This window comes from Pseudomonas sp. JQ170C (genome assembly GCF_035581345.1).
Taxonomy (GTDB): Bacteria; Pseudomonadota; Gammaproteobacteria; order Pseudomonadales; family Pseudomonadaceae; genus Aquipseudomonas.
The window spans coordinates 2,923,102-2,977,136 of record NZ_CP141608.1; the positions used below are offsets into that span (position 1 = coordinate 2,923,102).

Below are 54,035 nucleotides of genomic sequence, written 5' to 3' on the forward strand. Positions count from 1 at the left end.
TGCTTGGCGCCCAAGGCGTCGGCCTGTCCCGGCTCCAAGGCCAGGCACAACAGTGGCTGGGCAGCCTGGGCTTTATCGCCGAGCGCAGCCAGGCCGCCACCCAGGCCCTGGATACCCTCCACAGCCTGCTCAGCGAGCAACGCTGCAAGGGCGCGCAGCTGCAACTGCTGCTGTCGGCGCAGTACTGCCGCTTTTGCCTGGTGCCCTGGAGCGCCGCCATCAACCGCCCGGATGAACTGCACCACTATGCACGGGCCTGCTTTGAAGCCCACTACGGCCAGAGCCTGGACGGCTGGCGCCTGGTGGTGTCGCCGGAAAGTGCCGGCAGCGCCCGGATTGCCACCGCCGTGCCCGAAGCCCTGCTGCAACGCCTCAACGACCACTGCCGCGCCCTGGGCTTGCGCCTGCGCTCGGTGCGCCCGTACCTGATGGCGGCCTACAACCGCTTTGCCGAGCAACTGGGGCAGGGCGACTTCCTGTTCGTGCTGGCCGAGCCACAGCGCAGCGTGTGCCTGCTGGCACAGAACGGTAACTGGCAGCAGGTGACCGCCCAGGGCAGCGGTGATAGCGACGCGGCGCTGCAGGCGCTGATCGCCCGCCAGTGCGAACTCAATGCCAGCGAGCGCGAGTTGCCGGTGTTCCTGCATGCCCCGGGCCGCGTGGAGCAACCCCCGGCGCTGGACGGCGTGCAGCTGTGTGCTCTGACTGAACCGGACGGTGACGTGCTGTGCAGCATGTCCCGGGCGGTGGCCTGACATGCGCCGCCTGGAGCTGGATTTCCAGCCACGGCGCACGGGCCTGGGCGCCTGGGCGCTGCTGCTCGCCGGTGCCAGCCTGGTGCTCGGCGCAACGTTGCTGCAGCAAGGTTTCGGCCAGCAGCAGGAGGCCCTTGAGCAGCAGTTGCAGCAGGTCGAACGGCAACTGGGCAAGCGTCCGGAAGCAGTCACTTCGTTGACCCCGGCACAAAGCCGCGAGCAGACCGAGAAACTGGCCCAGATGCGCAGTGTCTCGCAGCAACTGCAACGCCCCTGGGAGCGCCTGTTCAACATGCTCGAAGGCTTGCCCCAGGACGACGTGGCATTGCTGACCCTGACCCCGGACGCCCGTAAAGGCCAGGTGCGCATCAGCGCCGAGGCCCGTGACCTGGAAGCGATGCTGGCCTTTCACAAACGCCTGGAAGCCAGTGGCGAGCTGCGCGATGTGTCGCTGCTCAACCACGAAATCGTGGCCAAACAGCCCGAGCATCCGGTGCAGTTCAACTTGTCGGCCACCTGGGAGATCGGCAATGCGCATCCCTAGCCTGATTCTGCACGAACGTGCGCAGCAGCTCGGCGTGGTCGGCCTGGCCGGTGGCGCGCTGGTGGTGCTGGCCTTGCTCTACGGCGCGCTCGCCGTGCTGCCGCAGTGGCAGCAGGTGCAAGACCTTGAAGTGCGCACCGAGGACGCCCGCGACCAACTGCGCCAGCTCAAGAGCGGCACCCTGAAGCTGCCGCAGATGCCCCAGCACGAACTTGAGGACTTTCACAAGCAGCTACCGGCCCAGCCCCAGGCCACCGTGGCCATCGACCGCATCTACAGCCTGGCCAAGACCGAACGCATCAGCCTGTCCCGGGGCGAGTACGCCCTGGGGGTGGATCCGAAGACCCAACTGGCGCGCTACCAGATTCTCCTGCCGGTGCGCGGCAGCTATCCGCAGATCCGCCGTTTTGTCCATGCCTTGCTCGGTCAACTGCCGGCCCTGGTGCTCGAAGACGTCGACCTGCAACGCAAGAAGATCGGCGACAGCGAGCTGACCGGCCGCCTGCGTATGACCCTTTACCTGTCGAGGTCATGATGAACACTCAACGCCGCCTGGCCTGGCTGGCCTTCCTCGGATCTGCTGCCGTACTGGCCTGGGCACCGGGGTACTTTTTCGACGATGAAGCCGCCGATACCGGCGCCACCGTCGCGGTCGCCGACAAGGCCCAGGCCACTGTCGCCGACGCCGCTGGCAGCGCCGCCAAGCCCACCAGCCTCAAGCCACGGGACCTGTTCCCGAGCAAGAGCTGGAAGCCGGCCGTGCAGATGGCCACCGTCACCGAAAAACCGGCAGTGGTGGCCCCCGTGGTGGCGGCGCCCACGGCACCGGCGCTGCCGTTCCAGTTCGTCGGCCGCCTGCACAACCTTGAAGATGAGCAGGTGTTCCTGCAAAGCGGTGAAAAGCTCTACGTCGTACGTCGCGGTGATGTGATCGACGACATTTATCGGATCGAGCAGATCTCCGCCACGGAGCTGAGCCTGGTCTACCTGCCATTGCACCTGTCCCAGACCTTGTCTGTAGGGAGCGCACCATGAATTCGTCCAGGTTGTGCAACAAAGCGCCATTTTTGATGCTTGCACTGTGCGTCGCCCTGGCCGGCTGCGGCACGACTGCCGCACGCAAGGATGGCCAGGCGCTGATCAATGAAGGGCAATACGAAGCCGGCATCGCCCGGCTTGAAGAAGCCCTCAAGGAAGATCCGCGCGACACCGAGTTGAACATCGCCCTGATGCAGGGCCGCAAGCAGTCGGTGGAAGAGCTGCTGGCCAAGGCCGACAGCGACCGCAGCCACCACGACTTTGCCGGGGCGCGCATGGGCTACGGCCGGGTGCTGACGCTGGAGCCGAACAACCGCCGCGCCCAGGACGCCGTGCGCCAGATCGAGCAGATGCGCAACCTGGGCGAGCGGGTTGCCCTGGGCCAGGCGGCGCTGCGCAGCGGCGACCTGTTCGGTGCCGAACGGCACATGCGTGAGGTGCTGCAACTGGACCCGCAGAACGAAGCCGGCCTGGCCCTGCGCAAGGACATTGAACTGGTACAGAGCCGCACCGCCCAGCCCAACCCGCAACTGCAGACCAAACTGGAAAAACCGGTGACCCTGGAGTTTCGTGACGCCAACCTCAAGACCATTTTCGAGGTGCTGTCGCAGGTGGCGGGGCTGAACTTCATCTTCGACAAAGACCTGCGCCCGGACATGAAAGCCACCATCTTCGTACGCGACGTGCGTATCGAAGACGCCGTGTCGCTGCTGCTGGAACAGAACCAGCTGCACCAGAAGGTGGTGAACGAAAACACCTTGCTGATCTACCCAGACTCGCCGCAGAAGACCAAGGACTATCAGGAATTGGTCATGCGCACCTTCTACCTCACCAGCATCGACTCCAACACCGCGCTGAACATGGTCAAGACCATGCTCAAGACCCGCGACGTGTTCGTCGATGAACGCCTCAACACCCTGACCATGCGCGACACCCCCGACGCGGTACGCATGGCCGAGAAACTGCTGCAGTCCCAGGACCAGTCCAACCCTGAAGTGGTGCTGGAGGTGGAAGTGATGGAAGTGGCCCGTTCGCGGATCCTGGAGCTGGGCCTGCAATGGCCCAACACCTTCGGCATCCTCAACAACGACGGCAACCCGGTCAGCACCATCGACCAGCTGCGCGGCATCAACTCCGAGCGGATCACCTTCTCGCCATCGCCCCAGGCCAAGATCAACGCCCAGGACAACGACATCAATACCCTGGCAAGCCCGGTGATCCGGGTCAGCAACCGCGAGCAGGCACGTATCCATATCGGCCAGCGGGTGCCGATCATCAGCGCCACCTCGGTGCCCTCGACCCAGGGCCCGGTGATTACCGAGAGCGTGACCTACCTGGATGTCGGCTTGAAGCTCGAAGTGACTCCGGTGGTGCACCTGAACAACGAAGTGGCGATCAAGATTTCCCTTGAAGTCAGTAACGCCAAGCCCCTCGAGCCCACTCGCCAGGGCACCATCCCGGTCCAGGTCGACACCCGCAACGCCCAGACCAGCCTGCGCCTGCATGACGGCGAAACCCAGGTGCTGGCGGGCCTGGTGCGCAACGACGAAGGCGCCAGTGGCAACAAGATTCCCGGCCTTGGCGATATTCCAGGCCTGGGCCGGCTGTTTGGCAGCAACCGCAACGACAAGAGCCAGTCGGAGCTGGTGCTGTCGATCACCCCGCGGATCGTGCGCAACTTGCCCTACCAGAGCCCCTCGGACATGGAGTTCCCCACCGGTACCGAGACCAGCATGCAGATCCGCAACCTCAACCGCAGCATCGACGTCGACGTGGAAACCGAGCAACCCATCGCCGCCGTTCCTACCGGCGTGAGGCCCTGAGCCATGAAACGGTCAATGGCAGGATTCAGCCTGATTGAAGTGATGCTGACCCTGGCCCTGCTCGGGTTGCTGGCTTCGATTGCCGCACCGCTGACCGAAACCCTGGTTCGCCGGGGCAAGGAACAGGAGCTCAAGACCGCCCTGTACCAGATCCGCGACGCCATCGACGCCTACAAGCGCGCCTTTGACGCCGGCTACATCGAGAAGTCGCTCAACGCCACCGGCTACCCGCCGAACCTGCAGGTGCTGGTCGATGGCGTGAGGGATGTGCGCAGCGCCAAGGGTGCCAAGTTCTACTTCCTGCGGCGCATTCCCCGTGACCCATTGGTTGCCGCCAAACGCGACGACGAAGGCGGCTGGGGCCTGCGCACCTACGAAAGCTCCGCCCAGAACCCGCGCGAAGGGGAGGATGTCTTCGACGTCTATTCCCGGGCGCGGGGCAAGGGCCTCAACGGCATCGCCTACGGGCAGTGGTGACCAGCATGAAACGTAGCCAAGGTTTCACCCTGATCGAGCTGCTGGTGGTGATGGCGATCATCGCCACCTTGATGACCATCGCCATGCCGCGCTATTTCCAGAGCCTGGAGACCTCCCGCGAAGCCACCCTGCGCCAGAGCCTGGCGGTGATGCGCGAAGCGCTGGACCACTACTACGGCGACACCGGGCACTACCCCGATTCGCTGGAGCAGCTGGTCGAACAGCGTTACCTGCGCAGCGCCCCCCTGGACCCGATCACCGAGCGCCGCGACATGTGGCAAGTGGTGGCCCCACCGGAAGGCGTGGCGGGTTCGGTGGCCGATATCAAGAGCGGTTCAACCGGGAGGGCGCGTGATGGCAGTCTTTATGCCGAGTGGTAGCGCCGCCGAGGCGGGCTTCACCTACCTGGGTGTGCTGTTGCTGATTGCCGTGACAGGCATCGCCCTGGGTTCCACCGTCACCCTGTGGTCGACCGTCGCCCAGCGTGAGCGCGAGCGCGACCTGCTGTGGGTCGGCTCCCAGTATGCCCAGGCGCTGCGCAGTTACTACCGCAGCTCGCCGGGCCTTGCGCAGTACCCGCAGACCCTGGATGAGTTGCTCGAAGACCCGCGCTACCCCAACCCCAAGCGCCACATTCGCCAGCTGTACAGCGACCCGATCACCGGCAGTGATGCCTGGGGCCTGGTGCGCTCCATCGACGGACGCATCACCGGGGTCTACAGCGAGTCACAGGAGGCACCGCTCAAACAGACCGGCTTTGCCGCGCAGTGGTCGGACTTTGAAGGCCTGACTCATTACTCCGATTGGCAATTCGTGGCCGAGAAAGCCTTTGCCGAGAACGGCGGCGTGCGCAACGACGCGCCGCAAGGAGCCGGGCAATGAACAGTGGACTGAACCGCCGACTGAGCGCCTGCGCCCTGGCCCTTGTGTTGCTGGCCGGCACCGCCCGGGGCGGTGCCGAGGACGAGATGATGGGCTTTATCGTCGACAACACCATCTCGCACATCGGCCACGACTTTTACTACAGCTTCGCCGAGCGGCTGCGTGCCACCAGCCGCCTGGATTTCAACCTGGTGGTACGCGAAAGGCCGGACGCACGCTGGGGCAGCCTGGTGACGGTCGAGTACGAGCAACGCGTGATCTACAGACGTTTTCTGCCACCCAATACCACTGAACTGAAGGACGCCGCCTATGAAGCGGCCGACCTGGTCAAGGCGCAGATCATCCAGCGCAAGCTGCAGATGCTGTTGCAGGACACCACTGATCTTGAGAGGGACGAGCTATGAACAACAACAATACCTGCCGCCTGGCCTCCCTGGTCCTGCTGACTGCCCTGTGCAGCCAGGCCGGTGCCACTGAACTGGTCTACACCCCGATCAACCCCGCATTCGGCGGCAACCCGCTCAACGGCACCTGGCTGCTCAACAATGCCCAGGCGCAAAACGACCATGACGACCCTGACATCAAGGACCGCGCTTCGGCCCTGGCCAGCACCTCGTCACTGGAGCGCTTCACCAGCCAGCTGGAGTCGCGCCTGCTTTCGCAACTGCTGACCAACATCAACAACGGCAACACCGGCAGCCTGCAGACCGACGCCTTTCTGATCAACGTGCTGGATGACTCCGGTGCCTTGACGATTCAAATCACCGATCGGGCGACCGGTGAGGTTTCTGAAGTGCTGGTCAACGGCCTGAACCCGTAAAGGGCAAGGTAAAGGGGAGAAATAATCATGAAACGATTTCTGACCGCACTGATGATCCTGGCCACCTTGCAAGGCTGCAGCCTGCGCGAGCCGATGCCGGCCGAGCAGGACGGCGAAAGCCCGACCCTGACGCCACGGGCCTCGACCTATTACGACCTGCTGAACATGCCACGGCCCAAAGGCCGGCTGATGGCGGTGGTGTACGGTTTCCGCGACCAGACCGGGCAATACAAGCCGACGCCTGCCAGCTCGTTCTCCACCAGCGTCACCCAGGGGGCGGCGAGCATGCTGATGGATGCCCTGCAGGCCAGTGGCTGGTTCGTGGTGCTGGAGCGCGAAGGCCTGCAGAACCTGCTGACCGAACGCAAGATCATCCGCGCCTCACAGAAAAAGCCTGACACCCCGGTGAACATCCAGGGCGAACTGCCGCCGTTGCAGGCAGCCAACCTGATGCTCGAAGGCGGCATCATCGCCTACGACACCAACGTGCGCAGTGGCGGGGAGGGCGCGCGCTACCTGGGCATCGACATTTCCCGCGAGTACCGGGTCGACCAGGTCTCGGTCAACCTGCGGGCAGTGGACGTGCGCAGCGGCCAGGTGCTGGCCAACGTCATGACCAGCAAGACCATCTACTCGGTCGGACGCAGCGCCGGGGTGTTCAAGTTCATCGAGTTCAAGAAACTGCTGGAAGCCGAAGTGGGCTACACCACCAACGAACCGGCGCAACTGTGCGTACTGTCGGCGATTGAATCGGCGGTAGGGCACCTGCTGGCCCAGGGCATCGAACGGCGCCTGTGGCAAGTGGCCGACGACGGCAGCGGCGACAAGGCGGTGCTGGATAAATACCTGAGTCAGTACCAGGCGCCTTGACGTCGGACCACGACCGCTGTGCGGCCGATCGCAGGCTGCGGGGAGCACATCCGTTCACGCATGGTGAACATCTGTAGGAGCGGGCTTGCCCCGCGATAGCGGTGTGTCAGGCAGACGGCTATCGCGGGGCAAGCCCGCTCCTACCGGGTGGTTAGTGGTTCGGGCAGCCTTGTGCTTTGACGATCCGCTGGGTCGACGCCGGGTACTTGGCCAGTTTTTCAGCCGCCCGCGCCGGGCGTTTGACCAGTTCGCCACCGCAGTTGGGGCACTGGCCCTTGAGGGTGTGCTCGCTGCAGGTACGGCAAAAGGTGCATTCAAACGAGCAGATCAGCGCATCCTGGCTATCGCCCGGCAGGTCACAGCCACAGCATTCGCAGTTGGGTCGCAATTCAAGCATGGTCAACACCTGTAGGCGCGGGCTTGCCCCGCGATGATGGTTGTAAGGGCGAGGAGCGATCGCGGGGCAAGCCCGCTGCCACAGTTTATGCAATCAAGGGCGATACAAGTGGGCATGGCTGGCACGATACAACGCCGATTCGGAAAAGCTGTCGCTGGCCAGCACCCGGCCCACCAGGATCAGCGCCGTACGCCGAAAGCCCTTGGCCTGCACCTGCGCGACGATCCCATCCAGGGTGTCGAGCACCCAGTCCTGGTCCGGCCAGGTGGCGCGATGCACCACGGCAATCGGGCAGTCGCCACCGTAATGCGGACGCAGCGTCTGGACAATCGTCTCCAGGTGCTTGACCCCCAGGTGGATCGCCAGGGTGCTGCGGTGACGCGCCAGGTCAGCCAGGTGCTCGCCTTCGGGCATTGGTGATTTGTCGCCGAAGCGGGTGAGGATCACGGTCTGGGCGATGTCCGGCAAGGTCAGTTCGCAGCCGAGCAGGGCAGCACTGGCCGCCACCGCGGTGACGCCGGGGACGATCTCGTAGGGAATGCCCAGTGCGCGCAAGTAGCGAATCTGCTCGCCAATGGCGCCATACAGGCTTGGGTCGCCGCTGTGTACCCGGGCGATATCCTGGCCCAGCTCATGGGCGGTCTTGATGGCTTCGATGATTTGCCCCAGGTGCAGCTCGGCGCTGTTGATGACGGTCTGGGCGCTGTGCCCTTCGAGCACGGCGGCAGGCACCAGGGAGCCGGCATAGATGATCACCGGGCAACGGTGGATCAGGCGTTGGCCCTTGACGGTAATCAGCTCGGGATCGCCGGGGCCGGCACCGATGAAGTAGACGGTCATGCACAGTCCTTGGGAGAAATAGGGGGATTATCCGCCAATGCCGCGGGCGGTGGCCAATGCCAGGGTGGCATCGGCGTTTAGGGTGCGGGTGACGCGCAGGTGAGCGGGGCCGGCCACCTGCTCGGCCATGGCCAGGGCGGCGCTTTCGGCCACGCCGTGGCAACCGCTGTGGGCGAAGGCGACGTCAGAGCGGTGGCTCAAGCGCGGCGCGAAGGCCGACAGCTGCGCAGCCGAGAAAAACACAACGGGCACACCCAGGCGCCTGGCCAATTGAGTCAGGCCCGGCTCGTCGCGCTTGAGGTCGATACTGGCAAGGCCCGCGACCGCCGCGAGGGGCAGGTCGTGGGCCTTGAGGGTGTGTTCGAGCAGGTTGCCCAGCGTGTCGGCGGGGCAACCCCGCCGGCAACCCAGGCCGACAAACAACTGCATGTCAGGCCTGGTTCGGGCGGCGGAACAGCCAGGCGCTGATCAGGCCCAGGGCCAGCCAGAACGCGGCGTTGGTCACCAGCGAGGCGACCTTGAACTCGGCTTCCAGGGCCTCTGGGGCGAGCATTTCGTGGACTTCAGGCTGCGGCGCGCCAATCACATGAGGCACTACCAACAACACTACGCCCACGGCCTTGAGCAGCCAGTTACGGGCGAACACGATCAGCCCGAGCCCCACGGCGGTGGCGGCGGCGGTGCCCACCCACCAGGCCTGGCGCTGGGCCAGGTCAGCGGCGGCGGTGCCCGGCAGCTCCGGCGGCAGGCCCAGGGTCGGTGCCAGGCAGAACACGGCAAAGCCGCCCAGGCCCCAGAGCGCACCGGTAACGGCGCTGTTGGGCGCGCGCAGGGTGTAGAGCGCGGCCAGGATCAGGGCGAAACCGACGGCGACCACCAGGTTGCCGCCGGTGGTCGACAGCACACGCTGCCAGCCATCTTCAGGCGACCAGGCTTCACTGTCGTGGTGATGGTCGGCGGCGACGCCAGGAGCATGCTCATGGGCCTCGACCACCGGAGCTGCGCTTTCATAGGTTTCCGCCTGCAGAATCAGCGGCGCGACCCAGAAGCTTTGCAGCAGGGTCAGCAGCAGGGCGGCCAGAAGGCCTGCAAACCCTGCGGTACTGGCAATACGCTTGATCATGGGTGGGCACTCAGTGGCAAGGGAAGGCGGCGCTGTGGCGGGTATCGTGGGCAGCGTTGTGCACGGCTTCGATATGCGAGAAACCGGCGAAGTAGACCAGGCACAGGCCCAGCAGCGAGGCACCGACAGCAACCAGCAGGCGCTGGCTCAGGGTTGAGGGGGTAACGGCGGAGTGACTGGCGGTACTGGTACGCATGGCGCTTTCCTCTTGGTGTTGTCGGCAACAGGCAAGCGCAAGAAACCCCTGCACGCAAGACGCCCAGGGGTTGCAACAGCGCCCGCCCACCGCGGGTTTGTCAAATCGAGCCTGGGCCGGTCTCCGGGCTGGCGAGGGCGGGCAGAGTGCCGCGCCGAAGGCGTCACCTTCCCATGCCGGACTACGGGCACAGTGGTTCTGACGCTTTTCTCGCTTACCGTTGCGGGGGCAGCACCGGACTTGTCCTACGCCGTGAACAACACGTGTATGACGCACCGGTTTCCCGTTTCACCCTGTCAAGGGCACCCAAACGAATCGCACTAGCAAATCATGCAACTACGCAAGCGTCAATTGTGACAGCAGTTGACCGCTCACCGGGCACTGCGTAGCCTAGCCGCTTCGAGGTTCTTCGGCGCGGGCCGAAGCTAAGACGGGAACGCGGTTCAAGCCGCGGCTGCCCCCGCAACTGTAAGCATTGAACGGATCGACACAGCCACTGCATCCCTGCGGGAAGGCGTCGTTCCACTGGCCGGCGGCCGGTGCAATGCAAGCCAGGAGACCTGCCTCGATCAGTTTCCGACATTAAACCGGGCGGGGTGATCCGGTGGCGAACGCGCCCGGGCAGTGCTGCCTGCGGTTCTCGTCCTGCATGCCCGCCATTTGCTGCCAAGGGCATCGACATGAAAACACTGGCCAAACTCCCCGTCACCATCGTCACCGGCTTCCTCGGCTCGGGCAAAACCACGCTGCTGCGTCATATGCTCGACAACGCCCAGGGCCGACGCATCGCCGTGATCGTCAACGAGTTCGGCGAGCTGGGTATCGATGGCGAAATCCTCAAGCAGTGCAGCATCGGCTGCACAGAGGAAGAAGCCAGCGGCCGGGTTTATGAACTGGCTAACGGCTGCCTGTGCTGCACCGTGCAAGAGGAGTTCTTCCCGGTGATGCGCGAGCTGGTGGCACGCCGTGGCGATCTGGACCACATCCTCATCGAAACCAGCGGCCTGGCCCTGCCCAAGCCACTGGTGCAAGCCTTCCAGTGGCCGGAAATCCGCAACGCGTGCACGGTCGATGCGGTGATTACCGTGGTCGACAGCCCGGCGGTGGCCGCCGGTACCTTCGCCGCTTACCCCGATCAAGTCGATGCCCAGCGCAAGCTGGACCCGAACCTGGACCACGAGTCGCCGCTGCACGAACTGTTCGCCGACCAGCTGGCCAGTGCCGACCTGGTGGTACTGAACAAAGCCGACCTGATTGCCCCTCAAGACCTGGCCAAGGTACGCGCCGAGGTGCAGGAAGAGTTGCCGCCAGCGGTCAAGGTGATCGAGGCGAGCAGCGGTCGCCTGCCGCTTGACGTGCTGCTGGGCCTGGGCGCCGAATCCGAAGCGCATATCGACGGCCGTCGCACCCACCATGATTCTCACCATGATGGCGATGACCATGACGATCATGACCACGACGCCTTCGACTCGATCTCCATCGAGTTGCCGCAAGCCGACGAAAGCCTGCTGCTCGACGCCCTGACCCAGCTCGTGGTGCAACACGGCATCCTGCGGGTCAAGGGCTTTGCGGCGATCCCCGGCAAGCCGATGCGCCTGCTGATCCAGGGGGTGGGCACCCGTTTCGACAAGCACTTCGACCGCGCCTGGCGCAGTGAAGAGCCACGTACCACGCGCCTGGTGCTGATCGGCCAGGACCTCGATGCCAGCCGACTGGAAGCGAGCCTGCGCGCCGCCCTGGGCGCTTGATTCATGCACCTGCTGCGGACCCAGCCCGGCGGCTTCGTGCCGGACGACAGCATTGCCGACCTGGGCCAGACCCCGGCTGAGCTTGTCATTCTCTGCAGCGGTGATTCGCACCTGGCATTGCTGGCCGAAACCGCCCAGCAATTGCCCGCGGATTTTCCCAGCCTGCGTTTGGCCAACCCCATGCAGGTGCAGAACCATGCCTCCGTCGACTTGTATGTGGACGAGGTGTTGCGCCATGCCAAGGTCATTCTGGTGTCGCTGCATGGGGGTGTCGGTTATTGGCGCTATGGCGTGGAGCAGTTGCTGGAGCTGGCTGCCCGAGGCGTGCAACTGATACTGGTGCCGGGCGATGACCGCCCGGACCCGGAACTCGGCAGCCTGAGCACGGTGAGCGCCGCGCAGGCCGATCGGCTCTGGCAGTACCTGCGCCAGGGTGGCAAGGCCAATGCCTTGAACCTGTTCAATTGCCTGGCCAACCTCTGGCTGCAGCGCGATTACCCCTGGAGCGAGCCGCAGCAACTGCCGCGCACGGCGGTGTACCACCCGCACAAGGCCGCCGCGCAGTTGCAGGACTGGTACGCCGATTGGCAGCAGATGCAGCCGGTGGTGCCGGTGCTGTTCTACCGTTCGCACCTGCAGGCCGCCAATACCGCGTTTATCGACACCTTTTGCGAACGCTTGCAACTGGCCGGGCTCAACCCCTTGCCGATTGCCGTGGCCAGCCTCAAGGAAGCCGGTTGCCTGGCCCAGGTCGAAGATTGGCTGGATGAAGTCGATGCAGCGTTGATCATCAACACCACAGGGTTTGCCCAGTCCAGCCCCGAGCAGCCGCACCTGCGGCCGTTTCGCCGCGACATTCCGGTGTTGCAGGCCATCTGCGCCCAGGACAACGCACCGGGCTGGGAGGCCAGCGAGCAAGGGCTGGGGGCCAGGGACCTGGCGATGCACATCGTGCTGCCGGAGCTGGACGGGCGGATCATTACCCGGCCGATCAGCTTCAAGGACCTGGCCTGGCGCAGCGAGCGCAGCCAGTCGGACGTGGTCTGCTACCGCCCCCATGCCGAGCGCATGGACTTTGTGGCCGAGCTCGCGCGGCGCTGGTGTGCACTGGCGCAGTTGCCCAACCCGGATAAACGCGTGGCCCTGATCCTGGCCAACTATCCGACCCGCGACGGGCGCATCGGCAATGGAGTGGGCCTGGACACGCCAGCCGCCGCGCTGAATATCCTGCGTGCCCTGAAAGACCAGGGCTATCCGCTTGGCGCGCTGCCCGACAGCGGGACGGCGCTGATTCAGGCGCTGCTCGGCGGTGTGAGCAACGACCTGGACAGCATCGACCAGCGCCCCTGCCTGCAAAGCATGGCGATGGACGACTACCTGGCAGCCTTCGCCCAATTGCCCCAGGCCAACCAGGACGCCGTGCGCGAACGCTGGGGCGAACCCCGGCAGGACCCGATGTTCCGCAATGGCCGGATGATGGTCGCCGGCCTGCGCTTTGACCTGACCTTCGTCGGCATTCAGCCGGCCCGGGGGTACCAGCTGGACCAGAGCGCGGTGTACCACGACCCCGACCTGGTGCCGCCCCATGGCTACCTGGCGTTCTATTTCTGGTTGCGCCACGGCTATGGCGCCGATGCGCTGATCCATGTCGGCAAGCACGGCAACCTGGAGTGGCTGCCGGGCAAGGGCGTGGGCCTGTCGGCCAGTTGCTGGCCGGATGCCTTGCTCGGGCCCATGCCCAATATCTATCCCTTTATCGTCAACGACCCGGGCGAGGGCGCCCAGGCCAAGCGCCGTACCCAGGCGGTCATCATCGACCACCTGATGCCGCCGCTGACCCGCGCCGAAACCTACGGCCCGCTGCGCCACCTGGAGGCGCTGGCCGACGAGTACTACGAAGCCCAGTTACTGGACCCGCGCCGCGCCCGTGAACTGCAGCGCGATATTCTCGAACTGGTGCGCGACAACCACATCGACCGTGAGCTGCAGCTCGAAGGTGCGCTGGACGACGCAGCGGTCTGGTTGCCACGGCTGGACACCTACCTGTGTGACCTGAAGGAATCCCAGATACGCGATGGCCTGCATGTGTTTGGCGAGTCGCCCACCGGGCGCTTGCGCACGGACACGTTGCTGGCCTTGTTGCGGGTGGCCCGCGGTGATGGACGAGGGGCCAATGCCAGCCTGCTGCGGGCGCTGGCCAAGGCCCTGGCGTTGGGGTTCGATCCGCTGGATTGCGACCTCGGTCAACCCTGGAACGGGCCGCGCCCGGCGCTGCTGCAAGGCGTGGACGGCGGCCTGTGGCGAACGGCCGGGGATACCCGCGAGCGCCTGGAGTTGCTGGCCGGGCGGTTGATCAGCGAGCGCCTGGCAGGTGATGCGCAGGTTCCGCCCGACGATCAATGGAGCGAAGTGCGCGCCGTGTTGCAGGCGCTGGCTGACGAGGTCGCGCCGCAACTCGATGCCTGCGGCCCGGCTGAACTGCATGGCCTGCTCGCTGCCTTGCAGGGCCGCTTTGTGCCTGCCGGCCCCAGCGGCGCCCCCAGTAGGGGCCGTCTGGAAGTGCTGCCCACCGGGCGCAACTTCTATACCGTCGATGTGCGCAACCTGCCAACCACCACGGCCTGGCGTATTGGCTTTGCCTCGGCCAACCTGATTCTGGAGCGCCACCTGCAAGACCACGGCGATCATTTGCGCCAACTGGGGCTGTCGGTATGGGGGACGGCGACCATGCGCACCGGCGGTGATGACATCGCCCAGGCCATGGCCTTGCTCGGGGTGCGCCCGGTGTGGGCCAGTGGCAGTCAGCGGGTCGATGACTTCGAGATTTTGCCGTTGAGCCTGCTCGACCGACCGCGAGTGGACGTGACGCTACGGGTGTCGGGGTTCTTCCGCGATGCCTTCGGCAACCTGATCGACCTGTTCGATGCCGCCGTTCGGGCGGTCGCGGCGCTGGACGAGCCGGATGACCTCAATCCGCTGGCCGCCAGGGTGCGCACTGAGCGTGCCGAGTTGCTGGCCCAGGGCGTGGAGGCCGAGCAGGCCGCACGCCAGGCGGGTTGGCGCATCTTCGGCGCCAAACCGGGGGCTTATGGTGCGGGCGTGCATAACGCCATCGACGGGCGTCTGTGGCAAGGCCGCGAAGACCTGGCCGAGGTCTATCTCAATCATGGGGGCTATGCCTATGGCGCAGCCGACGACGGCACCCCGGCGCGTGCCGACTTTGCCCGGCGTCTGGGCCAGGTGCAGGCGGTGATCCAGAACCAGGACAACCACGAGCATGACCTGCTCGACTCCAACGATTACTACCAGTTCCAGGGCGGCATGTTGGCTGCCGTGGAAAGCCTGGGCGGGGCGCCGGTCGCCAGCTATCACGGCGACCACAGCCAGCCGGACCGTCCGCGTATCCGTACCCTGAAAGAAGAACTCAACCGGGTGATACGTGCCCGTGCGCTCAATCCCAAGTGGATCGACGGGGTCAAGCGCCACGGCTACAAAGGGGCGTTCGAGCTGGCGGCCACGGTCGACAACCTGTTCGCCTTCGATGCCACCACGCACCTGATCGACGACCACCATTATCAGTCGCTGGCCGATGCCTACGTGCTCGACACCCCGACCCGCGACTTTATCCGCCAGCACAACCCCGAGGCCCTGCGCGATATCACCGAACGCCTGCTCGAAGCGCAACAACGTGGCTTGTGGCAGGAACCGGGTACCTACCGCGAGGCGCTGGAAGAGCAACTGCTCGATGGCGAAGAAGAGACTTGAGATGACTGAACCTGCACATTTCCCGCTGTCTGCCGTGGTCGGCGCCGATGAGCTGAAACTGGCCCTGTGCCTGACCGCCATCGACCCGAAGATCGGCGGCGTGCTGATCGAAGGCCCGCGTGGCATGGCCAAGAGCACCCTGGCCCGGGGGCTTGCCGACCTGCTGGGTGATGGCCCGTTCGTGACCCTGCCGCTGGGTGCCAGCGAAGAGCGGTTGGTGGGTACCCTGGACCTGGACGCGGCGCTGGGGCAGGGCAAGGCGCAGTTCTCGCCGGGCGTGCTGGCCAAGGCCGACGGTGGTGTGCTCTACGTGGATGAGGTCAATCTGTTGGCCGACCACCTGGTGGACCTGCTGCTGGATGTGGCGGCCAGTGGCACCAACCGGGTCGAGCGCGACGGTATTTCCCACCGTCACAGCGCCCGCTTTGTATTGATCGGCACCATGAACCCGGAAGAGGGCGAGTTGCGCCCGCAGTTGCTCGATCGCTTTGGTCTCAACGTGGCCCTCGATGGGCAACCGGCGCCTGAAGCACGTGGGCAGATCATTCGTCGGCGTCTGGACTTTGATGCCGACCCCGACACCTTCTGCGCCCAGTGGGCGCCTGCCCAGGCGCAGTTGCGCGAGCGTTGCCAGCAGGCGCGTGAGCGACTGGCGCAGATTCCGCTGGATGATCAGGCCCTGGCACAGATCACCGAGCGCTGCTTTGGCGCCGGTGTCGATGGCTTGCGTGCTGACCTGGTCTGGTTGCGTGCGGCCAGGGCCCATGCCGCCTGGCGCGGTGCCTTGAGCATTGAGGCAGAGGATATTGATGCGGTGGCCGAGTTCGCCTTGCGGCACCGTCGTCGTGAACGTGCCGAGCAGCAGGCGCCTGCGCCCGATCCCCAGGGCGGCCAGTCGCTCTGTGCTCAACAAGGCCAGGGTGCCTGGGGTGACATGCCGCCCCAGGCCGCGCCCACCGGCGCGCGACGCGAGGTGCCGAACTGGGCAAAAAAGCCCTGAGCATCCGTCGCCCGCGTTCGGCGGATGCCAAACCCCGCCCTGGCAGCATCAAGCAAGGTTCCAGAGGGGCTGCCCGCACCGCCACCCAGGGTACGGTCGCCTGGCCCGCCACCTTGCTCAAGGGGCGGCCGCGTCAACGCCTCGACCTGTGCTGGCAGCAACGCAGGGCCAGTGCTCATGAACTCTGGCTGGTGATTGTCGACGCCTCGGCCTCCACCCGCCGCCACCAGGCCCTGAGCCAGGCCAAGGGCCTGCTTGCCGGGTTCTTCGATCAGGCGTACCGGCAGCGGGCGCGCTTGACCTTGCTCACCGCCAGCGGCAACACCCCGACCTGGCAGCGCCATGGCCTCAAGGCATCCGCGGCATTGCAGCCCTGGCTGGAAAACCTCGGTGCCGGCGGCGGCACGCCGTTGCTGGCTGCCCTGGAGCAGGCGCGCAATTGGCTGCTGGCCCGGCAACGCCAGTTTCCGGCCGAGCAACAACGCTGCCTGGTGCTGACCGACGGCCGGCTCAAGGCCTGGGACCCCGTGGCGCCACTGCCGTGTCCAAGTTTGCTGGTGGATATGGAACGCGCGGCGGTACGCCTGGGACGTGCGCGTTTATTGGCGCAGCAATTAAACGCCGACTACCAGTCGATAGACAGTTTCAAAGTGATGGAATAATAAAGGCACGTACGGGTCCGTACGTGAAAACAGTGCGGCGAAGTGTCGCACTATAAAGAACGGGCAACTAGAAAGTTGCCCGATGTGTGTGCTGCGAAGTTACTTCGGCATTGACCAGGGTTGCAGGTCGTAGCCTTTTTCGCTCAGTTCGGCACGCACTTCTTCGATCAGGTGCGCCAGTTGCGCAGGGTCCGTATAGGTGCTGCTTGGCACCTGTTTGCTGCCGATACGGGTGCTGGTCCGGTCGATCACTGCGAGGCTCAGTTCGCCAGTACCGTTAGGCGAATCCCAGGCTACACACTGGAAGGGCTCGAAGGCGTGGTCGGCAATCAGCAGTGCTTCGTTGACACGGAGCGGGGCATTCATGGGTTCGGTCTCTCTGTGGGCCCAAACAAAAAATAAAAGTACCGCGCGCTGTGCGGCGGTGGGTTACTTGTACTGATGCACGCAGTACAGGGTCGAGTCACATACTTATTTGTAATTTTTTGGGATTCGGCAAAAAAGTTGTAACAGGTGCCGAGTCTGACGTTGAAAGTTGTGAAAAATTCCCCGCAGTCAATTTTACGTCCCTGCTTTGCAGACAGACGGTAGTGGGCGTCTGACGCATCGTTGCTACTGTTACAAACGGGCCTGCCAACGTGCTGTTTCTATTTAAAATTCCAACATTTGGCGCCAAGGAAAGGTCATGCTCGAACCTTCGTCCAACCGCCGCTTGCTGATCGTCGATCCCTGCGATGATTGTCACCGTTTGTTACCCGGGCTGCGTAATGTCGGCTGGGACGTCTCCAGCTGTACATTGTCCGCCGCCCAGGAATATCCCTGCGATGTCGGTTTGTTGCGTTTGCAGGCCTCGCACCTGCAGCACCCCGATGCCGTGAAAGACCTGATCAGCCGCAGCAACACCGAATGGATTGCCGTGCTCAGCCCTGACGAGTTGCGCACGCAGAACGTCGGCGATTTTGTATGCGAGTGGTTTTTCGACTTTCACACCTTGCCGTTCGACGTCTCCCGGGTGCAGGTCACCATTGGCCGGGCCTTCGGCATGGCGCGCCTGCGCGGCAAAGGCAATGTCCATGTCGATGGCACCGAGCACGAATTGCTCGGGGACAGCCGACCGATCCGCGAACTGCGCAAGTTGCTCAGCAAACTGGCACCCACCGAATCGCCGGTGCTGATTCGCGGGGAGAGCGGTACCGGCAAGGAACTGGTGGCGCGCACGCTGCATCGCCAATCCCAGCGCCGCGACAAGCCTTTCGTGCCGATCAACTGCGGCGCCATACCGGAACACCTGATCCAGTCGGAACTGTTCGGTCATGAGAAAGGCGCGTTTACCGGTGCTCACCAGCGCAAGATCGGACGTATCGAAGCCGCCCATGGCGGCACCTTGTTTCTCGATGAAATCGGCGACCTGCCGCTGGAACTGCAAGCCAACCTGCTACGGTTCCTGCAGGAAAAACACATCGAACGCGTTGGCGGCAGCCAGCCGATCGACGTCGATGTGCGCGTGCTGGCGGCGACCCACGTCGACCTTGAAAAGGCCATCGAGAGTGGGCGTTTTCGCGAAGACCTGTATTACCGGCTCAATGTGCTGCAAGTGGTCACCGCGCCCCTGCGTGACCGGCATGGCGATCTGTCGATGCTGGCCAGCCATTTTTCCCATTTCTACAGCCTGGAAACCGGGCGGCGTCCGCGCAGTTTCAGCGAGGACGCCCTGGTGGCGATGGGTAAGCACGACTGGCCGGGCAATGTACGCGAACTGGCCAACCGGGTCAGGCGTGGTCTGGTCCTGGCCGAAGGGCGGCAGATCGAGGCCCAGGACCTGGGGTTGGCGCCCCAGCACGCGTTCGCAGCCAGTATGGGTACCCTCGAAGACTACAAGCACCGGGCCGAACGCCAGGCCTTGTGCGATGTACTCAATCGGCACAGCGACAACTTGAGTATCGCGGCCAAGGTGCTGGGGATTTCCCGGCCGACCTTTTATAGGCTGCTGCACAAGCATCAGATTCGTTGAGTGGTGATAGTGCTACTTAAGCATCGCGGGGCAAGCCCGCTCCTACCGAGAAATGAAAAGCCCGCCGAAGCGGGCTTTTTTGTGAGCGCGAGGCTCAGAAGTAGTATGGGAATTTCAAGCTAAAGGAAAAGTCCGGCGAGTCGTCGGTAAGGCCGATTGAAAGGTTCGGCACGATGGTCAGGTTGTCGGTGGCGGCCAGGGTCATGCCTATGTTGAAGTTGGCCGCGTTATAGTCGCTGCTGGGGACTGATTGCCAGTCGCCGCCATCGGGCTTGATCTTGCTCTTGCTGGAGAACTGGTCGGTGAACGAGAACGACATACTCATTTTCTCGTTCAAGGCGAACGCGATACCGGCACCAATCTGCCAGGAGTCGCCGAGTTTCACGTCGCCCGGGACTTTGGTGTTGATGGTGGGGCTGATGTCGCTGAACGAATCCTCCATGTTGTAGGTGTAGGAAAGGCTGCCGAAGAGCACGGCGGGGTCGAAGGTCTTGACCAGCGAGATCCCCGGTGTGATCGCCCAAACGCCGTTGCCGGTCGGAAGGTCTTCAGGTACCGAGAGGTTGTCGTTGGTCGGGTCGTTGACCAGTTTGATGCCGTAGGGGTCGTCCCCGGTGGGTGCCTTGACGCGCAAGGTGACCACTGCATCGGGCAGGTTCTCCGACTCGTCGAGGAACTTGTAGGCAACCCCTACGTTGACATCGCCGATGGTAGGGTCGCGCTTGACCGTTGCGTCGGAAGACACCGGGCCGGCACCGCCTGCGCCGCCTGAGGAGTAGGTGGACTCGCGGTAGATCACTGGGACGTTGATATCGAACTGCCAGCGCTGATCAAGGTTGTAGCGTGCGGTCAGGTCCAGGGTCCAGTTGTCGGCCTTAATACGGTCGAGGTTGATGTTGCCAAGGAAGATCGAGTCCAGGGCCAGGAAGCCGTTGAGCACCAGGGCACGGGTATCGTAGTGGGTGTAGGTCAGGCCGGTCTCGACGCTGAACTTGCCGCCACCGAAGAAGCCGCTGGCCTCGTCATAGAGGTTGGACACGCTTTGTGCCGGTTCCGAGTCTTCCTTGAGCGATTGGCCGTACGAGCTGCCGGTGGTTCCCGGCGCACCCGCGGCCACCGCCTGGCCGCCCCGGGAAGGTTCGGCGGGAGACTTGGTCAGGCGTTTGGGCTGCGGTGTGGCGGGTGTTTCTTCGACCTGGCGAACGCGCTGTTCAAGCACCATCAGCGCGTTCTGTTGTGCTTCGTAACGCTGTTTCAACTCCATGAGTTCTTGTTTTAGTGCCTCGACCTGGGGGTCGGGAGCTGCGTAGAGCAATGTCGCTGGAGTCAGGCTACTTAAACAGACGATAGCTCTGAAGGTTAACGATCGGTGCATGGGTTAGCCGTCCCTTCTAACTGCATTGATGAGACAGAGCGTAGATCAGAATCCAGGAGTGCGAAGTCCTTTGAGCTGGTCCAGGCTGCCACTGAGCGCGCCGGCTGTCGGCACGTTCTCACGCAGCACGACATTGAGGGAGGTGAGGTTGATGACCCGGTTGCCAGCGCCGAGCAGGGTGGTGTTTTGCATCAGCCCACCTTGGGCAAGCCGTTGCACGGTGCTGCCCTGGTTGTTGTTGGCGACAATGTTCATTTGCACACCCGTACCACTCGAGGAAACGCTCAGCGAACCTGCTCCGTTTGAAATGACCGCCGGTGTATCTGCGGCCAATGCAGTGCCCTGCGTCTGGACGGCCGGTGCTTCATTGGCCTTGGTGACGTTGATATCAACGTTGTTGTAGGCGGTGTTGAAGTCGCCGGCAGCCCGTACAACCTGGGTGACGCCTTCAGTGGAGCTCAGCCCAGCGCCACCGGTGACAGTGCCGGTGCCGGGGCTGGGGGAGGTGACTGTGCTGGTGCTGTTACTGGCGCTGGCGGTTTGTGGTTGCGCTGCGGCCGTGGCTTTTTCCTCGAACGTCGACACATAGAACTGTGGCTTGAACATCGATTGCTGGACTTGTAGTGAGGCTGTCGCCCCGATCAGTTCACCCTGGGCGTTTTGCCAGGCGCTGGACATGACCACGCCAAAGCTGATGATCCGTCCAGGCATTACATAGCGGCCCCGCAGGTTCGCCAGTTCATGGTCTTTCAATTCGATGGGTTTGAGCATCTGTGCCTCACTTGGGAGGCTGGCAGCCATGCACAGCACGGCGACCCAGATAGAAGTCTTCATGGGATACTCCCGGAGCCTCATGCTCCCTTGTCATTAGAAGAAGTCGCTTTGGATGAATCCGAAATCCATCAACTCTGCGTCTTGCACCGGGGTAAAGGCGTTGACACGGGTCTTGGCAGTCAGTGGTATCGGCGGGTCGAGCAAGGCATTGGTCTTGTCGTAACCCTTGCCGATGACGGCAAAAATGATCCCGTTCCAGCCTTTGACAAAATCCTCGATTTTGTAGCGTTTGTGGCCTAGCACCGGATCGCCGATGTACACCCAGTCTTTGTCGACTTTCTGCATGACAACAAAGTGCTTGTAGCCACGGATGTCCAGCAGGACCACGGTGGGGATGCGGATATTGTGCAAGGCATCCGCTTCCACCCGGTAACCACGGGCACGCATGCCCAGGCTTTCTACGTACTTTTTCATGTCGAGCATGGAAAAGCCCTGGACGCGCACCAGATCCTGATCGGCATGTGCAAGCATGCCTTCGATGATCTGGGCTTCATCCACATCCAGCCAATAGGCCTGGCGCAAGATGGTCGCCAACGACGCTGCACCACAACTGAAATCGGTTTTCTGTTGCACCAGGTCGGCAAATTTGCGTTCGCGCACGCTCTGGATGGGCTTGTACACCACCGCGCCACCCGGCAACAGCACGGTTAGTGGCATTTGAGCAGCTTCGCTCTGGCTGGCCAGGCAAAGCAGAAACGCCAAGGCGATGATGCGCATGTTCGGAAGCCTCCCTGGATCTCGTGAAAAAGGCCCCCCGAAGGGGGCCTCCAATCGACAGCGATTACATCGAGGTGTTGGAGATGGCCAGCGAGTTGCTTTGCTGGTTGCCCACACCGGCAGCCACGTTCACGCCCAGGTTGCCGCTGCCGCCATTGACCGAGCCAGCGAGGACTGCGGTGTTGGTGACAGGGTTGGCCCAGCCGGTAGGAGTCAGCACTTGGAACGAAATGCTGTTGCTCAGGTTGTAGGCGCTGACCTCAGCATAGCCTTTCGAGTGCTCGTACTCGGACTCAGATTTCTGGCTGCCCGATTTTTCAAACGAAGATTCAAACTCTTTCTCGAACGAAGAACCGAACGACTTCGAGAACTCGGAGCCGGACGAGGTGTTCCACTTGCCTTTGACCGATGCGTCGAGGTTGGCTTCAAGTGAGCCTTCTACAGAGTTGGTGCGCTCACCGTTGTGGTGACGGCCATAATCCCAGGACACTGTCCGGGACGCTTCGGCATCTACATCCAGGTGGGCTTTGAGCGAAGCATCGAACGAACCACCTGCTTTCTGGCTTTGCATGCCCTCTGCTTCAAAGCCTTGCTTGCCTGAGACTTTGTAGCCGCTGGCACCTTTCGCTTCCCAGCTCGACGATTGACTGTTGCTGCCAGCAGCGGCGGAAGCCTTGCCGTGGAACGAGCTGCCGGTGGCGGTTGTGGTGATAGTGATGGTGTCGATGTTATAGGTACGATCGGCGTTGTTGTTTACCTCCAGGCCTGGGCCGTCCTGCACGGCAGAGGCAGTGGCGTTTGCGTTACCCAGTGGTGCATTGCTGTTGGCAATGGCCATGGTGTTTTTCTGTTGGTTGAGGTCGCCACCGGCGACGTTGATGCCAATATTGCCGCTGCCGCCGCTTGCCGAGCCGCTCATCAGCGCAGAGTTGGTGCTGCCGTAGTTATTGACCTTGTTGTTGTCGCTGTACTGATTGACGCTTGCAGTTGCGTTGGCAGTGCCAAATACGAAGGAATTATCCAGCTCCGCGATGTTGGAACCGGCGTTGGCGATGGCGGCCGCGTTGTCTTGCTGGTTGCCAGCACCTGCTGCCACGTTGACGCCGACGTTGCCGCTGGTGCCTTCTGCCGAATCGGTCATTGCAGCGCCGTTGATGGTGCCTTCGTTGCGAATTTTGTTGTCTTCGCTGTTTTGCTCGTCATAGGCACCGGCATTGGCTGTCACATACACTTTTGTTGGAGGAGGGGTTTGGTGGCCGCCGTGATGATGACCGTTGTTATGGTGATGGTCATTGCCACGACGATCGTTTTGCCCCGCTTGTACAGCTACAGCCATGACCGCAGCAATTGCGAAAACCAGAGGCTTGAGTGCCATCGAAGGTTTCATGGTGGTTCTCCGTACTTTATTTTAGGTTAAGTGTTGTTACGTGCTTGCATGGGTCAATCAGCGACCCGGACGTTCAGGGTGTTTGCCATTCGGTTTCCCACCCCAGCGCTCTGATTCAACTGAATGACCCCACGGCTACCGGTGAAGGCCTGGTCACTGGTAGTGACCTGGCGATAGCCGGGTGCTGAGTCAGTTGGATCGGAGTTGTTGAGCAGCGCCACGTTCTGCTGCATGAGGACGCTGTCATCGATACTTTGTGGTTGACTGCTGATACTGATTCGCAGGGCATTGGCCTGCTGGTTGGCAGCGCCGGCGCTCTGGTTGACGCCCAGGGCGCCACTGCCGTTGCTGAAGGCATCGCCCTGGATGCTGGAGCGGGCATCCATCGAGGAATTGATCCCGGTACGCAGGCGTTGACGGATCTCGGTGGTCGCGTTGGCATTGTGGCCAGTGGCGAAGGCTCGGGCGTTGGCTTGTTGCTGCATGTCACCGGCCGCCTGGTTGACCGTGAGGTTGCCTTGGTATTGCTTACCGGAATTGTCGATCTCGGCGGTATTGGTCACGGGGGATTGGGCTAAGGCCGATGCACTGCAGAGCGAGGCCAAAATCAGCAAGATATGCTTCATCTCACTTGCCTCCGGTCAGGATTTGCAGGGGCGCCAGGCCTTTCTGCACACTGGAGTTGACCATGTTGGCAATGCCGTTTCCGGAGTTGCCGGTACGTCCACCGGCCAGATTCGGCAATTGGGTCTGGTTGGTGATGCTGGTGCCGATGTTGTTGGTTTGCTGATTGATTAGCGCGCTGATGCCGGCACCACTGCTGATGGAGGCAAAGTCACCGTCGCTCAATTCGTTTGTTTGCCGCAGGATTTGCGCTGAGGGGTTGGTATTGACGGTGACCGGGAAGGGATCGGGTGCCAGGGGCGGGCGCATGGCGTTGCGTGGTTGCACATCGCGGGTGATGACGACGATGCCGTTCTCGGCCTGAACCGGCAGGCTGATGCTTGATCCCAATGCGCATCCAGCAAGCAGGAGGTGAAAAATGCCTTTGTCTATTTTTCCCACGATCCAATTCCTTCTTCTGAGGTGCTGGTCCTGTTCAGCGTTGCGAGGAAGAGAGCAGAAGGTGTGCCGCTTTTGATTTATTGTTGAAAATCAACGGATTGGTTTTATTTTTCAAAGGAGTCAAAAAAAGTTGTAACGCTGCCGAGACACAGTGGGCGTGCGCGCAGCGATTTTGCAGGCCCCAGTGCGCTTCAAGGGCCCCGCAGGTCGACTGTTTCAGGTGGTTAACACATTTACCGATAAAGGCGCTGGCCGCTTTAGATCGCGGGTTTGCGCGGTGGCCAGTGTTTCAGAAGTGGACAATTTGTCGCAGGGCGGCGGTGGTTCAGGCCTGGAGCAAGCGGCTGACTGCTGCAAACACCGCACGCTTGCGCTGCTGCCAATTGCCTTGCACCACCTCGAAGGGCTGCTGGTGCATCGACAGCCAGTCATGGGTCGCCTGGAAAAACGCCTGGCGCTCGGTCAGGTGCGGCTGGCAGCGTTGCCCATCGTCGTGCCACGGGATGGACTCGGGGCACAGCAGCACGTGCAGGTCGTAATGGCGCGCCAACAACGCCTCTTCGAGCCACGCCGGGCAATCGCCAAACAGCGTGCGACTCCACAGCATATTGCTCAACAGGTGCGTATCGAGGATCAACAGCGACGGTTGCCTGGCACGGGCGGCATCTTCCCAGGCCAATTGGCCGCGCGCGATTGCCGGTATGTCGGCATAGCAGGTGTCCCGGCGGTGTTCGTCGATGAAGTAGCGTACATATTCGCCGACCTGCTCACCACCGAAATGCGCCTGGATCTCGCCACTGAGCCAGCTTTTGCCGCTGGACTCGGGACCGGTAAGCACCACGACCTTCATGCGCTCACCAACGCAGGATCACGCCGCCATTGCCGCCAGCCCTGCACCGCGATCAGGGTGAACAGGGCATAGAGGGCGGCGGTCAGGTACAAGCCCTTGTACAGGAACAGGCCCACGAAGATCACGTCCAGCACGATCCACAGTGGCCAGCACTGCACGCGCTTGTGCGCCATCCACCATTGCGCGACCAGGCTGAAGCCGGTCAGGGCGGCATCCAGCCAGGGCTGGGCGGCATCGGTCCAGGTGGCCATGGCGGCACCCAGGGCAAGGCTGCCGAGCAAGCCAAGGCCAAGGCCGAAGATCATCGGCTGGGTGTCCAGGTAGGTGACCTGGCGCGCCTGGCGCTTGCTGTCCGGGCGGGTCCACTGCCACCAGCCATACAGTTGCAAGACGGCGTACACCAGTTGCAGGAGCATGTCCGAATACAAGCGTACCTCGAAGAACACCCAGCTGTAGAGCAGCACCATCACCAGGCCGATTGGCCAGCACCAGGGGTTCTGCCTTGTGGTGAGCCACACGGCAATAACGCCGAGCACGGCGGCGAACAGTTCGAGGCCGGACATCGGCGTTCCTTGGCTGTTTGGGAAAGGCGGGGATTGTAACCGTTGCCGCCGCGTTTGCCGACTCGCTGACCTGTTGCAGATATAGCCCCTGCCAGCAGCGTTTGTTTCGGAGGTCTGATAGGATTTCGCCCCCCTCAGGGCAAACCTGGCGGGCGGCTGAACTTTTCGGCCGAGTTTGCGACCAACAGTCGCTGCAGAATGGCCGGGCATTCAAATCGCCATGAGCTTGTGGACACTATAAAGGGGGCATGCCTGGGGGCATCGCTTCGTGGGGGAATAATGGATCTTTGGACTGGCCTGCAGGCCGTCATACTGGGTATTGTCGAAGGCTTGACCGAATTCTTGCCGATTTCCAGCACCGGTCACCAGATCGTGGTTGCAGACCTGATCAACTTTGGTGGTGAGCGGGCAATGGCCTTCAACATCATCATTCAGCTGGGCGCGATTCTGGCCGTGGTGTGGGAGTTTCGCCGCAAGATCTTCGAGGTGGTGCTGGGGTTGCCCAAAGAGCGACAGGCCCAGCGCTTTACCGCCAACCTGCTCATCGCCTTCCTGCCGGCGGTGGTGCTGGGGGTGCTGTTCGCCGATGTGATTCACCATTACCTGTTCAACCCCATCACCGTGGCCCTGGCCCTGGTTGTCGGCGGGGTGATCATGCTCTGGGCCGAGCGTCGTGAGCACGTCATCACGGTCGAGCACGTCGATGACATGCGCTGGACCGATGCCCTCAAGATCGGCTTTGCCCAGTGCCTTGCCATGATTCCGGGCACGTCGCGTTCGGGTTCGACCATCATCGGCGGCCTGCTGTTCGGCCTGTCGCGCAAGGCGGCTACCGAGTTCTCGTTCTTCCTGGCCATGCCGACCATGGTGGGTGCCGCGGTTTACTCGGGCTATAAGTACCGCGACCTGTTCCAGCCCGGTGATTTCCCGGTGTTTGCCATCGGCTTCGTGGTGTCGTTCATCTTCGCCATGATCGCCGTGCGCGGGTTGCTCAAGTTCATTGCCAGCCACAGCTACGCGATGTTTGCCTGGTACCGCATTGTCTTCGGCCTGATTATCCTGGCGACCTGGCAGTTCGGTTGGGTCGATTGGGCAACGGCACAGGGTTGAATCCATGAGCCGTGGGCAAAACCCCGCACGCCGTGCCGAGCACGGCAATGGCAGCGTCCAGCACCTGCGGAGCAAGTTGCTGGTGTTCATCGGCCTGTGCCTGCTGCCGCTGGGCGGGGCGCTGCAGATGCTGCTGAACGGGCAGTCGTGGTTGCCGGCGGTGGCCTATCCGCTGGCAAGCCTGCTGAGCTTCGTCTTGTATTGGCGTGACAAGCAGCAGGCGCGCAACCAGGCCTGGCGTACTCCGGAGAAAGTCCTGCATGCCAGCGAGCTGTGTGGGGGCTGGCCGGGGGCCTTGCTGGCCCAGCAGCGGTTTCGGCATAAAACCCGCAAGTCGTCCTTTCAACTGACGTTCTGGGCCATCGTGGCCGTGCACCAGCTGTTCTGGATCGATCACCTGCTACTGGGTGGCCGCTGGCTGGGCAGCGCCCTGGAGCCGCTGCTCAGATAAGCAGTCCCGCCTGCAGGCGTTTGGGCAAGCGCCTGACGACCAATTGGTGGGACCGTTGCAGCAGCTCGCAGAGCTCGTCGCGGGCCATGGGGTAGGGCGGCGCCAGGCTGATCCAGTGCGCCCGCGCCAGGTACGGTGCCGGGCGCACGCCGGTGCGGTCGACATAGCCCAGGAACACCTCGGCTTCAACCTTGAACGACAAGCCGGCGCCCGCCAGGTCCAGCACGGCGAACATCTTGTTGCCGGCCACCGAGAACACCCGCACACCGCCCCATTTGTAGTCTTCCCGCGCACCGGGCAGGCTCAGGCAGAACTCCACCACCTGTGCTTCGCTCATTTTTCGTTCAGACATAACGCTCCCCACATTCGGCAAACGACGCCACCAGGTGATCGATCCACACCCGCACCGCTGGCAACAGGCCACGTCGATGCGGATAGACCGCCTGCAGATAGCCCCCGGGCAGCGACCAGTCTGGCAGCAGGCGCACCAGCTCGCCACGGGCCAGTTCAGCTTCACAGTGCATGATCGGCAGCGCGGTGAAGCCAAGGCCTGCCAGCGCTGCCTCCTTGCGAACCACGAAGTCGTCGATGGCCAGACGCGCCTCCATGGCCAACTCCTGCTTGCGGCCCTGGGCATCGATCAGGCGCAAATGCACCAGGCGGTCGGCGTCGGTAGCGCCCAGCACCGGCATCCCGGCCAGGTCACCCGGCGTCGTCGGCGCGTGGGCGGCGGCGAACGCCGGCGCTGCCACCAGGTACATCTGGGCCTGGCGCAAACGCCGGGTGACCAGGGCGGGATCTTCATCGCCCAGGTCGCGTACGCGCAAGGCCACATCGACCCCTTCGGTAATCAGGTCGACCCGGCGGTTGAGCAGGATCATGTCCAGTTGCACCTGGGGGTACAGCTCGAGAAACCGACTGATGACCTGCGGCAGCAAGGTGTGGGCCAGGCCCACCGGGCATGACACCCGCAAGCGGCCCCGTGGCTCACTGGTCATGCTCGCCACGGCTTCATCGGCCATCTCGGCCTCCAGCAGCATGGCCTGACAGTGGCGCAGGTAGCGTTCGCCCACCGCGGTCAGCTTCAGTTGCCGGGTGGTGCGCTGCAACAGGCGCGTGCCCAGGCGCTCTTCAAGCTCGGCGATACGCCGGGACAGACGCGACTTGGGGATGCCGAGCAGGCGCCCGGCCGCGGCAAATCCGCCGGCTTCAACTACCCGGGCGAAGTAGAAAAGGTCGTTGAGGTCCTGCATGGCCCCCTCCATTGTCCTGTCAGTAGGACAAACTAACGCATTTTTGCCGACTTATCAGCTATTCGGCGCCCAGGTAGGATTGTCTCCATCGTGATCGCCCCGATGCGGTCTTCATTCAGGAGAGTCCCATGAAACTGTTGCATATCGATTCGAGCATCCTGGGCGACAATTCCGCCTCCCGTCAGCTGAGCCGTAGCGTGGTCGAGGCCTGGAAAGCCGCCGATCCTTCCCTGGAAGTGGTCTACCGTGACCTGGCAGCCGACGCCATCAGCCACTTCTCCGCCGCTACCCTGGTTGCAGCCGGCACCCCGCAAGCGCTGCGTGACGCCGCCCAGCAGCACGAAGCCCAGCTCAGTGCCGAAACGCTGCAGGAGTTCCTGGACGCCGATGCCGTGGTGATCGGTGCACCGATGTACAACTTCACCGTTCCCACCCAGCTCAAGGCCTGGATCGACCGCGTTGCCGTGGCCGGCAAGACCTTCCGCTACACCGAAGCCGGCCCGCAAGGCCTGTGCGGTGACAAGAAGGTGATCCTGGTGTCCACCGCCGGTGGCCTGCATGCTGGCCAGCCGACCGGTGTCGGTCATGAGGAATTCCTCAAGGTATTCCTGGGCTTTATCGGCGTCACCGACCTTGAAATCGTCCGTGCCCACGGGTTGGCCTACGGCGACGAGCCTCGCGCCAATGCCATGAGCGCCGCCCAGCAGCAGATCAGCAGCGAGCTGTTCGCCGCCGCCTGATCCGCGCCCGCGCTTGACCCCGACCGACAGCAGGCCTGGCTTGCTGTCGGTTTTTTCATTGAGCTTTCATCTGCGCAGGGTTACCCGGCGATATGCTCAAAACCTGGGCAGCTCGTCAGGCGGGTAGGGTGAACGGCAATGCGCAGGTGGGTCGGGTTCTGGCTAGTGTTTGTACTGTTGATCACTCCAGCTGTGCAGGCCGAACCCGGACAGCACTGGAGTGTGGGCCTGCATCGCCTGGTGTTCGCCGATCCACTGGATGCCAGGCCGGTACAGGCGCTGGCGTTCTACCCCTCCAGCGGCCCCGAGCGCAGCAGCCGGATCGATGGCTACCGGGTCGAGGCATTTGAAGGCGCGCCCATGGTGATGGGGCGCTATCCCTTGTTGATGCTGTCCCACGGCAACACCGGCTCGCCATTGGCCCTGCACGACCTGGCCACGGCCCTGGCACGCCGGGGGTTCGTGGTGGTGGCGGTCACCCATCCGGGCGACAACGCCCATGACCACAGCCGCCTGGGCACCTTGAGCAATCTCTATGGCCGGCCGCTGCAGATCAGCGCGGCGATCACCGCCAGCCTCGCCGACCCCTGGCTTGCGCCGTACGTCAGGGGTGACAGGGTGGGCATGATCGGTTACTCCGCGGGGGGCGAAACGGCCCTGATCCTGTCAGGGGCACAGCCTGATCTCGAGCGTCTGCAGCGCTATTGCCAGGAACACCCTCGCGACGCCGATGCCTGCAAGACCAACGGGATTCTGATTGCCGATCGCGCCGACCTTGCCGCCAAAGCCGATCCGCGCGTACACGCCTTGCTGCTGATGGCACCGCTGAGCTTGATGTTCGGTCGCCAGGCGCTGGCACAGGTGAAGGTGCCGGCGCTGATCTACAGCGGTGACAGCGACCAACTGCTGTCCATCGAGAAGAACGCCCAGGCGTTGGCCCGCAAGCTGCCGGTCACGCCCAACTACCGGCTGCTGGCCGGCGCCGGGCACTTTGTGTTCATGGCACCGTGCGATGAGGAACAGCGCCAGCACATGGCGGCGCTGTGCAATGACCCGGACGGCGTCGACCGTGAAGACATCCACCTTTCACTGCAGGCCGAGGCTGCGCACTTTTTTGCCCGCGCCCTGGGCCGGCCACAGCGCGTCGGGCTGAATACCGCCGATCAGTAAGCCTGAGCGCGCCGTGACAAGATCAGGGCCAGGCCGACACCGGCCAACGACAGCAGAGCGGCAATGCAGAAGATCCAGGCATAGCCCAGGTGCACGGCAATCGCACCCATCAAGGGGCCGGAGATCGCCAGCGCCAGGTCGAAAAACACGGCATAGGCACCCAGCCCGGCGCCGCGGCTGGAGACCGGTACCTGCTTGATGGCTTCGACCCCCAATGCCGGGTACACCAGCGACAGGCCAAAACCGGCCAGTCCGGCGCCCACCAGTGCCAGTGCCGGGCTGGGGGCCAGCCACAGCAGCGCCAGGCCCAGGGCCTCGGTGCTCATGCAGGCCATGGCGACCGGATAACCGCCAAAACGATTGACCGCGTTGACGAACATCAGCCGCGAAACAATGAAGCACAGGCCAAATGCACTCAGGCACCAGGCGGCACCGCTCCAGCCTTGCTCCAGGTAGAACAGGGTGACGAAGGTGGTCAGGGTGCCGTAACCGATCGACGCCAGGGTCAAGCCCACCCCGCAGGGAGCGACCCGGCCAAACGCGGCCCAGAACGGCAGGCGTTCACCACGTACCACCGGCATCGAGGGCTTGTTGCGGATCACCAGCAGGGCCAGCGCGGCGAGTAGGGTCAACACCAGGCCCAGGGTGGCGAAGTTGACCTTGTCGGCCAGCATTACCCCCAGCGGTGCACCGATGGCAATTGCGCCATAGGAGGCGACGCCGTTCCAGGAAATCACCCGGGCCGTATGCTCGGCCCCTACCGCGCCGATGCCCCAACTCAAGGTAGCGACACCGATCAGGCCCTGGGCCAGGCCCAGCAGGACTCGACCACCGAGCAGCACCAGCAGGCTCACTAGCGGCCATTCGAGGGTGAGCGCCGATACCGCAGTCAGGACGCCACTGGCGGCAATCCCGAGCAACCCATAGATAATGGCCCGCTTGGTGCCCTGGCCATCGGCGACGCGGCCGGCCATGGGGCGGCTGAGCAAGGTGGCGAGGTATTGCAGGCCGATGGTCAGGCCGGCGATGACCGCACTGAAACCCAGTTGGTCATGGACATAGCCCGGTAGCACCGCAATCGGTAGGCCGATGCAGAGGAAGGCAATAAAGGTATAGAAGACGATCGAGAGGATCTGCAGGGTGATTGCGAGGGTACTGGCGGGGGCGGGTTGGTGCGCAGACATGGGCTCGTTCGCTGGCGGGCGGTGGGAGAGGGCCCATGATCGCTGGCGGCGAGGATAAAAGGAAGCAGGCTAACTAATTTTAAACAGATCGCGGGGCAAGCCCGCTCCTACACGGTGTAGGAGCGGGCTTGCCCCGCGAGCGATTTAGACCACTACACCCTGACTGCGCAGGTAGTCATCGTAAGTGCCGCTGAAGTCCACCACGCCGGTGGCGCTCAGCTCGATGATGCGGGTCGCCAGGGACGATACGAACTCACGGTCGTGGCTGACGAAAACCAGCGTGCCCGGGTAGTTCTCCAGCGCCAGGTTGAGCGCTTCGATGGATTCCATGTCCAGGTGGTTGGTCGGTTCGTCCATGATCAGCACGTTCGGCTTTTGCAGGATCAGCTTGCCGAACAGCATGCGACCTTGCTCACCACCGGAAATCACCTTGACCGACTTGAGGATCTCATCGTTGGAGAACAGCATGCGCCCCAAGGTGCCGCGGATCACTTGCTCGCCCTGGGTCCATTGGCCCATCCAGTCGAACAGGCTGACGTCGTCCTCGAAGTCGTGGGCGTGGTCCTGGGCGTAGTAGCCCAGTTCTGCGCTTTCGGTCCACTTCACCTCACCGGCATCCGGGGTCAGCTCACCGACCAGGGTACGCAGCAGGGTGGTCTTGCCGATACCGTTCGGGCCAATGATCGCCACGCGCTCGCCAGCTTCAACGGTGAAGCTGAAGTTCTGGAACAGGGTCTTGCCTTCAAAGCCTTTGGACAGCTTCTCGATGGTCACTGCCTGGCGGTGCAGCTTTTTGGTCTGCTCGAAGCGGATGAACGGGCTGACGCGGCTCGATGGCTTGACCTCGGCCAGCTGGATCTTGTCGATCTGCTTGGCGCGCGAGGTGGCCTGCTTGGCTTTGGAGGCGTTGGCCGAGAAGCGGCTGACGAAGGTCTGCAGCTCGGCGATCTGGGCTTTCTTCTTGGCGTTGTCCGACAGCAGTTGCTCGCGCGACTGGGTGGCGGCGGTCATGTACTCGTCATAGTTGCCCGGGAACAGGCGCAGCTCGCCGTAGTCCAGGTCAGCCATGTGGGTACAGACGCTGTTGAGGAAGTGACGGTCGTGGGAAATGATGATCATGGTGCTGTTACGCGCCGTGAGAATACTTTCCAGCCAGCGGATGGTGTTGATGTCCAGGTGGTTGGTTGGCTCGTCGAGCAGCAGCACTTCAGGGTCGGAGAACAGCGCCTGGGCCAGCAGCACGCGCAGTTTCCAGCCCGGTGCGACTTCGGTCATCGGGCCGAAATGCTGTTCCAGCGGAATACCCAGGCCCAGCAGCAGTTCGCCGGCGCGGGATTCGGCGGTGTAGCCGTCCATCTCGGCGAACTCGGTTTCAAGTTCGGCCACGGCCATGCCGTCTTCTTCGGTCATTTCCGGCAGCGAGTAGATACGGTCGCGCTCGGCCTTGACCCGCCACAGTTCCTCGTGGCCCATGATCACGGTGTCGATCACGGTGAATTCTTCGTAGGCGAACTGGTCCTGGCGCAGTTTACCCAGGCGTACGTTCGGCTCGAGCATGACCTGGCCGCTGGACGGCTCCAGGTCGCCGCCGAGGATTTTCATGAAGGTCGACTTGCCGCAGCCGTTGGCGCCGATCAGGCCGTAGCGGTTGCCGTTGTTGAACTTGACCGAGACGTTCTCGAACAACGGCTTGGCGCCGAACTGCATGGTGATGTTAGCGGTGGAGATCAAGGGAGGTTCCTGCGGGGTTTCCAGAGGTGTGACGCGTGTCGTACTGCCGACGTTCACGGATGCCGGCGCGTAGGGCGTGGGCGTAAAGCCGCCGATTGTAACACTTGGCGCCTTGTTCTACATCCCGGCTTTGTCCGGTTGCTGGATTGGCATGCCGATCCCGGTTCGGGGACAATGACCTGGCAATCTCAGTCAATCACCGCAATAGTCGCAAGGACGTGCGTAATGAAATACTTGGCCATTCTATTGGGTCCCCTGGTCCTGACCGGCTGTGGAACGATCAACACCGTGTTCAGGGCAGACGAAGTGGCAAGTCACCAGCTTGCCCAGTGGCAATCGCAGTGCGACACCGTTCCACGCGTCTACAGCGGCGCAATGCTGGATTTTTGCGCGCTGCATGCCGAACCCGGGCATTACAGCAGTGGCTACGGCCAGCCGTCGGCGGGGTTGATGCTGGTTGACATGCTGCTTTCAGGGGTAGCCGACACCTTGGTGTTGCCCTACACCCTTTATCTGCAGCACAGGGACGGCAGTATCCCCAAGGGCCGGATCGAGTAACGCGTAGTGCTTCACGGCGCCGGCTGTAGGAGTGAGGCGCCCTGGTTTCGTACGTTTCCCACGGCAAGGCCTACGCGATACCACTCAAACACTTCAGGCGGCTCGCCCAGGTTGAGTGCCATCTGTTCGGCCTGCTCCCTGGGCAAGGCGGGGTCCAGCCACTGCCGGGCCAGCTCGGGGGGCAGCACCACCGGCCGTCGGTCATGCACATCGACCATGCCGCCGACGCTGTCGGCGGTGATGATGACGAAGCCATCCTGCTCGCTCGCTTCGCCACCGAACTGGCCGATGCCTGCGCACAGGGCCGGGCGCCCGTCCCGGCGCCTGATCAGGTAGGGCTGCTTTTTTGGCCCGCCTTCATCGACCCATTCAAACCAGTTGTCGATCGGCACAATCGCCCGGTGTGGCCAGATGGCTCTGAAGAACGCGCCGTGGGCGACTTTTTCGACGCGGGCATTGATGGGCGGGGCGCGATCTGTGGCCCAGTGCGGCTGCCATCCCCAGCGCACCCGATCGGCATGCAGGGCTCCTTCTGCGAGGTGCAACAGGGCTACCCGGGTGGATGGGGCGACGTTGTAGCACTCAAGGGGCTGGTCGCCGACGTGGTTGACCAGCGGATTGGGCATGCTCAGGGCGTCGACGAAGTCGTGGATGCCGTGGTACTGGCTGAGTCTTCCGCACATGGCAGGTACCCTGTTGCGCCCATCGCACTGCGTAGGTTAGTGCGCATCCGCCACTAAACAAACGCCTGACCATGAAAGCCGCGAGGCAAACGCTGCAAGCCAGGCAGGGCGGTCAGGCGTTCGGTCCAGGCGGTGCGCCAGTCATTGGCCGCAGGGTGGGCGCGGGCCTTGCGTGCGGCGCGGCGGGCGGCGTTGCGTTGCTCGCGCCGGGCGTCCTTGTAGGCGTCGGTGTTGCGACAACTGCGGCATTTGACCCGGTTGAGTTCGGTGGTGGAGACCAGTTTGTTTCCGTGGTGTCCGCAGGCCAGGTGGCCGGCAACCTTGAAGTGAGTGACCATTAGGGTTCCTCCTTGCGCTGTTCAAACGGAACAGGCTTGTCTGCTTGGACCTCGCGCAAACGCCGGCAGTTCGACAGGTTCAGGATGAAGTGTGGCGCTGCGGCGCAAATTGCTTGCGAAACCATTCATCGAGCATGGCCTTTTCGGCGTACAGGCGATCGCTCTGGGTACGGCGGCCAGGGCGTTGCAGATAGGTCTTGTCGCTCACGCGGGCATCCGCCTGGCTCAGGGTCTTGCCCTGTTGCGTCAGCACGTAGTGCAGGTCGATGGTCGGCCAGGTGATTTCACGCATGAAGCGGATTTCATAGGCCTGAGGGTGCCAGGGCTCATAGCGGCCAGCCAGGTCGATGTCACGGATATCGATGCGCAGGGTCTGGCCAGGTGGCAGGTAGCGCTTGCCCAGTTGCTCCAGGTATTTGCGCAGTTCTGTCATGACGTATTCATCGGCGCCGCGCTCGTAGCCGTGGCTGTCCAGGCTTGCATCGCGAAACTGTTCGGGCTTGTCGTAAATGACCTCGACATTGGACCCCGAGGGGGGCTGCGCCAGGCTGCTCGATGCCAGCAGGCTCAGCGCGACAAAGGTCAGGGCAGGGCGCATGATTCACCTCCAGGTGCAGTGGTCTGCACAGCGTCTATTGTACGCCTGCAAGGGTGGGAAATCAGGAGCGGGGCACGTGAGTCGGATCGAGCGGTTTGCCGCCAATCAGCAGGGCCGGGACTTTGCCGTGGGCGATATTCATGGTCATTTTGCGCGTCTGCAGGCGCAGCTGGACGTGATCGCGTTCAATCCCCGCGTCGATCGCTTGTTCAGCGTGGGTGATCTGGTTGACCGCGGCCCTGAATGTACCCAGGCGCTGCACTGGCTGGAGCAACCCTGGTTCCATGCCGTGCAGGGCAACCACGAGGCATTGGCGGTGACGCATGTCAGTGGCGGCTGGCTCGACTACGACCAGTACCGTGCCGCGGGGGGTGGCTGGTTCCTCGACTTGCCGGCCAGTGAACAGGCGCGCTTTGCCAAGCGTTTTGCGCAAATGCCCCTGGCGCTCGAAATCCAGACACCCGACGGCGTGGTGGGCCTGCTGCATGCCGATTGTCCGTGCGCCAGTTGGCCCGAGTTGTGTGAGCAGTTGCAGGCTGGCCCTGGCAAAGACGTTCAGGAGTATTGCCAGTGGTCGCGCCGTCGACTGCAGAGGGATGACGACACCCCGGTTGCCGGACTGCGCGCGCTGATCGTAGGCCATACGCCGCTGCACAGGGTTCGGGTGCTGGGCAACATCTGGCATATCGACACCGGTGGCTGGTCCCGTGGCCACTTCAGCCTGCTTGAGCTCGGCACCCTCACGCTGGCCAATCCCATGCCAGGTGGATGATCACCCCCAGGGCCAGCAGCACCAGCACCGCTCCCGATATCCGTTCGAGCCACGGCAGCGCTCGGGCGAAGCGGCGGCGAACGCTCAGGTTGCCGATCGCCAAGGCCACGAGCACATCCCAGCCCAGCACCACGGCGAACATCCACACGCCATAGAACAGCTTCCAGCCAAGGCTGGCACCGCCGACCATGCTCGCCAGGCTCACATAGAACAGCGCGTTCTTCGGATTGAGGATCCCGGACATGAAGCCCATGCCCAGCCCCTGCCACCAGGAGGCGTGCACCACGGTCGTAGTGTCGGCGGCCGACAGCGAATGCCCATTGGCATGGCGCATGAACAGCCAACCGATGTACAGCAAGTAAGCGCAGCCGGCCAGTTGAACGGCGGTGAATACCGGGCTGTGCGGCTGCAGTGCCGACAGCCCGGCAAAGGCCGCAAGGATAAACGCCCCGTTGGCCAAGGCGATGCCCAGGCAGGCACCGGTCGCCACGCGCCAGCCTGCGCTCATCGAACTGCGCGCCACCAGGAAAAAATCCGGCCCGGGCGACAGCAGGGCGAGAAAATGCGCGGCGGCAACCATCAGGAACTGCTCCATGGGACTCGATCTTGATCAGCGGTAGGGCTGGCGATTGTCCGGGCAGGCGGCTGTGGCTGTATTGAACAAAATTGCACGGCGGTCAGCCGCGGTAGCGACCCGGCGTGATACCCGTATGGGCCTTGAACACACGCTGAAAGTGGCTCTGGTCGGCGAAGCCCAGGCGGTAGGCGATATCGGCAACCGGCGCGCCCTCACGCAGCCAGCCGCGGGCCAGGTTCACCCGCTGATTCAATTGGTAGGCATGGGGGGTAAAGCCGGTGGTGGCGCGAAAGGCACGAATCAGCTGGTAGCGGCCCATGCCGGCCCGCTCGGCCAGCTCAGCGAGCGACAGGGTGTGGTGGGCCTCCTCTTGCAGGTATTGCACCACGGTCTTGAGCGCGCCGTCCGGCAGGGAGGGCAGCACCGAGTGCATTAACGGCGGATGGGTATCGGCATCGAAGTCACCCAGGAACTCGATCAGCGCGGCTTCTTTTTCCACCGCCGACGCGCATGAGAACAACACCTGGTTGAGCCGGCACAGGCGTTGGTAGGTTTGCCGGTCGCGGCTGATGCGTACCGGCTCTGTGTCGTCGGTCGACTGGCCAGATTCCCGGCGCAGGGCCTGCAGCCAGGCAGCGTCCAGGTGCAGCATCTGGTAGCTCCAGGCCGTGCCGGGTTCCGGGTTGCAGGCGTGCATGCGCCGGGCAGGTACAAAAACCAGCGAGCCGGGCTCCAATCGGGCCTGCCCCTGGCCTGCACCGGTAAACAGGCTGCGGCCCTGGTCCACCGCGCCGATGGAAAAGGTCGGGTGGCTGTGGGGCTTGTAGCAGGCACGGCTATGACACGCCTGGCGGCTTTCCACGAACGGCAGTGCCGGGTCGCGCCAGAAGCCGCTGTGAACTTCAGCGGCCCTAGACATGCTGTGTTGCGCTCGATACCGGGCGTTGTGCGTGTAACCAGGTCAGTAATTCCGGCCAGTACGGCGCACCGCTGACTTCGCGAAAAAAGCCGAAATGCCCGACAGGCGCGGGCAAATCGGCTTTGTGGCGCAGCTCGAACTGTATGGCGGGGTAGCTGCTGTACAGCTTTTGCGCCGCGGCGGCGGGCACGTAGTGGTCATCGGCGAACTGCAACGACAGCACCTTGAGCGAGAGGGCGCGGTAGGCCCCTTCGGCCTCCAGCCCGGCCGCAGGCGACAGCAAGTAGTCTGGCTGGTTGACCCACGTCGCCCAATCGCGCATCAGGCTGCTGGGCAGGTTCTGCGATCCAAGGCCCACGGCGCGGGCGGGGAAGGTGGGTGACAGGCGTGTGAGCACAGGGATGAGCAGCTTGAACAAGGTCCAGTACTTCACGCGCTGAGGCATGGGCCAGCGCCGCCAGTGGGCGAACGAGGCACCAACGAAGACGGCACCCTGCAAGGCCTGGGAGCGTTCGGCGAGGCCGAGCAACTGGGCGCCGATGCTGTGCCCGATCAGGTAGACCGGTTGTCCGTCGGCCAGCGCCAGGGCGGTGCCAACCATGCTGTCGAGGTCCTGGCGGCCCCAGTCTTCCAGGCGCAGCAATCTAGGATCGACCGCCCCGGGCGTTGTGCCGGTGCCCCGGTAGTTGAACGTCAGCACCCGATAGCCCTGGTCGGTGAGAAACCCTGCGAACCGGCTGTAGAAGCGCATCGGCACCCCCAGGGCGCCGGCGATCACGATGACCGGCGCCTGTGCAGGTTCGTTGTCGGGGGCGTGCAGCGAAGCGTTCAAGCGGGTGCCGTCCGGGCACAGTACCGTCTGTTGCGTCATGCTCATGGGCTGTCTCTGCTGGCGAGGTGCTGGGTGACCATGCAAGTGGATTGCACGCTGGAAGTCAATCGCTGCCCGCGGAGTATGGGCGCACAGTTTTCAATCGCAACTGTACCTTGACGCTGGTCGTGTCCTGGCCGGAACCTTGTGGCCTTGCCACCGGAGAACCACCATGGAGCTGTCCACACTCGCCTTGTTCGTGCCCGCCTGCTTCGCCTTGAACATGGCCCCAGGCCCGAACAACCTCCTGTCCTTGAACAATGCCAGCCGCTACGGCTTGCGAACTGCCTGTGTGGCAGGTGTGGGGCGGTTGCTGGCGTTCGCCGGGATGATCGTGCTGGCGGCCATGGGCCTGGCGGTGGTGCTGCACACCAGCGAGTACCTTTTCCTGACCATCAAGGTGCTGGGTGCTGCCTACCTGTTCTACATCGCCTGGCAACTGTGGCGCGCGCCCGTGGCCACCGGCGCCGTGGTCGTCGAACGGAGCAGGGGCACCTTGCGCCTGGCCCGCCAGGAATTCTGGGTGGCTGCGGGCAACCCCAAGGCCATTCTGATCTTCACCGCGTTCCTGCCACAGTTCATCCAGGTCGGCAGTCCGGTGCCGGTGGCCGAGCAGTTTGCCTGGCTGGGCGGGATGTTCCTGCTGCTGGAGTGGCTGGCCATCGCCCTTTACGGCTGGCTAGGGGCGTACCTGCAGCGCTGGTTCAACCAGCCTGGCCCGCGCCGGCTGTTCAACCGGGTCAGCGCCACGTTGCTCGGCCTGGCCGGTGCGGGCCTGTTAGCGGCACGCCGTGCATGAGGCGCTGAGGTAAAGGGCTTATAGAGAAAGGATCTGAGCCTGACGACGGAAATGCCCTAGGCTTGTGGCTGGAATCGGGCACATGGAAACGTTGCCCGCCACTTGCCAAGGAGACATACCGATGCTTTCTACCCTGGAGTTACGCAACATCATTGAAAGCAGCTTTCTGCCGGTGCGCTGCCAATGCACCCAGGCTGCAGACCGTTCGCTGACGGTGCGGGTTTTCGACCGCAGTTGTGAACGCGTCGATCTGCTGGTGACCGGCATCAGCGCTGACCAGTTGACCAGCAGCCGGGCCATTTCCAATCTGATCGTCGGTCTTCGCAACGATCTTGCCGACCAGCACAGGCTGCGGGCCGGCCGGCGCAGCGACAGCCTCTAGTCGCGGTAGAACACCTGCACCAGGTGATAGCCGAACTTGCTCTTGATCGGGCCGTGAACGGTGCGCAGCGGTTTTTTGAAGATGACCTGGTCGATTGCCCCGACCATTTGCCCTGGGCGTACTTCGCCCAGGTCACCGCCGCGTTTGCCGGACGGGCAGGTGGAGTACTTCTTGGCCAGCACATCGAACGCCTCGCCCTTGGCGATGCGCTGCTTGAGTTGTTCGGCTTCTTCAGCGGTCTTGACCAGAATGTGCCGGGCCTGTGCTTTCATTTCTAAATGCCTTTGCGATGCGGAAAACGCGCCATTATGCCTGATCGCGCAATTCCGGGCGGTCACGAAATTGCTCGAGCGCTTCGGGGTTGGCCAGGGCATCGGTGTTCTTCACCGGCTCCCCATGCACCACGTTGCGAATCGCCAGCTCGACGATCTTGCCGCTGATGGTACGGGGAATATCGCTGACGGCGGCGATCACCGCCGGTACATGCCGGGGGGTGGTGTTGCTGCGGATTTCCTGGCGAATCCGTGCCTGCAGCGCTTCATCCAGTACGACGCCTGCTTGAAGCCGCACGAACAGCACCACGCGCACATCGTTCTGCCAGCGCTGGCCGATGGCAACGCTCTCGAGCACCTCGCCGATTTTCTCCACCTGCCGGTAGATCTCTGCGGTGCCGATGCGCACCCCGCCAGGGTTGAGTACCGCGTCCGAGCGGCCGTGGATGAGCATGCCGCCTTCGGGCGTTTGTTCGGCGTAGTCACCCTGGGCCCACACGCCGGGGAACTGAGTGAAATAGGCAGCGCGAAAACGCTCGCCTTGGGGATCGTTCCAGAATCCCAGGGGCATGGCTGGAAAGTGCCGGGTGCAAACCAGCTCGCCTTTTTTCCCGATCAGGACATGGCCGTCATCGTCCCAGACTTCAACCGCCATCCCCAGGCTCTTGCACTGGATCTCGCCACGGCGCACCGGCAGCACCGGGTTGCCGATCACAAAGCACGAGCAGATATCGGTGCCGCCAGACATTGACGCCAGGCACAGGTCTTTCTTGAACTCGCGGTAGACGTAGTCGTAGCTCTGCGGCGAAAGCGGTGACCCGGTCGACAGCAATAGCTTGAGCGAACCCAAGCGGTGACTCAGGCGCGGCTGCACCTGGGCATGCTCCAGCGCGGCCAGGTACTTGGCGCTGGTGCCGAAGGCGGTGATCCGCTCGCTGTCGATCAGGTCGAGCAAGCGCTGCGGGGCAGGATGAAAGGGTGAGCCGTCATACAGCACAAGGGCGCTGCCCACGGCCAGGCCGCTGACCAGCCAGTTCCACATCATCCAGCCGCAGGTGGTGTAGTAGAACAGCACATCGTCCGGGCCCAGGTCGTTGTGCAGGCCGTGTTCCTTGAGGTGCTGCAGCAGTACGCCACCGGCACTGTGAACGATGCACTTGGGTACGCCGGTGGTGCCGCTGGAATAGAGGATGTACAGCGGGTGATCGAACGGCAGCGGGGTGAACTGCGGCTCGCCGCCGGCTTGGTAGAAGTCGTCCCACAGGCTGATGCGGGCATTGCTGTGAAATTCGTCGCTGCGGGTGTGCGGCCGGGTGTAGGGCACCACCAGCAGTTGCTCGAGGCTCGGCAGCTGGGCCAGTACCTCGTTGATCTTGTCGACCTGGTCGATGCTCTTGCCGGCGTAGTGGTAGCCCGCACACACCATCAGCAGCTTGGGCTCGATCTGGCCGAAGCGGTCGATGATGCCGTGGGTTCCGAACTCGGGCGATGAACAGGACCAGATGGCACCCAGGCTTGTGCAGGCCAGCATGGCCACCAGGGTTTGCCAGGTGTTGGGCATGCACGCGGCAACCCGGTCGCCGACGCCGATGCCGCAGGCCTTGAAGCTGCGCTGCAAGCCGGCGACCTGCGCGGCGAGCTCGGCGTGGCTGATGACCCGGCGTTCACCTTCTTCGCGCACAACGATCAGCGCCGGCCGCGCATCGCGCCGGCGCAGCAGGTGTTCGGCAAAGTTGAGGGTGGCGCCGCTGAACCAGCGGGCGTCGGGCATCTGTGGACCTTCACTGAGGACGGCGGTGGCCGGCTGATGCCAACGCACCGCAAAGGTGTCGGCCAGGGTCTGCCAGAACGCGGCACGCTGGTCGATGCTCCAGCGGTGCAGCTCGTCATAGTCGCCAAGCGTGAGGTTGAACCTGCGGTTGACCTCACGACGAAAGGCATCCATGCGGGTTGCCCGGATGCGGGCCTTGCTCGGCTGCCAGAGCACGTCGTTCATGCCGCGTCCCCTTGGTTGGACCCCTTTATTCCACTGTAGCGTTCTTCACTTCATTCGAGGCCGACCAGATGCGGTAGCGCACCTGGACGCCTTCGGGCACGTAGACCACTACCGGCAGCTTGCTGTTGTAGCGCAGCAGGAAACCGTCGCCGACCACGGGCACAAAGGCTTCTTTCTTGGTGTTGTCCGGGCAGGCCATCAGGGTCGAGGCCGGGCCCATGACTTTTTCCAGGCGGTAGTAACTGTAGCCCCAGCCTTGCAGGGTTTTCTCTTCAAGGCTGCCGCCCAGGTGCTGGCGGTTGCAGTCGACCTGCAGCTGTTTGCCGGCCATGACTTCGAGCTTGAATGCCGATTCATCGGCCTGTTGCGGCAGGTGGATCACCTGGCGGGTAAAGCCTTTTTCGGCCTCGGGGTAGGGCGCTACATCCTTGAGGCTGGCGGCCTGTACCGAAGTACCGACAGCCAGGGTCAGGGTGAACAGCGCAGTGAGGGTGATAGGGCGCATAAGGCCTCCTTGCAGATAAAAAAGCACGAGCCGCAGCCAGATCCCGGGCCGCCCGTCACTGGGCCAGCCAACCGCCATCAATGTTCCAGGCAGCACCACGAACCTGACTGCCAGCTTCGCTACAGAGGAACAATACCAGTTCACCCAGGTGTTCGGGAGTGACGAAGGCCAGGGAAGGCTGCTTCTCGGCCAACAGATCATGCTGGGCCTGTTGTGCCGGCACGCCACTGGCAATGCGGTCATCGATCTGTTTTTGCACCAGCGGCGTCAGCACCCAGCCCGGGCAGATGGCATTGCAGGTGACGTTGCTGGTGGCGGTTTCCAGGCCCACCACTTTGGTCAGCCCCACCACCCCGTGCTTGGCGGCGACGTAGGCAGCCTTGCCCACGGAGCCGACCTGGCCGTGCACCGAGGCGATGTTGATGATCCGTCCCCAGTTGCGCTGGCGCATGCCCGGCAGCACCCATTGGGTACCGTGGAACACCGCAGACAGATTGACAGCAATGATCGAGTTCCAGCGCTCCACCGGGAACTCCTCCACCGGCGACACAAACTGGATGCCGGCGTTGTTGACCAGGATGTCGACACTGCCGAACTCGCGCTCGGCATAGGCGAACAGGTCCTGGATCTGCTTCACATCGCTGAGGTCCGCCGGGTGATGGCCCACGCGGGTGCCGTGGCGGGCCACCTCGGCGATGGCTGCACTGGCATCGCCAAAGCCGTTGAGCACAAGGTTGGCCCCGGCCCGGGCCAGGACATGGGCAATCCCCAGGCCGATGCCGCTGGTGGAACCGGTGACCACTGCTGTCTTGCCGTTCAGATTCATGGGTTGCTCCTTAGACGATGCCGGTCGCGTAGTACGTGGCGATAACCACGAACACGGCCAGGGTCTTGATCAGGGTAATACCAAAAATGTCCTTGTACGCTTCGCGGTGGGTCAGGCCCGTAACCGCCAGCAGGGTGATCACCGCGCCGTTGTGCGGCAGGGTGTCCATGCCGCCACTGGCCATGGCGGCCACCCGGTGTAGCACCTCAAGGGGAATATTGGCGGCGTTGGCCGCCGCAATGAAGGTGTCGGACATCGCGGCCAGGGCGATGCTCATGCCGCCAGATGCCGAGCCTGTGATACCGGCCAGCAAGGTAACGGTGATCGCTTCGTTGACCAGCGGATTGGGAATCGACTTGAGCGCGTCGGCCAGCACCAGGAAGCCTGGCAACGAGGCGATCACGGCGCCGAAGCCGTATTCGGATGCGGTGTTCATCGCCGCCAGCAATGCGCCGCTGACCGCACTTTTGCTGCCTTCGGCCAGGCGACTCTTGATCGCGCCGAAGCCCGCCACCAGCACCAGCAGGATACCCAGCAACAAGGCTGCCTCAACGGCCCAGATGGCCGTGAGCTTGGCGATCTCGGTTTGCACCGGGGCGCTCATGCCCGGCAGGCTCAGGGTATGGGTCTTGCCGTACCAGGCAGGAATCCAGTGGGTAAACAGCAGGTTCATAACCCCCACGAGCAGCAACGGCGACAGCGCAAGCCAGGGGTTGGGCAGCTTGAGGTCGGCCGCGGTTTCCGGCTCGTTGCGCAGCGCTGTGCCATAGCCTTCGCCGGCGCGCTGGGCCTTGTTGCGCTGGCGTTGCAGGTACAGCATGCCGGTGCAGAACACGAACACCGTGCCGATCAACCCCAGCCACGGCGCGGCCCAGGCGGTGGTGTTGAAGAAGGTGCTGGGGATGATGTTCTGGATCTGCGGGGTGCCGGGCAAGGCGTCCATGGTGAAGGAGAATGCGCCCAGGGCGATGGTCGCCGGGATCAGGCGCTTGGGGATGTTGCTCTGGCGGAACATCTCGGCGGCGAACGGGTACACCGCAAAGACCACCACGAACAGCGACACCCCGCCATAGGTCAGCAAGGCGCACACCAGCACGATCACCAGCATGGCCTGGCGGGTACCCAGCACGCGGATGGCCGCGGCAACGATGGACCGGGAAAAGCCCGACAGCTCGATCAGCTTGCCGAACACGGCGCCGAGCAGGAACACCGGAAAGTACAGCTTGATGAAGCCGACCATCTTCTCCATGAACACGCCGGTAAAGGCCGGGGCGACCGCGGAAGGGTCGGTGAGCAATACCGCGCCGAGGGCGGCGATGGGGGCGAAGAGGATAACGCTATAACCACGGTAAGCAGCCAGCATCAGCAGCGCCAGGGCTGCCAGGGCGATGATCACACTCATCGAGTGTCTCCTTGGGTGCATCTTGTTTTTGTTGGTGGCTGGAGATAGCGGGAATCGTGCCAAGTACCTATGTTGTTGAAATATATGAGAATTTTCGTTCTGCTGAAGAGCTTTGTCTCTGTATTGAGAATCGCGGGGCAAGCCCGCTCCCACAGACGGTAGGAGCGGGCTTGCTCCGCGATCAGTCTCGAATAAGAAACCCAAGTCTCTCTATTGAGACGAAGCCCCGAGCGCAACCAACTTCTTGTACAAGGTCGAACGCCCCAACCCCAGTATCTGCGCGGCCTGCGGCACATTCCCGGCACAGCGCGCGAGGGTGTCCAGCAACAGCTTGCGCTCGAACTCGGCACACGCCTGTTTATAGCTCAACTGCGGCGCCTGCACGGCCAGGGGCGCCAGATTGCCCAGCGCGGCCTGAACATCCTGGGCATGCAGCCGTGGCTGATCCGCCAGCAAGGTCGCGCGCTCCAGCACGTTACGCAGTTCACGGATATTCCCCGGCCAGGCATGCCGGGCCAGCAAGGCCTGGGCGTCAGGGTCCAGCTCATGCTGACTGCCCAGTTCTTCAAGAATCGCCTCGCTCAGGGCCGGCAAGTCATCCAGGCGCTCGCGCAGCGGCGGCACCTGAATCGGCAGTACATTGAGCCGGTAGTACAGGTCGGCACGAAACTCGCCCCGGGCCATGGCTGCCGAGAGGTCGGTGGAGGTGGCGGCAATGATGCGCACGTCGCTGTGCATCATCTGGTTGGAACCCACGGGCTCGTACTCCTTTTCCTGGAGTACCCGCAGCAGCTTGCTTTGCAACGGCAGCGGCATGTCGCCGATCTCGTCCAGGAACAGGGTGCCGCCTTCGGCCAGTTGCAACTTGCCGGGGCGGCCCTTGCGGTCGGCACCGGTGTAGGCGCCGGGGGCGGTGCCGAAGAACTCGGCTTCGAGCAGGGTCTCGGGGATCGCCGCACTGTTGATGCTGACAAAGGCCTTGTGCGCCCGTGACGAGGCCGCATGGATGGCATGGGCCAGCAGTTCCTTGCCGGTGCCGGTCTCACCCAGCAGCAACACGGCCGAATCGCTGCTCGCGCCACGCCGGGCGCGACGCTTGACCTCAAGGCTGGCAGCGCTGGTGCCAATGAACTGGGCAAAGCTGTACTTGGCCTGGCGGGCCCGCAGCAACGAGCGGGTCGAGGCCAGCTCCTGCTGCATGCTGGCGTAGCGCTTGAGCAGGGGCGAGAGGCTGCGCAGTTCGTCGAACAGGGCAAAGCCGATGGCGCCGACCAGCTCACCGTTGCCGTCATGCACCGGCAAGCGCATGACCACCAACGGCTCCTTTGGGGTATCGAGCATGTCGAGGAGGATCGGGCGGCCGTTACTCAAGACCTCGCGCATCAGGCTGCCGGGAATCACGCTTTCGCACGGCTGGCCGATGACGCTGGCGGCGTTCTCCAGGCCAAAGCGCCGGGCATAGCGCTCGTTCATCCAGACGATGCGGGCATCGCGGTCGACAATGAGGGTGCCTTCACTGGACTGCTCGATGATTTCAAACAGTGATCGGATCGCCTGCAGGCGCACCTGCTGGTAATCCTTGAGGCTGTCACTGGCAGGCATGGGCCGCTCCCTGGAGGTCAAAGGCTGGGATTATGCCCGTGGATCGAAGGCTTCGCGCAAGGCATCGCCGATGAACACCAGCAGGGACAGGATCAGCGCCAGCGAGAAAAACGCGGTGAAGCCCAACCAGGGTGCCTGCAGGTTCTGCTTGCCCTGGTTCACCAGTTCGCCCAGCGAGGCGCTGCCGGCGGGCATGCCGAAGCCGAGAAAGTCCAGGGCGGTGAGGGTGGTGATGGCGCCGGTGAGAATGAACGGCAGGAAGGTCAGCGTGGCGTTCATGGCGTTGGGCAGAATGTGCCGCAGGATCACCCAGCGATCCTGCAGGCCCAGGGCGCGGGCGGCCATCACGTATTCCAGGTTGCGCCCGCGCAGGAACTCGGCACGCACGACGTCCACCAGGGCCAGCCAGGAAAACAGCGCCATGATGCCCAGCAACCACCAGAAATTCGGCTCCACAAAGCCACTGAGGATGATCAGCAAGTAGAGCACCGGCAACCCCGACCACACCTCCAGCAAGCGCTGCCCGATCAAGTCGACCCAGCCGCCGTGATAACCCTGCAAGGCACCGGCGGCAATGCCGATCACCGTGCTGATCACCGTCAGGGCCAGGGCGAACAGGATCGACACCCGCGTGCCATACAGCACCCGGGCCAGCACATCGCGCGCCTGGTCGTCGGTACCCAGCCAGTTCACCGCGGTCGGCGGGCTCGGGGTGGGTTGTTGCAGGTCGTAGTTGGGGGTGTCGGCACTGAAGGGAACGGGCGCGAACAGCATCCAGCCGCCCTGATCCTTGATCAGTTGCTGCACGTACTGGCTGCGGTAGTCGGGCTGGAACAGCAGCTGGCCGCCGAATTCCTGTTCGGTGTAGCGTTTGAAGGCCGGGAAATACAGCTGGTTCTGGTAGCTCAACACCAGCGGCTTGTCGTTGGCCACCAGCTCTGCGCCCAGGCTCAGCACCAGCAAAATGCCGAACAGCCACAATGAGTACCAGCCCCGGCGGTTGCGCCGGAAAGCCTGCAGGCGTCTGCGCGAAACCGGCGAAAGGCTGAACATCAATGGGCCCTCGTGGCAAAGTCGATACGCGGATCGACCAGGGTGTAGCACAGGTCACCGACCAGGCGGATCAACAGGCCGAACAGGGTGAAGATGAACAGCGAGCCGAACACCACCGGATAGTCCCGCGACACCGCCGCCTCATAGCTCATGCGCCCCAGGCCATCGAGGGAGAAGATCACCTCGATCAGCAGCGAACCGGCAAAGAACACCGTGATCAATGCCTGGGGAATGCCGGCCACCACCAGCAGGATGGCGTTGCGAAACACATGGCCGTACAGCACCCGCCGCTCGCTCAGGCCCTTGGCCCGGGCGGTGATGACGTACTGGCGGGTGATCTCGTTGAGGAAGGCGTTCTTGGTCAGCAGGGTCAGGGTCGCGAAACCGCCGATCACCAGGGCCCCGACCGGCAGCACCAGGTGCCAGAAGTAATCGGCCACCTTGCCCAGCAGGCTGAGCTGATCAAAGTCCTCCGACACCAGGCCGCGCACCGGGAACCAGTTCAGCGAAGTGCCGCCGGCGAACAGCACGATCAAGAGCAAGGCGAACAGGAACGATGGCAAGGCATAGCCAATCACGATCAGACTGCTGCTCCAGGCATCGAATGCGGTGCCGTGCCGCACGGCCTTGCGAATCCCCAGGGGAATGGACACCAGGTAGGTGATCAATGTGGCCCAGAAGCCCAGCGACAAGGTTACCGGCATCTTCTCCAGAATCAGGTCGGTGACCTTGGCGCCACGAAAGAAGCTGTTGCCGAAGTCCAGCCGTGCGTATTGGCCCAGCATCAGCCACAAGCGTTCCGGTGCCGACTTGTCGAAGCCGTACTGGCGCTTGATGTCTTCGATCAGTTTCGGGTCCAGGCCACGGCTGGCCCGGGAGCTGGCATGCAGGGTTTCGACGCTGGCCCCCGGCGCGCCGCCGCCGATGCCCTGCAAACGGGCAATGGCCTGCTCCACCGGGCCACCAGGCGCAGCCTGGACGATGACGAAATTGACCAGCAGGATGATCAGCAGGGTCGGAATGATCAATAACAGCCGGCGCAGGATGTAGACAGTCATGGCTGCTCCTTGAGGCGCTCGGCCATCTGCGCGTTGGTCAGCGCCGTGGGGCTGACTTCCCACCAGCTGTCCAGGCCTTCGTCGTTGCTGGCCTGTACCTTGGGCAGGCCGAAGCGGTTCCACCACACGGTGGAGGAGCCGGGTGGATAGTAGTTGGGGATCCAGTAGTAGTTCCATTGCAGCACCCGGTCCAGGGCGTGGGCATGGCGCAGCATGTCGGCCTGGGTGCTGGCCTTGACCAGCCCGTCGATCAGCCGGTCCACCGCCGGGTCTTGCAAGGCCATGTAGTTATTGGCACCAGGATCGTTGGCCGAGGTCGAGCCAAAGAAGTTGTACAGCTCGATGCCGGGTGAGGTGGTGACCGGGTAGCCGGTCACGATCATGTCGTAGTCCCGGGCCATGAGCCGGTTGACGTACTGCGAAGGGTCGATCCGGCGAATGTCGAGGGTGATGCCAATTTGCGCCAGGTTGCGCTTCCAGGGCAGCAGCAAGCGCTCGAAGCCGGTTTGGGCGTTGAGAAAGGTGAACTGCAGGGGCTCGCCCTGGTCGTTTACCAGTTGATCGCCTTCAGGCTTCCAGCCAGCCGCCTTGAGCAAGGCCAGGGCTTGCAGCTGCTTGTCGCGAATCAGCCCCGAGCCGTCGGTGCGCGGCGCCTCGAACACCTGGGTAAACACCTCGTCGGGCACCTGCCCGCGCAAGGGTTCGAGCAGCGCCAGCTCGCCGGCATCGGGCAGGGCCCGGGCAGCCAGGACGCTGTTGGAGAAAAAGCTCTGCTGGCGGATGTACAGGTTGCGCATCATCTGCCGGTTGCTCCACTCGAAATCCCACAGCATGGCCAGCGCCTGGCGCACGCGGCGGTCCTTGAACACCGGTCGTTGCAGGTTGAAGACAAAGCCCTGGGCAGTCTGCGGTGCCTGCTTGGCCAGGTGGGCGCGTTGCAAGCGGCCGTCTTCCAGCGCCGGGCTGTTGTAGCCGATGGAGTAGCCGGTGGCGGAGAACTCGCGGTTGTAGTCGAAACCACCGCCGCGCAGCACCTGGCGCGCCACTTCGGTATCGCCGAAGTACTCGATGCGCAGGCGGTCGAAGTTATAGCGGCCGCGATTGACCGGCAGGTCCCGGGCCCACCAGGTCGGGTCGCGTTCAAAGGTGATGCTGCGGCCATTGTCGATTGGCCCGATACGGTAGGGGCCGCTGCCCACGGGCGCTTCAAAACCACCGCCGCTGGCAAAGTCGCGGTCCTTCCACCAATGCTCGGGCAGCACCGGCAGGGTGGCCAGGTCCAGCGGCAGGGTGCGGTTCAGGTTGCTCTTGAAGTGAAAGCGGATCTGCCGTGGCCCCTCTATCTCGACCCGCTCGACATCGGCGAACTGGGTGCGGAACTTGAGGTTGCCTTTTTGCATCAGCGTGTCGTAGGTGAAGCGCACATCCTCGGCGCGCACCGGCTGGCCATCGGCAAAGCGCGCACGGGGGTCGAGGTAAAAGCGCAGCCACAGGCCCGCGGGGTCACGCTCAAGCTGGCGTGCGATCAGACCGTAAACAGTGTACGGCTCATCTTGCGAGCGCACGGCCAGGGGCGCGTACAACCAGCCATCGACCTCGGCAACGCCGGTGCCTTTGTCGATATAGGGCAACACATGGTCGAACTGGCCGATCTCGATGGCCGAGCGGCGCAGGCTGCCGCCTTTGGGGGCGTCGGGGTTGGCGTAGTCGAAATGCTTGAAGTTGGCGGGGTAGCGGGGTGCTTCGCCATAGACGGTGAGGGCGTGACCGGGGGCTGCCAGGGCGGCATCGGTCCAGGCCAGGATCAGGACGAAGACTACAGCGAGAGAGGAAGGAACTAATTGCAAGCGCCTGACTACCTGTGCCCACGGGTGTGGCTGTAGCTTAGCAGCTTGGCACGCTGCACCTGAACCGGTCCGGGTGGACCGGTTCGGGCGAGAAGGACTCAGTCCTGGCGGCTGGTCACTTCCAGCAGGTGGTAACCGAACTGGGTCTTCACCGGGCCTTGGACGGTGTTGATCGGGGCGCTGAACACCACGGTGTCGAATTCCTTGACCATCTGGCCTGGGCCGAACGAGCCCAGGTCGCCGCCCTGACGGCTGGACGGGCAGGTGGAGTTGGCTTTGGCGATTTCGGCGAAATCGGCACCGGCTTCGATCTGAGCCTTCAGTTCATTGCACTTGTCTTCAGTGGCAACCAGGATGTGACGGGCAGTGGCTTTGGCCATGGGAGATACTCCTTTGCAAGAAAGTGCCGAGACTACCGGATTGCAGCGGTTTTTTCCTGCGCAATGTCACGCAATGCCGCCGCCCCCTGACGCAACAGCGCTTCGGTCCCGTCCCAGCCCAGGCAGCCGTCGGTGATCGACACCCCGTATTTGAGCGGTGCAGTGCCCAGTGCCTGGCAGCCGTCGAACAAATGGCTTTCGAGCATCATGCCAATCAGTGACGCGTCGCCCTGCAAGCGCTGCTCCAGCACCTCGTTGAACACCTGGGGCTGGCGCATCGGGTCTTTGCCGCTGTTGGCATGGCTGCAATCGACCATCACCCGCGCACTCACGCCCGCCTTGGCCAGGCCCTGGCGCGCCTGGGCAATGCTCTGGGGGTCGTAGTTGGGGCCTTTGTTGCCACCGCGCAGGACAAGGTGGGTGTCCGGGTTGCCCAGGGTTTCGATGATGGCCGGGAATCCTTGCGCATCCATACCGAAGTGCCGATGGCTGTGGGCGGCGCTGCGAATCGCATCGCAGGCAATGCCGACACCGCCGTCGGTGCCGTTCTTGAAGCCGACCGGCAGGCCCAGGCCGCTGACCATCTCGCGGTGAATCTGCGATTCGGTGGTGCGTGCGCCAATGGCCGCCCAGCTGAGCAAATCGTCGAAGTAGCCGGCTGCCATCGGTTGCAGCAGCTCGGTGGCCACCGGCAGGCCGCATTCGAGCATGCTCAGCATCAGGCCGCGCGACAGCGCGATACCGGCGTGCATGTCATCGCTGCCATCCAGGTGCGGATCGTATGCCAGGCCTTTCCAGCCCACGGTGGTGCGTGGCTTTTCAACGTAGGCGCGCATGACCAGCAGCATCTGGTCGCTGACCTCTTCGGCCAGCCGTGCCAGGCGTTGGGCGTATTCGCGGGCCGAGCGTGGGTCATGGAGGGAGCAGGGGCCGACGATCAGCAGCAGGCGCGAATCTTCACCATCGAGGATGGCGCGTACGGCTTTGCGGTGACGTTCGACCTGGGCGGCGAGGGCAGTGGACAGCGGCATTTGCTGCTTGAGCAACAGCGGGCTCGGCAGGCGTTGGCTGACGGCGCTGTTGGCAGCGGTGGATTCGGACAGTGGCAGAGCGAGTGTGGACGATTGCATGTTCTGGATTCCCTGGGCGGATGGCGGGGTCTTGCCCGCGCTGTCGGCCCTATCGAGGTGTTCGACAGTTGGCCTGATTGGCGTCATGTGTTTCGGTGCCACCAACAAGTGACCGATCGGAGGCGGCAGACTGGCCCGAACGGGATTGGCTAAATCGCCAGGCGGTAAAGCTTGGGTAAAGGTGGTAGGTGGCGTAGTTCATGGGGTAATCCTCAGTATCTGTTCGGTTGCGTGGGGGCTTGAAAAACAAAACCCCCGATCGGAGGGGCCGACCGGGGGTTTGAGTATTCTCGTATTCGGCGGCCCCTTGAAAGTGGGCGCCGGTGTGGGTATCAGCGGCGCCTGTGGCTAAACCAATACCCAAAATAAAACGCAGCGGGAGCGGCCGTCGCGCACTCGGCAGCAGCCAGCACAGGGCGCGACAGGCGACCGGTGTTGTGTGCGTGAGTGAGGGTGGACTGCGACATGGGACTCTCCAGTTGATGGGCCTGAGCTTACTTCAGGCGCCGGCGCGGTTTCAATGGCTAATTTCCATCTGCACGATTTATCACGACTATCGTCGCAGGTAGGCGGTGAAGTCGATATCGCCGGCGCTGAGGATCGCCTGCACGCGGTTGTGCACATTGAGCTTGCGCAAGATCGCCGACACATGCGCCTTGACCGTGGTTTCGGCGATGTCCAGGTTGTAGGCGATCTGCTTGTTCGACTCCCCCTTGGTCATGCGTTCGAGCACCAGCAGTTGCTTGCGGGTCAGGGCCTGCAGCAGCTCTGGGGCAAAGCCCGGGTGCTCGCTGTGGTTGCGCCGGGTGCCGGCCTTTTGCGTGCGGATGATGTCGGGTGGCAAGTAGACGTTGCCATTGAGGATCTGCTCGATGGCCTCGGTCATCTGCGAGCGCGGCGAGGATTTGGTGATAAAGCCCACAGCGCCATAGGTGATGGCCTGCAGCACGATCTGCTTGTCCTGTTCGGCCGAGACGATCACCACCGGAATGGTCGGTGCCTCGTTGCGCAGGTTGATCAACCCGCCCAGGCCATGCATGCCGGGCATGTTCAGGTCCAGCAGGATCAGATCCAGGTCGTCGTGTTCCCCGGTCAAGGCCAGGGCACTGTCCAGGTCGGCGGTTTCCATCACTTCGCTGCCGGGAAAACCATCACTGATGACGTTGTGGATGGCTTCGCGAAACAACGGGTGGTCGTCGGCGATCAGAATCTTGTACATGGCTTTGCACCTTATTGTTGTGGTTGTCGCTGCACCCCTACATTACAGGCCAGGCGCAACGCTTTGGAAATGCGACCATCGACAAGCAAAACAGTACCAAAGTAGTAGGCGCCTGGGCAGGGCCTGGCTCTAGCATGGGCGTGAACAACCGCCGGACAAGGAACCCTGCCATGGCCATATTGCTGGTCGATGATCACCCCATGCTGCGCCTGGGTGTGGCCCGGGTGCTGGAGCAGGGCCTGGAAGGGCTTGCAATCATCGAGGCGGGAAGCGGTGAAGAGGCCCTGATCAAAGTCGGCGAACAACTGCCGGGGCTGGTCATCATGGACTTCGACCTGCCCGGCATCAGTGGCCTTGAAACCACCCGGCGCCTGCGCCTGCGCTTGCCGCAACTGCGGGTGCTGTTCTTCAGTGAACACACCGAACTGGGCCTGGTGCGCCAGGCAATGGATGCTGGTGCGTGCGGTTTTCTCTCCAAGAACGTCGAGCCCGGAGTACTGCTTGAGGCGGTGCGGCGGGTGCTGTGCGGGCATGCCTATATCGAGCAGACCCTGGCTACCGCCCTGGCCTTGCAGGCCCATGGCGGGCAGGGCGTGCATGCGCGGTTGCAGGGCCTGAGCCAGCGGGAAATCGAGATTTTCCTGATGCTGGCCAAAGGCAGCTCGAACCGCTTGATCGCGCAACAGCTGTGCCTGAGCAGCAAGACCGTGTCCAACTACCTGACCCTGCTCAAGAGCAAGCTGCAGGTCAGTTCCCAGGCCGAAATGGTGCACCTGGCCATCGAGGTCGGGCTGTTGCGGGTAGCGGCTTAGTTCCAGGTGTCCGGGCAGCCCTGGCAGCCCTCCATGTTGCTGTCCTGGAAGTTGG

Annotated in this window: 62 protein-coding genes and 2 riboswitches (2 of these 64 only partly in view); of the genes, 25 read left to right on the forward strand and 37 right to left on the reverse strand. The window is 63.3% G+C overall.

Going from position 1 to position 54,035, the window contains the following annotated elements; genetic code table 11:
- The 11 genes in view from U9R80_RS13455 to U9R80_RS13505 are tightly spaced (at most 27 nt apart) and all read left to right on the forward strand, a layout consistent with a single transcriptional unit that may run on beyond the window.
- Positions 1-755, forward strand: the 3' portion of a protein-coding gene (locus U9R80_RS13455; RefSeq protein WP_301837829.1) for a hypothetical protein. The gene continues 34 nt to the left of window position 1, outside the view; only the last 755 of its 789 coding nucleotides appear in the window; its start codon lies beyond the left edge, outside the window; it ends in the stop codon at positions 753-755.
- 1 nt (position 756) lies between these two features.
- Complete coding sequence (locus U9R80_RS13460; RefSeq protein ID WP_301837828.1) at positions 757-1,299, forward strand: PilN domain-containing protein; 543 nt, start codon at positions 757-759, stop codon at positions 1,297-1,299.
- Entirely contained in the window at positions 1,286-1,834 is a 549-nt protein-coding gene (gene pilO, locus U9R80_RS13465) for a type 4a pilus biogenesis protein PilO (protein ID WP_301837826.1), read from the forward strand. The genes U9R80_RS13460 and pilO overlap by 14 nt, the downstream gene beginning before the upstream one ends.
- The gene (locus tag U9R80_RS13470; RefSeq protein WP_301837825.1) at positions 1,834-2,334 is read left to right on the forward strand and encodes a hypothetical protein; all 501 of its coding nucleotides are present in this window, start codon (positions 1,834-1,836) and stop codon (positions 2,332-2,334) included. Before pilO ends, U9R80_RS13470 begins: the two co-directional genes overlap by 1 nt.
- Positions 2,331-4,160, forward strand: a complete 1,830-nt coding sequence (locus U9R80_RS13475; protein WP_301837824.1) for a secretin N-terminal domain-containing protein — start codon at positions 2,331-2,333, stop codon at positions 4,158-4,160. Before U9R80_RS13470 ends, U9R80_RS13475 begins: the two co-directional genes overlap by 4 nt.
- A gap of 3 nt (positions 4,161-4,163) precedes the next feature.
- Positions 4,164-4,637: a prepilin-type N-terminal cleavage/methylation domain-containing protein gene (locus tag U9R80_RS13480; RefSeq protein WP_301837823.1), complete on the forward strand. Its 474-nt coding sequence runs from the start codon at positions 4,164-4,166 to the stop codon at positions 4,635-4,637.
- A gap of 5 nt (positions 4,638-4,642) precedes the next feature.
- On the forward strand, positions 4,643-5,017 hold the full coding sequence (locus U9R80_RS13485) for a type II secretion system protein (RefSeq protein ID WP_301837822.1): 375 nt from the start codon (positions 4,643-4,645) through the stop codon (positions 5,015-5,017).
- Positions 4,992-5,519: a type II secretion system protein gene (locus U9R80_RS13490; RefSeq protein ID WP_301837821.1), complete on the forward strand. Its 528-nt coding sequence runs from the start codon at positions 4,992-4,994 to the stop codon at positions 5,517-5,519. Before U9R80_RS13485 ends, U9R80_RS13490 begins: the two co-directional genes overlap by 26 nt.
- The gene (gene csgE, locus U9R80_RS13495) at positions 5,516-5,923 is read left to right on the forward strand and encodes a curli production assembly/transport protein CsgE (RefSeq protein WP_301837820.1); all 408 of its coding nucleotides are present in this window, start codon (positions 5,516-5,518) and stop codon (positions 5,921-5,923) included. The genes U9R80_RS13490 and csgE overlap by 4 nt, the downstream gene beginning before the upstream one ends.
- On the forward strand, positions 5,920-6,339 hold the full coding sequence (locus tag U9R80_RS13500; RefSeq protein ID WP_301837818.1) for a curli assembly protein CsgF: 420 nt from the start codon (positions 5,920-5,922) through the stop codon (positions 6,337-6,339). Before csgE ends, U9R80_RS13500 begins: the two co-directional genes overlap by 4 nt.
- A gap of 27 nt (positions 6,340-6,366) precedes the next feature.
- A complete protein-coding gene (locus tag U9R80_RS13505) occupies positions 6,367-7,209 on the forward strand; it encodes a CsgG/HfaB family protein (RefSeq protein ID WP_301837817.1) in 843 nt (280 codons plus the stop codon).
- 151 nt (positions 7,210-7,360) lie between these two features.
- Here U9R80_RS13505 and U9R80_RS13510 read toward each other — a convergent pair whose 3' ends face one another.
- The 5 genes from U9R80_RS13510 to U9R80_RS13530 all read right to left on the reverse strand — a co-directional run bounded on the left by U9R80_RS13510 (position 7,361) and on the right by U9R80_RS13530 (position 9,765).
- Positions 7,361-7,606 carry a DUF1272 domain-containing protein gene (locus U9R80_RS13510; protein ID WP_301837816.1) on the reverse strand — a complete coding sequence of 82 codons (246 nt, stop codon included), beginning with the start codon at positions 7,604-7,606 and terminating at the stop codon, positions 7,361-7,363.
- A 93-nt stretch (positions 7,607-7,699) separates the two neighbouring features.
- The gene (cobM, locus tag U9R80_RS13515) at positions 7,700-8,446 is read right to left on the reverse strand and encodes a precorrin-4 C(11)-methyltransferase (RefSeq protein WP_301837815.1); all 747 of its coding nucleotides are present in this window, start codon (positions 8,444-8,446) and stop codon (positions 7,700-7,702) included.
- A gap of 27 nt (positions 8,447-8,473) precedes the next feature.
- Positions 8,474-8,875 (reverse strand): cobalamin biosynthesis protein, encoded by a 402-nt coding sequence (locus U9R80_RS13520; protein ID WP_301837814.1) that lies wholly within the window; start codon positions 8,873-8,875, stop codon positions 8,474-8,476.
- 1 nt (position 8,876) lies between these two features.
- The gene (locus U9R80_RS13525; RefSeq protein WP_301837812.1) at positions 8,877-9,569 is read right to left on the reverse strand and encodes a CbtA family protein; all 693 of its coding nucleotides are present in this window, start codon (positions 9,567-9,569) and stop codon (positions 8,877-8,879) included.
- 10 nt (positions 9,570-9,579) lie between these two features.
- Positions 9,580-9,765, reverse strand: coding sequence for a CbtB domain-containing protein (locus U9R80_RS13530; protein ID WP_274115663.1), 186 nt, complete (start codon positions 9,763-9,765; stop codon positions 9,580-9,582).
- 97 nt (positions 9,766-9,862) lie between these two features.
- Positions 9,863-10,090: riboswitch (cobalamin riboswitch) on the reverse strand.
- Positions 10,091-10,150: 60 nt separating this feature from the next.
- Positions 10,151-10,347: riboswitch (cobalamin riboswitch) on the forward strand.
- Between the two features lie 98 nt (positions 10,348-10,445).
- Between U9R80_RS13530 and cobW the strand changes: the two genes are divergently transcribed.
- The 4 genes from cobW to U9R80_RS13550 are packed head-to-tail and all read left to right on the forward strand — an operon-like array spanning position 10,446 to position 16,940.
- On the forward strand, positions 10,446-11,513 hold the full coding sequence (gene cobW, locus U9R80_RS13535) for a cobalamin biosynthesis protein CobW (protein ID WP_301837809.1): 1,068 nt from the start codon (positions 10,446-10,448) through the stop codon (positions 11,511-11,513).
- 3 nt (positions 11,514-11,516) lie between these two features.
- The gene (gene cobN / locus U9R80_RS13540; protein WP_301837807.1) at positions 11,517-15,278 is read left to right on the forward strand and encodes a cobaltochelatase subunit CobN; all 3,762 of its coding nucleotides are present in this window, start codon (positions 11,517-11,519) and stop codon (positions 15,276-15,278) included.
- Position 15,279: 1 nt separating this feature from the next.
- A complete protein-coding gene (locus U9R80_RS13545) occupies positions 15,280-16,278 on the forward strand; it encodes an ATP-binding protein (protein WP_301837805.1) in 999 nt (332 codons plus the stop codon).
- A gap of 47 nt (positions 16,279-16,325) precedes the next feature.
- Positions 16,326-16,940: a vWA domain-containing protein gene (locus U9R80_RS13550; RefSeq protein WP_301838000.1), complete on the forward strand. Its 615-nt coding sequence runs from the start codon at positions 16,326-16,328 to the stop codon at positions 16,938-16,940.
- Between the two features lie 99 nt (positions 16,941-17,039).
- Here the strand turns inward: U9R80_RS13550 and U9R80_RS13555 are convergent, their stop codons facing one another.
- On the reverse strand, positions 17,040-17,306 hold the full coding sequence (locus tag U9R80_RS13555; RefSeq protein ID WP_028945133.1) for a hypothetical protein: 267 nt from the start codon (positions 17,304-17,306) through the stop codon (positions 17,040-17,042).
- A 319-nt stretch (positions 17,307-17,625) separates the two neighbouring features.
- Between U9R80_RS13555 and U9R80_RS13560 the strand changes: the two genes are divergently transcribed.
- The gene (locus U9R80_RS13560; RefSeq protein WP_301837802.1) at positions 17,626-18,951 is read left to right on the forward strand and encodes a sigma-54 dependent transcriptional regulator; all 1,326 of its coding nucleotides are present in this window, start codon (positions 17,626-17,628) and stop codon (positions 18,949-18,951) included.
- 94 nt (positions 18,952-19,045) lie between these two features.
- Here the strand turns inward: U9R80_RS13560 and U9R80_RS13565 are convergent, their stop codons facing one another.
- The 8 genes from U9R80_RS13565 to pnuC all read right to left on the reverse strand — a co-directional run bounded on the left by U9R80_RS13565 (position 19,046) and on the right by pnuC (position 25,742).
- The gene (locus U9R80_RS13565; RefSeq protein ID WP_301837801.1) at positions 19,046-20,326 is read right to left on the reverse strand and encodes a transporter; all 1,281 of its coding nucleotides are present in this window, start codon (positions 20,324-20,326) and stop codon (positions 19,046-19,048) included.
- Positions 20,327-20,371: 45 nt separating this feature from the next.
- Positions 20,372-21,160 (reverse strand): hypothetical protein, encoded by a 789-nt coding sequence (locus U9R80_RS13570; RefSeq protein WP_301837800.1) that lies wholly within the window; start codon positions 21,158-21,160, stop codon positions 20,372-20,374.
- Positions 21,161-21,193: 33 nt separating this feature from the next.
- Positions 21,194-21,877 carry a C39 family peptidase gene (locus U9R80_RS13575; protein ID WP_301837798.1) on the reverse strand — a complete coding sequence of 228 codons (684 nt, stop codon included), beginning with the start codon at positions 21,875-21,877 and terminating at the stop codon, positions 21,194-21,196.
- A gap of 64 nt (positions 21,878-21,941) precedes the next feature.
- A complete protein-coding gene (locus U9R80_RS13580; RefSeq protein ID WP_301837797.1) occupies positions 21,942-23,264 on the reverse strand; it encodes a heme utilization protein in 1,323 nt (440 codons plus the stop codon).
- A gap of 53 nt (positions 23,265-23,317) precedes the next feature.
- Positions 23,318-23,890 carry an adhesin gene (locus tag U9R80_RS13585; protein WP_301837796.1) on the reverse strand — a complete coding sequence of 191 codons (573 nt, stop codon included), beginning with the start codon at positions 23,888-23,890 and terminating at the stop codon, positions 23,318-23,320.
- A 1-nt stretch (position 23,891) separates the two neighbouring features.
- Positions 23,892-24,329 (reverse strand): hypothetical protein, encoded by a 438-nt coding sequence (locus tag U9R80_RS13590; RefSeq protein ID WP_301837795.1) that lies wholly within the window; start codon positions 24,327-24,329, stop codon positions 23,892-23,894.
- A gap of 325 nt (positions 24,330-24,654) precedes the next feature.
- Positions 24,655-25,179, reverse strand: a complete 525-nt coding sequence (locus tag U9R80_RS13595) for an AAA family ATPase (RefSeq protein WP_301837794.1) — start codon at positions 25,177-25,179, stop codon at positions 24,655-24,657.
- Positions 25,176-25,742: a nicotinamide riboside transporter PnuC gene (gene pnuC / locus U9R80_RS13600; RefSeq protein ID WP_301837793.1), complete on the reverse strand. Its 567-nt coding sequence runs from the start codon at positions 25,740-25,742 to the stop codon at positions 25,176-25,178. The genes U9R80_RS13595 and pnuC overlap by 4 nt, the downstream gene beginning before the upstream one ends.
- 279 nt (positions 25,743-26,021) lie before the next feature.
- Between pnuC and U9R80_RS13605 the strand changes: the two genes are divergently transcribed.
- Both U9R80_RS13605 and U9R80_RS13610 read left to right on the forward strand, forming a co-directional pair.
- Entirely contained in the window at positions 26,022-26,852 is an 831-nt protein-coding gene (locus U9R80_RS13605) for an undecaprenyl-diphosphate phosphatase (protein WP_301837792.1), read from the forward strand.
- A 4-nt stretch (positions 26,853-26,856) separates the two neighbouring features.
- On the forward strand, positions 26,857-27,303 hold the full coding sequence (locus U9R80_RS13610) for a DUF1294 domain-containing protein (RefSeq protein WP_301837791.1): 447 nt from the start codon (positions 26,857-26,859) through the stop codon (positions 27,301-27,303).
- On the opposite strand, the gene U9R80_RS13615 is transcribed toward U9R80_RS13610, so the two are convergent.
- The gene (locus U9R80_RS13615; RefSeq protein WP_301837790.1) at positions 27,296-27,655 is read right to left on the reverse strand and encodes an MmcQ/YjbR family DNA-binding protein; all 360 of its coding nucleotides are present in this window, start codon (positions 27,653-27,655) and stop codon (positions 27,296-27,298) included. The two genes, U9R80_RS13610 and U9R80_RS13615, sit on opposite strands and share 8 nt — an antisense overlap.
- A complete protein-coding gene (locus U9R80_RS13620; RefSeq protein ID WP_301837789.1) occupies positions 27,648-28,556 on the reverse strand; it encodes a LysR substrate-binding domain-containing protein in 909 nt (302 codons plus the stop codon). The genes U9R80_RS13615 and U9R80_RS13620 overlap by 8 nt, the downstream gene beginning before the upstream one ends.
- A 128-nt stretch (positions 28,557-28,684) precedes the next feature.
- Here U9R80_RS13620 and U9R80_RS13625 point away from each other — a divergent pair, with 128 nt between their 5' ends.
- Positions 28,685-29,296 (forward strand): FMN-dependent NADH-azoreductase, encoded by a 612-nt coding sequence (locus tag U9R80_RS13625; protein ID WP_301837788.1) that lies wholly within the window; start codon positions 28,685-28,687, stop codon positions 29,294-29,296.
- 138 nt (positions 29,297-29,434) lie between these two features.
- On the forward strand, positions 29,435-30,466 hold the full coding sequence (locus tag U9R80_RS13630) for an alpha/beta hydrolase family protein (protein ID WP_301837787.1): 1,032 nt from the start codon (positions 29,435-29,437) through the stop codon (positions 30,464-30,466).
- Here U9R80_RS13630 and U9R80_RS13635 read toward each other — a convergent pair.
- Both U9R80_RS13635 and U9R80_RS13640 read right to left on the reverse strand, forming a co-directional pair.
- On the reverse strand, positions 30,460-31,650 hold the full coding sequence (locus U9R80_RS13635) for an MFS transporter (protein WP_301837785.1): 1,191 nt from the start codon (positions 31,648-31,650) through the stop codon (positions 30,460-30,462). The genes U9R80_RS13630 and U9R80_RS13635 overlap by 7 nt on opposite strands.
- A 144-nt stretch (positions 31,651-31,794) precedes the next feature.
- On the reverse strand, positions 31,795-33,381 hold the full coding sequence (locus U9R80_RS13640; RefSeq protein WP_301837783.1) for an ABC-F family ATPase: 1,587 nt from the start codon (positions 33,379-33,381) through the stop codon (positions 31,795-31,797).
- A gap of 225 nt (positions 33,382-33,606) precedes the next feature.
- On the opposite strand from U9R80_RS13640, the gene U9R80_RS13645 reads away from it, so the two are divergent.
- Positions 33,607-33,939, forward strand: coding sequence for a YceK/YidQ family lipoprotein (locus tag U9R80_RS13645; RefSeq protein WP_301837782.1), 333 nt, complete (start codon positions 33,607-33,609; stop codon positions 33,937-33,939).
- An 11-nt stretch (positions 33,940-33,950) separates the two neighbouring features.
- On the opposite strand, the gene U9R80_RS13650 is transcribed toward U9R80_RS13645, so the two are convergent.
- The 3 genes from U9R80_RS13650 to U9R80_RS13660 all read right to left on the reverse strand — a co-directional run bounded on the left by U9R80_RS13650 (position 33,951) and on the right by U9R80_RS13660 (position 35,558).
- Entirely contained in the window at positions 33,951-34,622 is a 672-nt protein-coding gene (locus tag U9R80_RS13650) for an SOS response-associated peptidase (RefSeq protein ID WP_301837780.1), read from the reverse strand.
- A 53-nt stretch (positions 34,623-34,675) separates the two neighbouring features.
- Positions 34,676-34,960 (reverse strand): hypothetical protein, encoded by a 285-nt coding sequence (locus tag U9R80_RS13655; protein WP_301837778.1) that lies wholly within the window; start codon positions 34,958-34,960, stop codon positions 34,676-34,678.
- Between the two features lie 79 nt (positions 34,961-35,039).
- Complete coding sequence (locus U9R80_RS13660) at positions 35,040-35,558, reverse strand: DUF3016 domain-containing protein (protein WP_301837776.1); 519 nt, start codon at positions 35,556-35,558, stop codon at positions 35,040-35,042.
- Positions 35,559-35,634: 76 nt separating this feature from the next.
- Between U9R80_RS13660 and U9R80_RS13665 the strand changes: the two genes are divergently transcribed.
- Positions 35,635-36,330 carry a metallophosphoesterase gene (locus tag U9R80_RS13665; protein ID WP_301837774.1) on the forward strand — a complete coding sequence of 232 codons (696 nt, stop codon included), beginning with the start codon at positions 35,635-35,637 and terminating at the stop codon, positions 36,328-36,330.
- Here the strand turns inward: U9R80_RS13665 and U9R80_RS13670 are convergent.
- The 3 genes from U9R80_RS13670 to U9R80_RS13680 form a co-directional block, all read right to left on the reverse strand.
- Positions 36,299-36,925, reverse strand: coding sequence for a LysE family translocator (locus U9R80_RS13670; RefSeq protein ID WP_301837772.1), 627 nt, complete (start codon positions 36,923-36,925; stop codon positions 36,299-36,301). The genes U9R80_RS13665 and U9R80_RS13670 overlap by 32 nt on opposite strands.
- 82 nt (positions 36,926-37,007) lie before the next feature.
- On the reverse strand, positions 37,008-37,826 hold the full coding sequence (locus U9R80_RS13675; protein WP_301837771.1) for an AraC family transcriptional regulator: 819 nt from the start codon (positions 37,824-37,826) through the stop codon (positions 37,008-37,010).
- A complete protein-coding gene (locus U9R80_RS13680) occupies positions 37,819-38,703 on the reverse strand; it encodes an alpha/beta hydrolase family protein (RefSeq protein ID WP_301837770.1) in 885 nt (294 codons plus the stop codon). The genes U9R80_RS13675 and U9R80_RS13680 overlap by 8 nt, the downstream gene beginning before the upstream one ends.
- Positions 38,704-38,869: 166 nt before the next feature.
- On the opposite strand from U9R80_RS13680, the gene U9R80_RS13685 reads away from it, so the two are divergent.
- Complete coding sequence (locus tag U9R80_RS13685) at positions 38,870-39,496, forward strand: LysE family translocator (protein WP_301837769.1); 627 nt, start codon at positions 38,870-38,872, stop codon at positions 39,494-39,496.
- Between the two features lie 121 nt (positions 39,497-39,617).
- On the forward strand, positions 39,618-39,878 hold the full coding sequence (locus tag U9R80_RS13690; protein WP_274115696.1) for a DUF1652 domain-containing protein: 261 nt from the start codon (positions 39,618-39,620) through the stop codon (positions 39,876-39,878).
- On the opposite strand, the gene U9R80_RS13695 is transcribed toward U9R80_RS13690, so the two are convergent.
- The 12 genes from U9R80_RS13695 to U9R80_RS13750 form a co-directional block, all read right to left on the reverse strand.
- Positions 39,875-40,150, reverse strand: coding sequence for a peptidylprolyl isomerase (locus U9R80_RS13695; RefSeq protein ID WP_007932676.1), 276 nt, complete (start codon positions 40,148-40,150; stop codon positions 39,875-39,877). The two genes, U9R80_RS13690 and U9R80_RS13695, sit on opposite strands and share 4 nt — an antisense overlap.
- Before the next feature lie 34 nt (positions 40,151-40,184).
- Entirely contained in the window at positions 40,185-42,146 is a 1,962-nt protein-coding gene (locus U9R80_RS13700) for an acetoacetate--CoA ligase (RefSeq protein ID WP_301837747.1), read from the reverse strand.
- A gap of 25 nt (positions 42,147-42,171) precedes the next feature.
- A complete protein-coding gene (gene eco / locus U9R80_RS13705; protein ID WP_301837746.1) occupies positions 42,172-42,651 on the reverse strand; it encodes a serine protease inhibitor ecotin in 480 nt (159 codons plus the stop codon).
- A gap of 55 nt (positions 42,652-42,706) precedes the next feature.
- Entirely contained in the window at positions 42,707-43,477 is a 771-nt protein-coding gene (gene hbdH, locus U9R80_RS13710; protein WP_301837745.1) for a 3-hydroxybutyrate dehydrogenase, read from the reverse strand.
- 10 nt (positions 43,478-43,487) lie between these two features.
- A complete protein-coding gene (locus U9R80_RS13715; RefSeq protein WP_301837744.1) occupies positions 43,488-44,879 on the reverse strand; it encodes a GntP family permease in 1,392 nt (463 codons plus the stop codon).
- 210 nt (positions 44,880-45,089) lie between these two features.
- Positions 45,090-46,481 carry a sigma-54 interaction domain-containing protein gene (locus tag U9R80_RS13720; RefSeq protein ID WP_301837742.1) on the reverse strand — a complete coding sequence of 464 codons (1,392 nt, stop codon included), beginning with the start codon at positions 46,479-46,481 and terminating at the stop codon, positions 45,090-45,092.
- 30 nt (positions 46,482-46,511) lie between these two features.
- Entirely contained in the window at positions 46,512-47,534 is a 1,023-nt protein-coding gene (locus U9R80_RS13725; protein WP_301837740.1) for an ABC transporter permease, read from the reverse strand.
- The gene (locus U9R80_RS13730) at positions 47,534-48,592 is read right to left on the reverse strand and encodes a microcin C ABC transporter permease YejB (RefSeq protein WP_301837738.1); all 1,059 of its coding nucleotides are present in this window, start codon (positions 48,590-48,592) and stop codon (positions 47,534-47,536) included. The genes U9R80_RS13725 and U9R80_RS13730 overlap by 1 nt, the downstream gene beginning before the upstream one ends.
- Entirely contained in the window at positions 48,589-50,400 is a 1,812-nt protein-coding gene (locus U9R80_RS13735; protein ID WP_442964974.1) for an extracellular solute-binding protein, read from the reverse strand. Before U9R80_RS13735 ends, U9R80_RS13730 begins: the two co-directional genes overlap by 4 nt.
- 137 nt (positions 50,401-50,537) lie before the next feature.
- A complete protein-coding gene (locus U9R80_RS13740) occupies positions 50,538-50,819 on the reverse strand; it encodes a peptidylprolyl isomerase (RefSeq protein ID WP_301837735.1) in 282 nt (93 codons plus the stop codon).
- A 32-nt stretch (positions 50,820-50,851) separates the two neighbouring features.
- A complete protein-coding gene (locus U9R80_RS13745) occupies positions 50,852-51,949 on the reverse strand; it encodes a 3-deoxy-7-phosphoheptulonate synthase (RefSeq protein ID WP_301837734.1) in 1,098 nt (365 codons plus the stop codon).
- 553 nt (positions 51,950-52,502) lie between these two features.
- Entirely contained in the window at positions 52,503-53,168 is a 666-nt protein-coding gene (locus U9R80_RS13750; RefSeq protein ID WP_301837733.1) for a response regulator transcription factor, read from the reverse strand.
- A gap of 170 nt (positions 53,169-53,338) precedes the next feature.
- On the opposite strand from U9R80_RS13750, the gene U9R80_RS13755 reads away from it, so the two are divergent.
- Positions 53,339-53,980: a response regulator gene (locus U9R80_RS13755; protein WP_301837732.1), complete on the forward strand. Its 642-nt coding sequence runs from the start codon at positions 53,339-53,341 to the stop codon at positions 53,978-53,980.
- Here the strand turns inward: U9R80_RS13755 and U9R80_RS13760 are convergent.
- A protein-coding gene (locus U9R80_RS13760; protein ID WP_301837731.1) for a pentapeptide repeat-containing protein crosses the window boundary here: on the reverse strand, positions 53,977-54,035 show its end. Its footprint extends 580 nt past the window's final position; only the last 59 of its 639 coding nucleotides appear in the window; its start codon lies beyond the right edge, outside the window; it ends in the stop codon at positions 53,977-53,979. The two genes, U9R80_RS13755 and U9R80_RS13760, sit on opposite strands and share 4 nt — an antisense overlap.

Bases quoted from the DNA above. Each gene is read 5' to 3' on its own strand.
- U9R80_RS13460 (WP_301837828.1), top strand. From the start codon at position 757: ATGCGCCGCCTGGAGCTGGATTTCCAGCCACGGCGCACGGGCCTGGGC.
- pilO (WP_301837826.1), top strand. From the start codon at position 1,286: ATGCGCATCCCTAGCCTGATTCTGCACGAACGTGCGCAGCAGCTCGGC.
- U9R80_RS13470 (WP_301837825.1), top strand. From the start codon at position 1,834: ATGAACACTCAACGCCGCCTGGCCTGGCTGGCCTTCCTCGGATCTGCT.
- U9R80_RS13475 (WP_301837824.1), top strand. From the start codon at position 2,331: ATGAATTCGTCCAGGTTGTGCAACAAAGCGCCATTTTTGATGCTTGCA.
- U9R80_RS13480 (WP_301837823.1), top strand. From the start codon at position 4,164: ATGAAACGGTCAATGGCAGGATTCAGCCTGATTGAAGTGATGCTGACC.
- U9R80_RS13485 (WP_301837822.1), top strand. From the start codon at position 4,643: ATGAAACGTAGCCAAGGTTTCACCCTGATCGAGCTGCTGGTGGTGATG.
- U9R80_RS13490 (WP_301837821.1), top strand. From the start codon at position 4,992: ATGGCAGTCTTTATGCCGAGTGGTAGCGCCGCCGAGGCGGGCTTCACC.
- csgE (WP_301837820.1), top strand. From the start codon at position 5,516: ATGAACAGTGGACTGAACCGCCGACTGAGCGCCTGCGCCCTGGCCCTT.
- U9R80_RS13500 (WP_301837818.1), top strand. From the start codon at position 5,920: ATGAACAACAACAATACCTGCCGCCTGGCCTCCCTGGTCCTGCTGACT.
- U9R80_RS13505 (WP_301837817.1), top strand. From the start codon at position 6,367: ATGAAACGATTTCTGACCGCACTGATGATCCTGGCCACCTTGCAAGGC.
- U9R80_RS13510 (WP_301837816.1), bottom strand. From the start codon at position 7,606: ATGCTTGAATTGCGACCCAACTGCGAATGCTGTGGCTGTGACCTGCCG.
- cobM (WP_301837815.1), bottom strand. From the start codon at position 8,446: ATGACCGTCTACTTCATCGGTGCCGGCCCCGGCGATCCCGAGCTGATT.
- U9R80_RS13520 (WP_301837814.1), bottom strand. From the start codon at position 8,875: ATGCAGTTGTTTGTCGGCCTGGGTTGCCGGCGGGGTTGCCCCGCCGAC.
- U9R80_RS13525 (WP_301837812.1), bottom strand. From the start codon at position 9,569: ATGATCAAGCGTATTGCCAGTACCGCAGGGTTTGCAGGCCTTCTGGCC.
- U9R80_RS13530 (WP_274115663.1), bottom strand. From the start codon at position 9,765: ATGCGTACCAGTACCGCCAGTCACTCCGCCGTTACCCCCTCAACCCTG.
- cobW (WP_301837809.1), top strand. From the start codon at position 10,446: ATGAAAACACTGGCCAAACTCCCCGTCACCATCGTCACCGGCTTCCTC.
- cobN (WP_301837807.1), top strand. From the start codon at position 11,517: ATGCACCTGCTGCGGACCCAGCCCGGCGGCTTCGTGCCGGACGACAGC.
- U9R80_RS13545 (WP_301837805.1), top strand. From the start codon at position 15,280: ATGACTGAACCTGCACATTTCCCGCTGTCTGCCGTGGTCGGCGCCGAT.
- U9R80_RS13555 (WP_028945133.1), bottom strand. From the start codon at position 17,306: ATGAATGCCCCGCTCCGTGTCAACGAAGCACTGCTGATTGCCGACCAC.
- U9R80_RS13560 (WP_301837802.1), top strand. From the start codon at position 17,626: ATGCTCGAACCTTCGTCCAACCGCCGCTTGCTGATCGTCGATCCCTGC.
- U9R80_RS13565 (WP_301837801.1), bottom strand. From the start codon at position 20,326: ATGCACCGATCGTTAACCTTCAGAGCTATCGTCTGTTTAAGTAGCCTG.
- U9R80_RS13570 (WP_301837800.1), bottom strand. From the start codon at position 21,160: ATGAAGACTTCTATCTGGGTCGCCGTGCTGTGCATGGCTGCCAGCCTC.
- U9R80_RS13575 (WP_301837798.1), bottom strand. From the start codon at position 21,877: ATGCGCATCATCGCCTTGGCGTTTCTGCTTTGCCTGGCCAGCCAGAGC.
- U9R80_RS13580 (WP_301837797.1), bottom strand. From the start codon at position 23,264: ATGAAACCTTCGATGGCACTCAAGCCTCTGGTTTTCGCAATTGCTGCG.
- U9R80_RS13585 (WP_301837796.1), bottom strand. From the start codon at position 23,890: ATGAAGCATATCTTGCTGATTTTGGCCTCGCTCTGCAGTGCATCGGCC.
- U9R80_RS13595 (WP_301837794.1), bottom strand. From the start codon at position 25,179: ATGAAGGTCGTGGTGCTTACCGGTCCCGAGTCCAGCGGCAAAAGCTGG.
- pnuC (WP_301837793.1), bottom strand. From the start codon at position 25,742: ATGTCCGGCCTCGAACTGTTCGCCGCCGTGCTCGGCGTTATTGCCGTG.
- U9R80_RS13605 (WP_301837792.1), top strand. From the start codon at position 26,022: ATGGATCTTTGGACTGGCCTGCAGGCCGTCATACTGGGTATTGTCGAA.
- U9R80_RS13610 (WP_301837791.1), top strand. From the start codon at position 26,857: ATGAGCCGTGGGCAAAACCCCGCACGCCGTGCCGAGCACGGCAATGGC.
- U9R80_RS13615 (WP_301837790.1), bottom strand. From the start codon at position 27,655: ATGTCTGAACGAAAAATGAGCGAAGCACAGGTGGTGGAGTTCTGCCTG.
- U9R80_RS13620 (WP_301837789.1), bottom strand. From the start codon at position 28,556: ATGCAGGACCTCAACGACCTTTTCTACTTCGCCCGGGTAGTTGAAGCC.
- U9R80_RS13625 (WP_301837788.1), top strand. From the start codon at position 28,685: ATGAAACTGTTGCATATCGATTCGAGCATCCTGGGCGACAATTCCGCC.
- U9R80_RS13630 (WP_301837787.1), top strand. From the start codon at position 29,435: ATGCGCAGGTGGGTCGGGTTCTGGCTAGTGTTTGTACTGTTGATCACT.
- U9R80_RS13635 (WP_301837785.1), bottom strand. From the start codon at position 31,650: ATGTCTGCGCACCAACCCGCCCCCGCCAGTACCCTCGCAATCACCCTG.
- U9R80_RS13645 (WP_301837782.1), top strand. From the start codon at position 33,607: ATGAAATACTTGGCCATTCTATTGGGTCCCCTGGTCCTGACCGGCTGT.
- U9R80_RS13650 (WP_301837780.1), bottom strand. From the start codon at position 34,622: ATGTGCGGAAGACTCAGCCAGTACCACGGCATCCACGACTTCGTCGAC.
- U9R80_RS13655 (WP_301837778.1), bottom strand. From the start codon at position 34,960: ATGGTCACTCACTTCAAGGTTGCCGGCCACCTGGCCTGCGGACACCAC.
- U9R80_RS13660 (WP_301837776.1), bottom strand. From the start codon at position 35,558: ATGCGCCCTGCCCTGACCTTTGTCGCGCTGAGCCTGCTGGCATCGAGC.
- U9R80_RS13670 (WP_301837772.1), bottom strand. From the start codon at position 36,925: ATGGAGCAGTTCCTGATGGTTGCCGCCGCGCATTTTCTCGCCCTGCTG.
- U9R80_RS13675 (WP_301837771.1), bottom strand. From the start codon at position 37,826: ATGTCTAGGGCCGCTGAAGTTCACAGCGGCTTCTGGCGCGACCCGGCA.
- U9R80_RS13680 (WP_301837770.1), bottom strand. From the start codon at position 38,703: ATGAGCATGACGCAACAGACGGTACTGTGCCCGGACGGCACCCGCTTG.
- U9R80_RS13685 (WP_301837769.1), top strand. From the start codon at position 38,870: ATGGAGCTGTCCACACTCGCCTTGTTCGTGCCCGCCTGCTTCGCCTTG.
- U9R80_RS13690 (WP_274115696.1), top strand. From the start codon at position 39,618: ATGCTTTCTACCCTGGAGTTACGCAACATCATTGAAAGCAGCTTTCTG.
- U9R80_RS13695 (WP_007932676.1), bottom strand. From the start codon at position 40,150: ATGAAAGCACAGGCCCGGCACATTCTGGTCAAGACCGCTGAAGAAGCC.
- U9R80_RS13700 (WP_301837747.1), bottom strand. From the start codon at position 42,146: ATGAACGACGTGCTCTGGCAGCCGAGCAAGGCCCGCATCCGGGCAACC.
- eco (WP_301837746.1), bottom strand. From the start codon at position 42,651: ATGCGCCCTATCACCCTCACTGCGCTGTTCACCCTGACCCTGGCTGTC.
- hbdH (WP_301837745.1), bottom strand. From the start codon at position 43,477: ATGAATCTGAACGGCAAGACAGCAGTGGTCACCGGTTCCACCAGCGGC.
- U9R80_RS13715 (WP_301837744.1), bottom strand. From the start codon at position 44,879: ATGAGTGTGATCATCGCCCTGGCAGCCCTGGCGCTGCTGATGCTGGCT.
- U9R80_RS13720 (WP_301837742.1), bottom strand. From the start codon at position 46,481: ATGCCTGCCAGTGACAGCCTCAAGGATTACCAGCAGGTGCGCCTGCAG.
- U9R80_RS13725 (WP_301837740.1), bottom strand. From the start codon at position 47,534: ATGTTCAGCCTTTCGCCGGTTTCGCGCAGACGCCTGCAGGCTTTCCGG.
- U9R80_RS13730 (WP_301837738.1), bottom strand. From the start codon at position 48,592: ATGACTGTCTACATCCTGCGCCGGCTGTTATTGATCATTCCGACCCTG.
- U9R80_RS13740 (WP_301837735.1), bottom strand. From the start codon at position 50,819: ATGGCCAAAGCCACTGCCCGTCACATCCTGGTTGCCACTGAAGACAAG.
- U9R80_RS13745 (WP_301837734.1), bottom strand. From the start codon at position 51,949: ATGCAATCGTCCACACTCGCTCTGCCACTGTCCGAATCCACCGCTGCC.
- U9R80_RS13750 (WP_301837733.1), bottom strand. From the start codon at position 53,168: ATGTACAAGATTCTGATCGCCGACGACCACCCGTTGTTTCGCGAAGCC.
- U9R80_RS13755 (WP_301837732.1), top strand. From the start codon at position 53,339: ATGGCCATATTGCTGGTCGATGATCACCCCATGCTGCGCCTGGGTGTG.